This window comes from Pseudomonas sp. 300 (assembly GCF_055803035.1).
The window spans coordinates 1,365,221-1,421,437 of sequence record NZ_JAVLRV010000002.1 but is presented as its reverse complement, the minus strand read 5'-3'; the positions used below and the strand labels follow the sequence as shown (position 1 = coordinate 1,421,437).

55 protein-coding genes and 2 tRNA genes (1 of these 57 running past the window's edge) are annotated in these 56,217 nt (G+C 58.5%); 28 read left to right on the top strand and 29 right to left on the bottom strand.

From position 1 onward, the window contains the following. The 5 genes from Q7W83_RS13175 to Q7W83_RS13155 form a co-directional block, all read right to left on the bottom strand. Positions 1-809 carry the 5' end (the start) of an autotransporter outer membrane beta-barrel domain-containing protein gene (locus tag Q7W83_RS13175; RefSeq protein WP_473656178.1) on the bottom strand. It extends 1,384 nt beyond the left edge of the window, so 809 of the gene's 2,193 nt are visible here — the first part of the coding sequence; its start codon is at positions 807-809; its stop codon lies beyond the left edge, outside the window. Positions 810-1,026: 217 nt separating this feature from the next. Then, entirely contained in the window at positions 1,027-2,994 is a 1,968-nt protein-coding gene (locus Q7W83_RS13170; RefSeq protein WP_458377367.1) for a hypothetical protein, read from the bottom strand. A 330-nt stretch (positions 2,995-3,324) separates the two neighbouring features. Next, positions 3,325-4,950 carry a methyl-accepting chemotaxis protein gene (locus Q7W83_RS13165; RefSeq protein ID WP_150629824.1) on the bottom strand — a complete coding sequence of 542 codons (1,626 nt, stop codon included), beginning with the start codon at positions 4,948-4,950 and terminating at the stop codon, positions 3,325-3,327. A 268-nt stretch (positions 4,951-5,218) separates the two neighbouring features. Then, positions 5,219-6,361, bottom strand: a complete 1,143-nt coding sequence (locus Q7W83_RS13160) for a glycerate kinase (RefSeq protein ID WP_473656177.1) — start codon at positions 6,359-6,361, stop codon at positions 5,219-5,221. Positions 6,362-6,631: 270 nt separating this feature from the next. Then, on the bottom strand, positions 6,632-7,759 hold the full coding sequence (locus Q7W83_RS13155) for a sugar diacid recognition domain-containing protein (protein WP_150653472.1): 1,128 nt from the start codon (positions 7,757-7,759) through the stop codon (positions 6,632-6,634). Positions 7,760-7,920: 161 nt separating this feature from the next. Between Q7W83_RS13155 and Q7W83_RS13150 the strand changes: the two genes are divergently transcribed. The 3 genes from Q7W83_RS13150 to rarD all read left to right on the top strand — a co-directional run bounded on the left by Q7W83_RS13150 (position 7,921) and on the right by rarD (position 11,517). Beyond that, on the top strand, positions 7,921-9,231 hold the full coding sequence (locus Q7W83_RS13150) for an MFS transporter (RefSeq protein WP_473656176.1): 1,311 nt from the start codon (positions 7,921-7,923) through the stop codon (positions 9,229-9,231). A 195-nt stretch (positions 9,232-9,426) separates the two neighbouring features. Next, entirely contained in the window at positions 9,427-10,440 is a 1,014-nt protein-coding gene (locus Q7W83_RS13145; RefSeq protein WP_150629831.1) for an aldo/keto reductase, read from the top strand. A 195-nt stretch (positions 10,441-10,635) separates the two neighbouring features. Further along, positions 10,636-11,517, top strand: coding sequence for an EamA family transporter RarD (gene rarD / locus Q7W83_RS13140; protein WP_150639035.1), 882 nt, complete (start codon positions 10,636-10,638; stop codon positions 11,515-11,517). Positions 11,518-11,643: 126 nt separating this feature from the next. Here the strand turns inward: rarD and hppD are convergent, their stop codons facing one another. Next, the gene (gene hppD / locus Q7W83_RS13135) at positions 11,644-12,720 is read right to left on the bottom strand and encodes a 4-hydroxyphenylpyruvate dioxygenase (RefSeq protein WP_150629835.1); all 1,077 of its coding nucleotides are present in this window, start codon (positions 12,718-12,720) and stop codon (positions 11,644-11,646) included. A gap of 252 nt (positions 12,721-12,972) precedes the next feature. Further along, positions 12,973-13,917, bottom strand: coding sequence for a DMT family transporter (locus Q7W83_RS13130; protein ID WP_150639036.1), 945 nt, complete (start codon positions 13,915-13,917; stop codon positions 12,973-12,975). 78 nt (positions 13,918-13,995) lie between these two features. Here Q7W83_RS13130 and Q7W83_RS13125 point away from each other — a divergent pair, with 78 nt between their 5' ends. The 3 genes from Q7W83_RS13125 (at position 13,996) to Q7W83_RS13115 (ending at position 17,117) form a co-directional block, all read left to right on the top strand. After that, the gene (locus tag Q7W83_RS13125; protein WP_150629838.1) at positions 13,996-14,868 is read left to right on the top strand and encodes a LysR family transcriptional regulator; all 873 of its coding nucleotides are present in this window, start codon (positions 13,996-13,998) and stop codon (positions 14,866-14,868) included. Positions 14,869-14,983: 115 nt separating this feature from the next. Then, positions 14,984-16,519, top strand: a complete 1,536-nt coding sequence (locus Q7W83_RS13120) for an EAL domain-containing protein (RefSeq protein ID WP_150639037.1) — start codon at positions 14,984-14,986, stop codon at positions 16,517-16,519. A 232-nt stretch (positions 16,520-16,751) separates the two neighbouring features. Further along, positions 16,752-17,117, top strand: coding sequence for a histone-like nucleoid-structuring protein, MvaT/MvaU family (locus Q7W83_RS13115; RefSeq protein ID WP_150629842.1), 366 nt, complete (start codon positions 16,752-16,754; stop codon positions 17,115-17,117). 166 nt (positions 17,118-17,283) lie between these two features. Here the strand turns inward: Q7W83_RS13115 and Q7W83_RS13110 are convergent, their stop codons facing one another. Beyond that, on the bottom strand, positions 17,284-17,808 hold the full coding sequence (locus Q7W83_RS13110) for a DUF4946 domain-containing protein (protein WP_150639038.1): 525 nt from the start codon (positions 17,806-17,808) through the stop codon (positions 17,284-17,286). A 145-nt stretch (positions 17,809-17,953) separates the two neighbouring features. On the opposite strand from Q7W83_RS13110, the gene gloA reads away from it, so the two are divergent. Further along, positions 17,954-18,475 (top strand): lactoylglutathione lyase, encoded by a 522-nt coding sequence (gene gloA, locus Q7W83_RS13105; RefSeq protein WP_150639039.1) that lies wholly within the window; start codon positions 17,954-17,956, stop codon positions 18,473-18,475. A gap of 112 nt (positions 18,476-18,587) precedes the next feature. Here the strand turns inward: gloA and ahpF are convergent, their stop codons facing one another. From ahpF to Q7W83_RS13090, 3 genes are all read right to left on the bottom strand, one after another. Further along, on the bottom strand, positions 18,588-20,153 hold the full coding sequence (gene ahpF / locus Q7W83_RS13100) for an alkyl hydroperoxide reductase subunit F (protein WP_150629848.1): 1,566 nt from the start codon (positions 20,151-20,153) through the stop codon (positions 18,588-18,590). A 125-nt stretch (positions 20,154-20,278) separates the two neighbouring features. Further along, a complete protein-coding gene (gene ahpC, locus Q7W83_RS13095; protein ID WP_008155117.1) occupies positions 20,279-20,842 on the bottom strand; it encodes an alkyl hydroperoxide reductase subunit C in 564 nt (187 codons plus the stop codon). A 138-nt stretch (positions 20,843-20,980) separates the two neighbouring features. Next, a complete protein-coding gene (locus Q7W83_RS13090; RefSeq protein ID WP_150629850.1) occupies positions 20,981-21,919 on the bottom strand; it encodes a site-specific integrase in 939 nt (312 codons plus the stop codon). Positions 21,920-22,096: 177 nt separating this feature from the next. Here Q7W83_RS13090 and Q7W83_RS13085 point away from each other — a divergent pair, with 177 nt between their 5' ends. Then, on the top strand, positions 22,097-23,107 hold the full coding sequence (locus Q7W83_RS13085; protein ID WP_473656175.1) for a DNA-binding protein: 1,011 nt from the start codon (positions 22,097-22,099) through the stop codon (positions 23,105-23,107). On the opposite strand, the gene gorA is transcribed toward Q7W83_RS13085, so the two are convergent. Continuing rightward, complete coding sequence (gorA, locus tag Q7W83_RS13080; RefSeq protein WP_150639040.1) at positions 23,104-24,462, bottom strand: glutathione-disulfide reductase; 1,359 nt, start codon at positions 24,460-24,462, stop codon at positions 23,104-23,106. The genes Q7W83_RS13085 and gorA overlap by 4 nt on opposite strands. Positions 24,463-24,592: 130 nt before the next feature. Continuing rightward, positions 24,593-25,432 (bottom strand): UTP--glucose-1-phosphate uridylyltransferase GalU, encoded by an 840-nt coding sequence (gene galU, locus Q7W83_RS13075; protein WP_054050566.1) that lies wholly within the window; start codon positions 25,430-25,432, stop codon positions 24,593-24,595. 269 nt (positions 25,433-25,701) lie between these two features. Here galU and Q7W83_RS13070 point away from each other — a divergent pair, with 269 nt between their 5' ends. Together Q7W83_RS13070 and Q7W83_RS13065 are read left to right on the top strand one after the other, a co-directional pair. Next, positions 25,702-25,890, top strand: a complete 189-nt coding sequence (locus tag Q7W83_RS13070; RefSeq protein ID WP_084323334.1) for a hypothetical protein — start codon at positions 25,702-25,704, stop codon at positions 25,888-25,890. A gap of 143 nt (positions 25,891-26,033) precedes the next feature. Next, positions 26,034-26,315 (top strand): hypothetical protein, encoded by a 282-nt coding sequence (locus tag Q7W83_RS13065; RefSeq protein WP_150629856.1) that lies wholly within the window; start codon positions 26,034-26,036, stop codon positions 26,313-26,315. 11 nt (positions 26,316-26,326) lie between these two features. Here the strand turns inward: Q7W83_RS13065 and Q7W83_RS13060 are convergent, their stop codons facing one another. Next, positions 26,327-26,557, bottom strand: coding sequence for a hypothetical protein (locus Q7W83_RS13060; protein WP_150629858.1), 231 nt, complete (start codon positions 26,555-26,557; stop codon positions 26,327-26,329). Positions 26,558-26,629: 72 nt separating this feature from the next. Beyond that, complete coding sequence (locus Q7W83_RS13055) at positions 26,630-26,989, bottom strand: hypothetical protein (RefSeq protein ID WP_150629860.1); 360 nt, start codon at positions 26,987-26,989, stop codon at positions 26,630-26,632. Between the two features lie 212 nt (positions 26,990-27,201). On the opposite strand from Q7W83_RS13055, the gene Q7W83_RS13050 reads away from it, so the two are divergent. From Q7W83_RS13050 to ada, 5 genes are all read left to right on the top strand, one after another. Next, positions 27,202-27,504 (top strand): DUF1883 domain-containing protein, encoded by a 303-nt coding sequence (locus Q7W83_RS13050; protein ID WP_150581206.1) that lies wholly within the window; start codon positions 27,202-27,204, stop codon positions 27,502-27,504. 25 nt (positions 27,505-27,529) lie between these two features. Further along, entirely contained in the window at positions 27,530-27,706 is a 177-nt protein-coding gene (locus Q7W83_RS13045; protein WP_191623635.1) for a hypothetical protein, read from the top strand. A gap of 125 nt (positions 27,707-27,831) precedes the next feature. After that, positions 27,832-28,539 (top strand): 2OG-Fe(II) oxygenase, encoded by a 708-nt coding sequence (locus tag Q7W83_RS13040; RefSeq protein WP_473656174.1) that lies wholly within the window; start codon positions 27,832-27,834, stop codon positions 28,537-28,539. Beyond that, entirely contained in the window at positions 28,529-29,209 is a 681-nt protein-coding gene (alkB, locus tag Q7W83_RS13035) for a DNA oxidative demethylase AlkB (RefSeq protein ID WP_150639042.1), read from the top strand. Before Q7W83_RS13040 ends, alkB begins: the two co-directional genes overlap by 11 nt. Before the next feature lie 86 nt (positions 29,210-29,295). Continuing rightward, entirely contained in the window at positions 29,296-30,366 is a 1,071-nt protein-coding gene (gene ada, locus Q7W83_RS13030; protein ID WP_150629867.1) for a bifunctional DNA-binding transcriptional regulator/O6-methylguanine-DNA methyltransferase Ada, read from the top strand. 67 nt (positions 30,367-30,433) lie between these two features. On the opposite strand, the gene acuI is transcribed toward ada, so the two are convergent. After that, a complete protein-coding gene (gene acuI / locus Q7W83_RS13025) occupies positions 30,434-31,417 on the bottom strand; it encodes an acrylyl-CoA reductase (NADPH) (protein ID WP_473656173.1) in 984 nt (327 codons plus the stop codon). Positions 31,418-31,666: 249 nt separating this feature from the next. Between acuI and Q7W83_RS13020 the strand changes: the two genes are divergently transcribed. The 8 genes from Q7W83_RS13020 (at position 31,667) to Q7W83_RS12985 (ending at position 37,745) form a co-directional block, all read left to right on the top strand. Then, the gene (locus Q7W83_RS13020) at positions 31,667-32,737 is read left to right on the top strand and encodes an NAD(P)H-dependent flavin oxidoreductase (RefSeq protein ID WP_473656172.1); all 1,071 of its coding nucleotides are present in this window, start codon (positions 31,667-31,669) and stop codon (positions 32,735-32,737) included. Positions 32,738-32,867: 130 nt separating this feature from the next. Beyond that, a complete protein-coding gene (gene modA / locus Q7W83_RS13015) occupies positions 32,868-33,635 on the top strand; it encodes a molybdate ABC transporter substrate-binding protein (RefSeq protein WP_150639046.1) in 768 nt (255 codons plus the stop codon). Continuing rightward, positions 33,636-34,316, top strand: coding sequence for a molybdate ABC transporter permease subunit (gene modB, locus Q7W83_RS13010; protein WP_458377357.1), 681 nt, complete (start codon positions 33,636-33,638; stop codon positions 34,314-34,316). It begins immediately after the preceding gene. Between the two features lie 3 nt (positions 34,317-34,319). After that, positions 34,320-35,399 carry a molybdenum ABC transporter ATP-binding protein gene (modC, locus tag Q7W83_RS13005; RefSeq protein ID WP_473656171.1) on the top strand — a complete coding sequence of 360 codons (1,080 nt, stop codon included), beginning with the start codon at positions 34,320-34,322 and terminating at the stop codon, positions 35,397-35,399. A 75-nt stretch (positions 35,400-35,474) separates the two neighbouring features. Beyond that, on the top strand, positions 35,475-36,515 hold the full coding sequence (locus Q7W83_RS13000; RefSeq protein WP_150629879.1) for a DNA topoisomerase IB: 1,041 nt from the start codon (positions 35,475-35,477) through the stop codon (positions 36,513-36,515). Between the two features lie 72 nt (positions 36,516-36,587). Further along, on the top strand, positions 36,588-36,809 hold the full coding sequence (locus tag Q7W83_RS12995) for a beta/alpha barrel domain-containing protein (protein ID WP_150639047.1): 222 nt from the start codon (positions 36,588-36,590) through the stop codon (positions 36,807-36,809). A gap of 114 nt (positions 36,810-36,923) precedes the next feature. Further along, entirely contained in the window at positions 36,924-37,154 is a 231-nt protein-coding gene (locus Q7W83_RS12990) for a hypothetical protein (protein ID WP_150629883.1), read from the top strand. 306 nt (positions 37,155-37,460) lie between these two features. After that, positions 37,461-37,745, top strand: coding sequence for a hypothetical protein (locus Q7W83_RS12985; RefSeq protein ID WP_150629884.1), 285 nt, complete (start codon positions 37,461-37,463; stop codon positions 37,743-37,745). A 95-nt stretch (positions 37,746-37,840) separates the two neighbouring features. Here the strand turns inward: Q7W83_RS12985 and Q7W83_RS12980 are convergent, their stop codons facing one another. Continuing rightward, positions 37,841-38,224, bottom strand: coding sequence for a hypothetical protein (locus Q7W83_RS12980; protein ID WP_150629885.1), 384 nt, complete (start codon positions 38,222-38,224; stop codon positions 37,841-37,843). A gap of 214 nt (positions 38,225-38,438) precedes the next feature. Between Q7W83_RS12980 and Q7W83_RS12975 the strand changes: the two genes are divergently transcribed. Beyond that, positions 38,439-38,624 (top strand): hypothetical protein, encoded by a 186-nt coding sequence (locus Q7W83_RS12975; protein WP_473656170.1) that lies wholly within the window; start codon positions 38,439-38,441, stop codon positions 38,622-38,624. Positions 38,625-38,713: 89 nt separating this feature from the next. Here the strand turns inward: Q7W83_RS12975 and Q7W83_RS12970 are convergent, their stop codons facing one another. From Q7W83_RS12970 to Q7W83_RS12960, 3 genes are read right to left on the bottom strand one after another with little or no spacing between them, the layout of a single operon-like run. Beyond that, positions 38,714-39,697, bottom strand: a complete 984-nt coding sequence (locus Q7W83_RS12970; RefSeq protein WP_473656169.1) for a saccharopine dehydrogenase family protein — start codon at positions 39,695-39,697, stop codon at positions 38,714-38,716. Beyond that, positions 39,694-40,095 (bottom strand): VOC family protein, encoded by a 402-nt coding sequence (locus Q7W83_RS12965; protein WP_150629888.1) that lies wholly within the window; start codon positions 40,093-40,095, stop codon positions 39,694-39,696. The genes Q7W83_RS12970 and Q7W83_RS12965 overlap by 4 nt, the downstream gene beginning before the upstream one ends. Before the next feature lie 29 nt (positions 40,096-40,124). Then, positions 40,125-40,868, bottom strand: coding sequence for an SDR family NAD(P)-dependent oxidoreductase (locus Q7W83_RS12960; RefSeq protein WP_473656168.1), 744 nt, complete (start codon positions 40,866-40,868; stop codon positions 40,125-40,127). A 139-nt stretch (positions 40,869-41,007) separates the two neighbouring features. Between Q7W83_RS12960 and Q7W83_RS12955 the strand changes: the two genes are divergently transcribed. Next, positions 41,008-41,904 carry an AraC family transcriptional regulator gene (locus tag Q7W83_RS12955; protein ID WP_473656167.1) on the top strand — a complete coding sequence of 299 codons (897 nt, stop codon included), beginning with the start codon at positions 41,008-41,010 and terminating at the stop codon, positions 41,902-41,904. A gap of 369 nt (positions 41,905-42,273) precedes the next feature. Here Q7W83_RS12955 and Q7W83_RS12950 read toward each other — a convergent pair. The 5 genes from Q7W83_RS12950 to nirB form a co-directional block, all read right to left on the bottom strand. Next, a tRNA-Leu gene (locus Q7W83_RS12950) sits at positions 42,274-42,360 on the bottom strand. 194 nt (positions 42,361-42,554) lie between these two features. Further along, positions 42,555-42,628 (bottom strand) — tRNA-Cys (locus Q7W83_RS12945). Positions 42,629-42,880: 252 nt separating this feature from the next. Then, positions 42,881-43,321: a CBS domain-containing protein gene (locus tag Q7W83_RS12940; protein WP_150630003.1), complete on the bottom strand. Its 441-nt coding sequence runs from the start codon at positions 43,319-43,321 to the stop codon at positions 42,881-42,883. A 40-nt stretch (positions 43,322-43,361) separates the two neighbouring features. Further along, the gene (nirD, locus tag Q7W83_RS12935; protein ID WP_150630005.1) at positions 43,362-43,739 is read right to left on the bottom strand and encodes a nitrite reductase small subunit NirD; all 378 of its coding nucleotides are present in this window, start codon (positions 43,737-43,739) and stop codon (positions 43,362-43,364) included. Then, entirely contained in the window at positions 43,739-46,300 is a 2,562-nt protein-coding gene (gene nirB, locus Q7W83_RS12930) for a nitrite reductase large subunit NirB (protein ID WP_150653514.1), read from the bottom strand. Before nirB ends, nirD begins: the two co-directional genes overlap by 1 nt. 576 nt (positions 46,301-46,876) lie before the next feature. Here nirB and Q7W83_RS12925 point away from each other — a divergent pair. Next, the gene (locus Q7W83_RS12925) at positions 46,877-48,616 is read left to right on the top strand and encodes a dipeptidase (protein WP_458377351.1); all 1,740 of its coding nucleotides are present in this window, start codon (positions 46,877-46,879) and stop codon (positions 48,614-48,616) included. A 251-nt stretch (positions 48,617-48,867) separates the two neighbouring features. After that, on the top strand, positions 48,868-50,124 hold the full coding sequence (locus Q7W83_RS12920) for an OprD family porin (RefSeq protein WP_150639051.1): 1,257 nt from the start codon (positions 48,868-48,870) through the stop codon (positions 50,122-50,124). A gap of 68 nt (positions 50,125-50,192) precedes the next feature. Here the strand turns inward: Q7W83_RS12920 and Q7W83_RS12915 are convergent, their stop codons facing one another. The 3 genes from Q7W83_RS12915 to Q7W83_RS12905 all read right to left on the bottom strand — a co-directional run bounded on the left by Q7W83_RS12915 (position 50,193) and on the right by Q7W83_RS12905 (position 52,864). Beyond that, positions 50,193-50,657 carry a RidA family protein gene (locus Q7W83_RS12915; protein WP_150639052.1) on the bottom strand — a complete coding sequence of 155 codons (465 nt, stop codon included), beginning with the start codon at positions 50,655-50,657 and terminating at the stop codon, positions 50,193-50,195. Positions 50,658-50,738: 81 nt separating this feature from the next. Beyond that, a complete protein-coding gene (locus Q7W83_RS12910; protein WP_150639053.1) occupies positions 50,739-51,488 on the bottom strand; it encodes a creatininase family protein in 750 nt (249 codons plus the stop codon). 62 nt (positions 51,489-51,550) lie between these two features. Further along, positions 51,551-52,864 carry an MFS transporter gene (locus tag Q7W83_RS12905; RefSeq protein WP_150630017.1) on the bottom strand — a complete coding sequence of 438 codons (1,314 nt, stop codon included), beginning with the start codon at positions 52,862-52,864 and terminating at the stop codon, positions 51,551-51,553. Between the two features lie 141 nt (positions 52,865-53,005). On the opposite strand from Q7W83_RS12905, the gene Q7W83_RS12900 reads away from it, so the two are divergent. Then, a complete protein-coding gene (locus tag Q7W83_RS12900) occupies positions 53,006-53,941 on the top strand; it encodes a LysR family transcriptional regulator (RefSeq protein WP_150630019.1) in 936 nt (311 codons plus the stop codon). Between the two features lie 4 nt (positions 53,942-53,945). Here Q7W83_RS12900 and treS read toward each other — a convergent pair whose 3' ends face one another. After that, positions 53,946-56,012 carry a maltose alpha-D-glucosyltransferase gene (gene treS, locus Q7W83_RS12895; RefSeq protein WP_150639054.1) on the bottom strand — a complete coding sequence of 689 codons (2,067 nt, stop codon included), beginning with the start codon at positions 56,010-56,012 and terminating at the stop codon, positions 53,946-53,948. Positions 56,013-56,217 lie beyond the last annotated feature (205 nt).

Below are 56,217 nucleotides of genomic sequence, written 5' to 3'. Positions count from 1 at the left end.
CTGCCGTCCGCGACGATATCGCCCACCAGGTGGCTACTGCCGACCCGAAGATTACCTTCGGCACCGTTGGTCAACTGCATCAGGATGCCGTTGCTGCCGACCAGCGTTGAATTGTTCAGTACGGCAATATTAGCCTCGGCATTGTCGACCAGAATCGCCGCGCCATTCAGCCCTTCGACCCGGGTATTACTCAAGTTGAGCGTGTTGGGGCCAGCGACGCCCGGGTCGGCATTTAATTGAATGCCAACGGTTCCACCCTGGATCGAGCTGCCAGTCGCGTTGACCGTGCCATTGAACATACGGATGCCTGCCAGCGTGGTGCCGATGACCGTGCTGTTGGTCAGACTCAACTCGCTCAAGCCGTTGACGGTCGCGCCGTTACGCGTGCCGATGATGGTGCTGTTGCCGCTTACGTGGGCGGTGGACCCGGTGGTGTTTGCCGAATCGTGACTCAGGACCAGACCGATCCTGTCACTGGAAATGTGGCTACCGACGATCGTTGCCAGACTGCTATCCAGATGCACCCCGTTGGTGCCAGTACCCTGTACCTGGGTGCCGGTCAGGTTCAGAGTCGAATTCTGTACAGTAATATCCAGTGTTTGCGCACCCACGGCATTCAAGGTCGCGCCATTGAACACGCTGTATTTGTCCTGTGGCGTTGTCCCGTCAATGGTGGCCTCAGGCTCCAGGCTGCCATCGATAAAGCGGATGGCGTGGGCTTGTTCGCTGATGATTAAAAACGGTAAGAAGGGCAACAGACGTAAAGCCCGTGAAAGAGGGCTTAGCAAAAAAAGCTGACTGGCAGACATGACCGACTCCATGGGATCTGGACTACACGAAGGCAGGCTCATCCTGACAATCAGCGACGAGCCCACCTAAAAAGGAGCCGCAGAATATCCAGACACCTCCTATCGAGATGCAGGACCTTCCTGACATATCTGTAGGATTTATCCTGCAAGCTAGGCAAGAGTCATTCGCAGAACAGCGGCAGGCACCGCGTGGTACCTGCTGCTGTGCGAGTAAATTTCAGGAAGTGGGTGGCGTCAGATCACAGGTACCGATCCCTTGTGTCAGCCCCACCTGCGTATCCGAGAAGCTGGATGGCACCGGGACGCCACCGATGTCCAGCGTGTAGCGGACTTCACCCTTGCCTATCTGGTTGGTTGCACTCGCCCATGTCGGCAAGATATGAGTGTCATAAGGCTCGATAAACCAGAGGAAGCCGGACGCGGCCTCATCCGTGGTAATCGGCCCATATGTCACCGTTTTTCCGGCTGCTGGAACATCGACGGGTGTTGCATAGGTATGTGCTGCCTTCCACTCGAGCTTCACGGTCATACCTGCTTTGAGGTAGTCGCTTGGAGGAATCAGGTACTGGAAGCCGATTTTGGTACCGTCAAAATGTAATGAGCGGCAAGTCAGCCTGGAATTGAAGAGATCTTGTGGAATAGCCAACGGCAACGTCACGGTAAAGAACGTGATTTCAACTTCGGTGGGTTCCAACGGTTCCTGAGGGTTGGCAACAGCGGTATTGGTTAGCTGGTAGGTCACCGGCATTGCAGCGTTGTTGCCTGCCCTCCTGATGATGTCCCAATCCAGTGCAATCTCGATTTCGTCACCAGGATCGTCGGTGGCAGGGTCGACAGAATAGGGAGCACCGATAGCCGTTCCGTCCCAGTACACCTGGATTTTATCTCCGGCCGTTAGGGGGTCATAGAGTTCGATCCTCGCGACGACAGGCTTGTTCTCATCGTTCGCGACCAGTTTGTTGGCCGTATTGCTGTCGCCGTACACCTCCAGCGGGAGAAGGGCCGGGTTGCCGGGCTCAGGCTTGGGGTTTTCGGGGCCTGTCGTCGAGAAATCGACCGTGACGTTACCGGTCGCACCGCCCATGGGCACCGAGCCACGGTACAGCTTGTATTCCACAGGCGTAATGACCGGCGCTGTCGCTGCGCCGTACTCGTCCCGCATATGCTCCCAGATGACAGAGACACTCATCATGTTCGGAGGATTGGAGCCCACCGGTGTCCGGTAAGGAAGCTCCTTGCCCCCCCAACTGATCGCGATCTGATCCGTTGCCTTGGCGTGCAAAATTCTTAGAAACTCGACGAAGACCCCCTGCAGGGCGTCTGCCCGGTCTATTTTGCCGTCATCTTCATTCTCGGGCACGCTGAGTGCGGGATATGGAAGGGGGGGGAACTGGCCGAGTGCCACCGGAATCAAGTCGTAAAGGGAGATGCGGCTTCGATTGCCAGCCTTGTCCACGATCACATAGCCAAAGCAGTAATTACCGTCGAGCAAGTCTTTTATCAGTGTCACCGGGAACTTGATCTTTCGGTCCGCCGGCAACGGGACCACGGCGATGGGTACGATGTCCTCGGGGTCGTCAGGCAGTTTGTCTGCAACCACGGTGAAAGCAACCCGGTCGCCCTCCGCCGCACCGGTCCACTCGGGAACTGTCGCTTCCAGCTCTGTTATCCCCGTGAGCGTGGCATCGACAATCGGGCCTGTAAACGCAAACGTCAGCTTCTCAGGCGCAGCGGTGCCATTGGGAGGAATCTTGTCGACGAAAACAAGTACGGGCGCGGACTCGCTGGGTGTCCCGAGATAATTCTCGTGGCGATACCTCAGGTTGAATGCGCCTTCGTTTTCGTCTTTCAATAACCAGTCGGCAGGTATCGTTACTTCGATAGGGAATGTGGTCGTGCCAGGAACGTAGCTCGCGGTGTCGACAGTTTCATAGTTGGAAGAGCCAACACGCGCGAGCTGGACTTCTACTGTCTCAACATCTATTGGATCCGTTGGAACGGTGGCCCATCTTGGGATTTCCAACGTGATCCCTGTGTCAAGGGATGCACGGGGGAACAGCCCCGCCGGCAAACCGGGTAGTGTGACCGCGTCCACGACCGGGGGTGTAAACGGATCTGCGTCAGCACGCCCCGGCACTCGTTGGCTCCACGCAGGTAAGGGTTGTTTTCTGCCGTCACTCGCCATGTTATCGCTCTCCCACTCATATCGTTCAAGCCACTGCGAATGCAATGGCAGTCAAAATATCTGTCGGGCAGATCGATACAGTCGGGCACGGCGAGCCGCTCCCCTCGTTCTGCGAGGCCACTGAGGCCTTGAGCGAATTAAGCAGCAGTTTTTATAATCGCGATACTGTCAGAGTTGACAGGTGGAGATCTGTACAGGGGTTTGTCAGAAGCGGCAATCGGGTTAACAGCACTGCGTGGCAGGGCTGAAAAACCCGATGATATTCAGGCAGCTTTCGCGGGCAGCGACACCTTCAGCAGATATTCGCAACTATCACTTCCGAGCCATCGATCAAATCACAAACCGCGCCACCATCGCATTCAAATCCACTGCCAGTCGCGACAATTCGTGGGTGGCGGCGCTGGTCTGATTGGCCCCGGCAGCGGACTGAGTAGCCAGGTCGCGAATGTTCACTAGGTTGCGGTCCACTTCACGGGACACCTGTGCCTGCTCTTCGGACGCGCTGGCGATCACCAGGTTGCGTTCGTTGATCAGATGGATCGACTGGGTGATCTGCTCCAGCGCAATGCCAGCGGCACGGGCCATTTCCAGGGTGCTTTGGGTGCGCTGATTGCTTTGCTGCATTGACGACACCGCCTCCCCCGTGCCGTTCTGAATGCCGGCGACCATCTTCTCGATTTCCTGAGTCGATTGCGCGGTGCGATGCGCCAGCGCCCGCACCTCGTCCGCCACCACCGCAAAACCACGCCCGGCTTCACCGGCGCGGGCCGCTTCGATCGCCGCGTTCAGGGCCAGCAGGTTGGTCTGTTCGGCGATGGCGCGGATCACGTCCAGCACCTTGCCGATGTCGCGGCCCTGAGCCGCCAGGCCTTCGATCATCAGCGAGGTGTTTTGCACGTCGTGGGTCATGGTCTGGATGGCGTCGACGGTTTCCACCACACGGTCACGACCTTCACGAGCGGCCTGGGTCGACTGGTTCGAGGCTTCGGAAGTCGACACCGCATTGCGCGCCACTTCTTCCACGGCGGCGGTCATTTCGTTGACCGCGGTGGCGGCTTGTTCGATTTCGTTGTTTTGCTGTTGCAGGCCGCGGGACGCTTCTTCGGTCACGGCGCTGAGCTCTTCGGCGGCGGCGCCCAGTTGCGTGGCGGAACCGGCGATCTGCTCGATGGTTTTACGCAGGTTGTCTTGCATGGTGGACAAGGCGCCGAGCAGGCGGGCCGGTTCGTCCTTGCCATCGATTTCAATGGCCTTGGTCAAGTTACCCCCGGCGATGGTTTCCGCTGCCTGCACCGCACGGTTCAACGGCGTGACGATGCTGCGGGTCAGCAGCCAGGCCAGCAGCACGGTCATGAGCGCCGCCACCACTGACACCCCGATGATCCCGTTCACGGCGGTGTTGTAGTTGTCTTCGGCGACGAGCCCTGCGGCTTTGGCGCCCTCGGTGTTGTAAGTCACCAGTCGATTGAGCTGTTCGCCCATCTTGTCGGTGCCGTCCTTGATCCGTGTGTTGATCAGGTTGCGCATCTCGTCAAGTCTGTTCTGGCGCGACAGGTCCAACATTTCGCGCTGGGCTTGCATGTAATTGTCCAGAGTCGCGCTGAACACCTTATACAGCGCCGCTTCGTCCGGGCCCATCGGCAATGCGGCGTAGCTGGCCTGGGCCTTGAGTGCCTTGTCGGTCAACACGCCGATACGGGTTTCCGCTTCCTGCAAACTGGCCGGCTCGCGATTGACCAGAATGCGGAACGACAGAATGCGCATGCGCAGGATATTTTCGGTGACATTGCCCAGGAAGCCGACGCTGGGCAGTTGGGTGCTGCCCATGTCGATCGAGGACTGGCGGATGATCGACATGCGGTTGACTGCAAACACACCCAGCACAATCACCAGCAAGGCAATGAAGGCAAAACCCAGGAAAGCTCGAGGCGCGATATTCAGATTACGCAGGGACATAGGACGGTACTCGGGTGATAGAGGCTTCGAGCGTCCTTGCCGTAATCACTGGCGGGCGGGCGTTGAGGCGCACCGTTCAGGTTGGCGCCACTGTTGTAATAGGTTTGTGTGCGCCTGATAGTTGTATCGGCTGGGTTTGAGGATTTCTGCGGGGGATTTGCGAAATATTTTTTAAGGGATCAAGAGTGCTTCACCCATGAAACACTCAAGAATCACACAAATCCTGTAGGAGCCAGTTTGCTGCGGGCTCCTACAGGATCGTGGGGTATCAGGTTTTGCGGGCGGCGAGACGCCAGACCCGGGCAATGTCGCTCGCCCGTTCACACAACAATCGGGGTGCCTCGGCACAGGCCTGTTCCAGCGTCATCGGCCCGCTCACGACGGCAAACGCGGCATCGATGCCATGCTCGTATAAGGCCTGATAGCCCTCACCCAAGGTGCCGGCGATGACGATCACCGGCACGCCGTGTTGCCGCGCGATCTGCGCAACACCAAACGGTGTCTTGCCGCGTAAGGTCTGCGCATCGAAACGGCCTTCGCCGGTGATCACCAGGTCGGCGCCCTTGACCGCATCAGCCAGGCCGACCAGCTCGGCGACCACTTCCACCCCGGCCTTGAACTGCGCACCCAGGAAGGCCTTGGCGGCAAACCCCAGACCGCCCGCCGCGCCGCTGCCCGGTTCGTCACTGACGTCTTTGTTAAGGGTTCGTGCGCACAGTTCGGCAAAGTGCCCGAGCGCGCGATCCAGTTGCTCGACCTGCGAGGGCGTTGCGCCTTTTTGCGGACCGAAAATCGCTGAGGCGCCGTGGGGGCCGCACAGTGGATTGTTGACGTCGGCGGCAATGTCGAAGCGCACCTCGGCCAGGCGCGGATCCATGCCGCTCAGATCGATGCGGGCCAGTTGCGTCAGCGCCAATCCGCCGGGCGCCAGGGTTTGGCCTTGTGCATCCAGCAACTTCACGCCCAGCGCCTGCATTGCCCCTGCGCCTGCGTCGTTGGTGGCGCTGCCGCCGATGGCGAGAATGACACGCTGCGCCCCGGCGTCGAGCGCGGCGCGAATCAGTTCGCCGGTGCCGAACGTACTGCTGATGCATGCATCGCGCTGGCCCACCGAAACCAACTGCAAACCGCTGGCTTCTGCCATTTCGATGATCGCGGTGTGACTATCGGGCAACCATCCCCACGCCGCATCGACCGCTACGCCGAGCGGCCCGCGAACGGTGGTCCGGCGCAGTTCGCCATCGCATGCTGCCAGAATCGACTCGACCGTACCTTCGCCGCCATCGGCCATCGGGCATTTGACCAGTTGCGCATTGGGCCAGACTTCAACCAGACCAAGGGCAATGGCATCGGCCACGCCTTGTGCACTCAGGCTGTCCTTGAACGAATCGGGGGCGATGACGATTTTCATGCGAATTCTCCAGTTCCAATGCCCTCATGCTGCCAGCCGGCCTGAACAATAACGCCAGTCCGCTGCACAAGCGGCATGGTGGATTATTGTTCATTTCTACAAAGGCTTTGATCCAGTCAGCATTGATGTTGGATGTGAGGGCCTCATCGCTAGCAGGCTAGCTCCCACAGGGGATCTTCAGTGACCACAAAATTGAAGAGCGAACAGAATCAAATGTGGGAGCGAGCCTGCTCGCGAAAGCGTCCTTGAGATCGCCATCGCCAGCGGCTCCTACAAAGGCGCGGGCGCGTCAGTTTGCGGAAGCAGTTGCACACCGAGATAAAGGGCAAGCATGCCATCGAGCCTCAACGGATCGACGCCGCTGAGCTCGGCAATCCGCTCCATTCGGTAACGCAAACTGTTGCGGTGAATGCCCAGCGCATCGGCGCAGGCCTGGCTCTGGCCATCGTGATCGCACCAACTGCGCAAGGTCGCCAGCAGTTGACCGTTGCCGTCCTTGGCGATGACTTTGCGCAAAGGCGTGAGCAATTCGTCCAGCGCATCGTCGTTGCGATGGCGCCAGAGCATCACCGGCAATCGATAACGGGTCAGCGTCAGCAGACGTGAATGCGGCAACACATCGCGCCCGTAGGCGAGCAAGTCGCCGACCCGGCGATAGCAACGACGCAAGCCCGACAACCCCTCGGCCTGCCCGCCCACGGCGATGCGCAAGATATTCCAGCCGAGGCCGTCGAGTTTTTCCAGCAGACGGTCGTTCTCGATCGCCTGGTTTGCCGGTCGGCACCACAGCAACGACGACTTGGCCGAACTCACGCACCAACTGTCCGGGTAGCGCGAGGTCAACCAGGCGCTGAGTGCGTCGACGGTTTGCCCCGGACCGTGCTCCATCCCCAGCTCAAACAGATACGGCACCCGCGTCAGTTGCGGTTTGAGCCCAAGCTGCTGCGCCTCATCGATCAGGCGCGGTGAATCCCCGGACTCGCTCAACAGCAACGCCAACAAATCATCGCAACGCTGGCGCCGCCATTGCTGCTCGGCCTGCTGATTGCGCTGGCCCACCAGCATCTCGGCGGTCATGCGCACCAGTTCGGCGTAGGTGCGCAATTGCTCGGGTTCGCCGGTGATGCCGAGCACGCCAATCAGCCGTTGATCGAGCAACAGCGGCAGGTTGATGCCGGGCTGCACGCCTTTGAGGTGGATAGCGGTTTGCGCATCGATTTCCACCACGCGCCCGTTGGCCAGCACCAGTTGCGCGCCTTCGTGCCGGGTGTTGACTCGCTCCGGCTCACCGCTGCCGAGTATCAACCCCTGGCTGTCCATGACGTTGACGTTGTACGGCAGGATGGCCATCGCCCGGTCGACGATGTCCTGGGCCAGGTCGTGATCGAGTTCGAACATGGTGGTGGTCCTTGAAAACGCGGTTGTTCACCCGCACAGGGCTTGGTGGCAAACCCTGTGCTCAGGCACAAAGACAGCAGCCCTGAGGGTGGTCGAGACTCTCAGGGCGATCAACGTTACCCTTTGCATCGCAAAAAATCATAATAAAGAGAGAGCCCGCCATGTCACAGAGCGCCGCCGCTACCCAGGCCATCGTTGACGAAAAAAATGCCGTCTACAAACGCATCACCCTGCGTTTGATCCCCTTCATTTTCATCTGCTACCTGTTCAACTACCTCGACCGGGTGAACGTTGGATTTGCCAAGCTGCAGATGCTCGATGCACTGAAATTCAGCGAAACCGTGTACGGCCTCGGTGCCGGGATCTTCTTTATCGGCTACGTGCTGTGCGGCGTGCCCAGCAACCTGGCGTTGACCCGATTCGGCCCGCGCCGCTGGATCGCACTGATGATGATCGTCTGGGGCACGCTGTCGACCTGCCTGCTGTTCGTCACCACCCCGACCGAGTTCTACACTTTGCGCCTGTTCACCGGCGCGGCCGAAGCCGGGTTCTTCCCGGGCGTGGTGTTGTACCTCTCGCAGTGGTTCCCGACCTTCCGCCGTGGCCGCATCATGGCGCTGTTCATGTCGGCAATCCCGGTGTCCGGCCTGCTCGGTAGCCCGTTCTCTGGCTGGATCCTCAACCACTTCGCCGCCGGCCAGGGCGGTCTGGCCGGCTGGCAGTGGATGTTCTTGCTCCAAGGCATCCCGACCGTAATCCTCGGCGCCCTCGCCTACTTCCTGCTCAGCGACAGTTACGCCAACGCCAAATGGCTCACGCCGTTCGAGCGCTCGGTGCTGGAAGCCGACCACGCCGAAGACCTCGCCAACAAACCGAAAACCACCACCGACTCGCTGCTGGCGGTGTTCAAGAACCCGGCGATCTGGGCGTTCGGCCTGATTTACTTCTGCATTCAGAGCGGCGTGTACGCGATCAACTTCTGGCTGCCGTCGATCATCAATAACCTGGGCTTCAGCGATAACCTGGTGATTGGCTGGTTGAGTGCGATCCCGTACCTGCTGGCGGCCGTGTTCATGTTGATGGTCGGCCGCTCGGCGGATTTGCGCAAAGAACGTCGCTGGCATTTGGTGGTGCCGATGTTGATGGGCGCGGTGGGCCTGCTGATCGCGGTGAACTTCGCCACCACGCCCGCCATCGCGATCCTAGGCCTGACCATCGCTACCATGGGCGCCCTCACCGGCCTGCCGATGTTCTGGCCGGTGCCGACCGCACTGCTGAGCGCCGGCGCTGCGGCGGGTGGTCTGGCGTTGATCAACTCCATGGGCCAGATGGCCGGTTTCCTCAGCCCGTACCTGGTGGGTTGGGTCAAGGACAGCACCGGTTCGACCGATGCCGCGCTTTACTTGCTGGCGGGCGTGATTGTCTGCGGCAGCTTGCTGGCATTGCGCATGACCCGCACCTTGCGCGCTTAAGCACCGCAAAACCCCTGTGGGAGCTAGCCTGCTAGCGATGGCTGAATGTCAGTCAGCATTGATGTTGCTGACAAACCGCCATCGCTAGCAGGCCAGCTCCCACATTTGTTCCGGGGATGTTTGAGATTTGCGTTTGCTCCCTGTCACAGTTCTGGTATTTGATTGAGCCTTTCCCACCGGTAAAAGGATTTCGTCATGAGCTATCGCACGTTGGGTCATTCGGGTTTGCAGGTGTCCACCCTGACCCTCGGCACCATGATGTTCGGCGAACAGACCAGCACCGAAGATTCCCTGCGGATCATCGACAAGGCCTGGGACCAAGGCATCAATTTCATCGACACCGCCGACGTCTACACGGGCGGCCGCTCCGAGGAAATCGTCGGTGAGGCGATTGCCGGCAACCGCCACGAATGGGTGCTCGCCACCAAGGTCGGTTTCGGCCCGGTGGACGGCGTGCCGAACCGCAGCGGCCTGAGCCGCAAGCACATCTTCAATGGCATCGATGCCAGCCTGACGCGCCTCGGCACCGACTACCTCGACATCTATTACCTGCACCGCGAAGACCACAACACGCCGTTGGAAGTGACCGTGTCGGCCATCGGCGACCTGATCCGCCAGGGCAAAATTCGCTACTGGGGGTTGTCGAACTATCGCGGCTGGCGCATCGCAGAGGTCATTCGCGTGGCCGACAAACTGGGTGTCGACCGCCCTGTCATCAGCCAGCCGCTGTACAACATCGTCAACCGTCAAGCCGAAAACGAACAGATCACCGCCGCGCAGAACTACGGTTTGGGCGTGGTGCCTTACAGCCCGCTCGCGCGCGGCGTACTCAGCGGCAAATATGCGCCGGATGTAAAACCGGATGCCGACAGCCGCGCCGGGCGCGCCGACAAACGTATTCTGGAAACCGAATGGCGCGTCGAATCCCTGCGCATCGCCCAACAGATCCAGCAATACACCCAGGACCGCGGCGTCGGTATCGTCGAGTTCGCGATTGCCTGGGTGCTGAACAACAGCGCCGTGACCTCGGCCATTGTCGGGCCGCGCACGGAAGCGCAATGGGATGCCTACACTAAAGCCCAAGCGGTGAAGATCACGGCGCAAGATGAGGCGTTTATCGATTCGCTGGTGACACCGGGGCATGCGTCCACGCCGGGGTTCAATGATGTGAGCCATTTCGTGTCGGGCCGTAAGCCCCGCAACACCTGAAGCAACACAGACCTAATGTGGGAGCGAGCCTGCTCGCGATAGCGCCAGATCAGTCAACCGGGATGTTGAATGTCAGGCACTCATCGCGAGCAGGCTCGCTCCCACAATGGATCGGTGTTGATCGATCGGACAATATTCGACCGTAAAACCACGTATCCTCCGCCCCCGTTTCACCTTCAACTTCGCGAGGACAGTTTGTCTAAAGGTATCGCTCTCTCGGTTTCGGCCTCGGTGCTGTTTGCCGTCATGTATTACTACACCTCACTGCTCACTCCGTTGAGCGGCGTGGAAATTTTCGGCTGGCGAATGCTGCTGACAGTGCCGTGCATGACCGTGTTCATGGTGGTGTCCGGCGAATGGAAGCGCGTGGTCGAGCTCGTTCGGCGAGCCATTGCCCAGCCGAAACTGATCGCCGGCCTGATCGCTTCTTCGGCCTTGCTCGGCGTGCAACTCTGGCTGTTCATGTGGGCGCCGCTCAACGGCTACAGCCTCGATGTGTCGCTGGGCTATTTCCTGCTGCCACTGACCATGGTCCTGACCGGACGGCTCGCCTACGGTGAGCGTCTTTCCTATCTGCAAAAGATTGCGGTGTTTTTCGCCTGCCTCGGGGTGATCAACGAGGTGTATCAGGTCGGCGGTTTTTCCTGGGCAACCTTGCTGGTGTGCATCGGCTATCCAACGTATTTCATCCTGCGCAAGCGTCTGGCGGCGGACAACCTCGGCGGCTTGTGGCTGGACATGGCGTTGACGCTGCCGGTGGCCTTCTGGTTCGTGCAGACCGGCGAGCAAGGATTCAATGTGTTTGATCAGCATCCGTGGTTGTCGCTGTTGATCCCGATGCTTGGCGTGATCAGTGCGTCGGCGCTGGTGATCTACATCATCGCCAGCCGACTGTTGCCGTTCAGCCTGTTCGGGCTGTTGAGCTACGTAGAGCCGGTGCTGTTGCTTGGCGTGGCGTTGCTGCTCGGGGAAAGCATCAAGCCCGGAGAATGGCTGACCTACATTCCGATCTGGATGGCGGTGCTGGTGCTGGTGTTCGAAGGGTTCAAGCACCTGATGCGACAGCGCAGGCCTTAAACACATACCAAACAAATGTGGGAGCGAGGCTGCTCGCGATAAGAGCCTGACATTCAACCTCTCGGTTGACTGACCTGGCGCCATCGCGAGCAGGCTCGCTCCCACAGTTTTTACGGCGGTGGTGGTTTAGTCGGTGGACAACACGCCACGACGAACCTGATCGCGTTCGATCGATTCGAACAGCGCCTTGAAGTTGCCTTCACCGAACCCGTCGTCGCCTTTACGCTGGATGAACTCGAAGAACACCGGGCCCATCAGGGTTTCCGAGAAGATCTGCAACAGCAGACGCTTGTCGCCCGACTCGGACGAACCGTCCAGCAGAATGCCTCGCGCTTGCAGTTGGTCAACCGGCTCGCCGTGGTTTGGCAGACGGCCTTCGAGCATTTCGTAGTAAGTGTCCGGTGGAGGGGTCATGAAGCGCATGCCGATGCTTTTCAGGTGATCCCAGGTTTTCACCAGGTCGTCGGCCAGGAAGGCCACGTGCTGGATGCCCTCGCCGTTGAACTGCATCAGGAACTCTTCGATCTGCCCGGCGCCCTTGGAGGACTCTTCGTTCAGCGGGATGCGGATCATGCCGTCCGGCGCGGTCATCGCCTTGGAGGTCAGACCGGTGTATTCGCCCTTGATGTCGAAGTAGCGGATTTCACGGAAGTTGAACAACTTCTCGTAGAAGTTCGCCCAGTACGCCATGCGGCCGCGATACACGTTGTGAGTCAGGTGGTCGATGATCTTCAGGCCGGCGCCAACCGGGTTGCGGTCAACGCCTTCGATGAACACGAAATCGATGTCGTAGATCGAACTGCCTTCACCGAAACGGTCGATCAGGTACAGCGGCGCGCCGCCGATGCCTTTGATCGCCGGCAGGTGCAGCTCCATCGGGCCGGTTTCGATGTGGATCGGTTGCGCCCCGAGTTCCAGCGCACGCTTGTAGGCCTTTTGCGAATCCTTGACGCGGAACGCCATGCCGCACACCGACGGGCCGTGCTCGGCCGCGAAGTACGAAGCGACGCTGTTGGGTTCGTTGTTGAGGATCAGGTTGATCGCGCCCTGGCGATACAGGTGCACGTCTTTGGAACGGTGGGTCGCGACTTTGGTGAAGCCCATGATCTTGAAGATCGGCTCCAGCGTGTTCGGGGTTGGCGATGCGAATTCAATGAACTCAAAGCCCATCAGGCCCATCGGGTTTTCGTATAAATCTGCCATGGTCGGCGCCTCATCATTTTCTGGTCAATTAACGAATCGTTAGTTGCTGGCAATGCTGAGACCGACGGGTGGCGCGCAGGAGATGCCCCGCACGCTGCGGGCGAGGAAATCACCGTAGATCAATTGAAACCCAAAACTCTTCATTGTCGACCCAAGGCTGTTACGGGCGAGGCTTCTGCTGCCAGAAGACATTTATTCTTATATGCGTAACCGGATTCTACACAGCGTAAATCGGTTTGTCCGCCTTCTGTATCAAATCCCCTTTTTCCCTGCTCGCGCAAGGGGTTTGTTGCAGAGGAAAATCCCCGCCAGAATCAACCCGCCGCCCAGGCACATCGTCAGCGTCAACTGCTCGCCGAGCAGCAACGCACCGAGGATCACAGCGGTCAGTGGATTCAAGGCGATGAACACCCCGGAGCGTGTCGCGCCGATTGTGCGCAGGCCGTCGTAATATCCGATGTACGCCAGCGCCGAGCCCAACACGCCCAGATAGATCAGGCTCAACCATTGCGCCGAGCCGAGGCCGACCAGCGCCGCGACACTCACCTCGCCCCTGACGGCACTGACCACCCAGAGCATCACCGTGCCGAGCAAAATCGAATACGTCACCGTTTGCACCGGCCCCAGGGTTTGATTCAGGTCTTTTGAGAACAGTGAATAGATGCCCCAACCGAGCACGCAGCCAAAGATCAATAAGTCGCCGATCCAGGCATCAGCCTGACCGGCCATCAACTGTGGATGACGACTGACAATCACCAGGCTCGCCCCGGCAATACAGATCGCGATGCCGATGACTTTCGCTCGACTCATGCGCTCTTTGAACAGCAACCACGAGGCCAGCCCGATCACGGCAGGGTTCAGCGCGACGATCAATGACGCCCGCGAAGCATTGATGTAATGCAGGCCATAGAAGAAGCACAGGTTGTAGAAAAAAATCCCGAAGAAACCCAACAGCGTCAGTTGTAACCATTGCCGGGAGCTGGGTCGGGCCAATGGAATGCGCGCCAGCAGTAAAAACAGCAGCAGCGCCACGCTGGCCAGCAAAAACCGCAGGCTCGCGGCGAACAACGGACTGAGGCTGTCCGCCAGAAATCGCCCGGCGACGAAGGTGCCGCCCCAAATCATGGTGACCGCCGCGAGTTTGAAATAAACCGCGACATAGGAAGGCCCCGACAGGTTTTGCTCATATGCAGTCATAAGTCTCCAGAACGACCAATCGATTTGATGGGGTATCATTCCGTTAATACTTGATCATCGTAAAATGAGTAAAAACTCATGACCCTTACTCAACTGGAGATCTTCTCGCTCGTCGCCGAGCTGCACGGCTTTACGGCGGCGGCCAATCGTCTGGGTATTTCTCAATCCGCGGTGTCCCACGCCCTCAAGTCGCTGGAACAGGAATTGGGCGTCGAGCTGCTACGCCGGCATCAGTCTCAGGTCGAACTCAGCGACATCGGCCAACAGCTGTTACTGCGCGCCCGGGCAATGCTCGGGTTGGCCAACACTTTGCGCCAGGAAGCGGCAGATGCTCGGGGCATGAAACGCGGCACATTGCGCATCGGCTCGTTCGGCCCGACCTCGTCGATCAAGTTGTTGCCGACGATCCTGCAGCACTACCGCGCCGCTCACCCCGGCATCGAGGTGCACATTGATGAAGGCCCCGACCGGCAGGTGATCCAGTGGCTGGAAGAGCGGCGCATCGACATCGGCTTCGTGGTGTTGCCTGAAGAACGCTTCGATACCGTTGCGCTGTTTGAAGACCAGATGGTCGCTTTGCTGCCCGCCAATCATCCGCTGGCGGCTCGCGCCAGCCTGACCCTGAGCGATTTGTGTCACGACCCTTTCGTGCTGACCGAAGCCGGCTCTTCGGAGCTGGTTTCCCGCCTGTTCAGTGCCGCGCGGTTGACGCCCAACATCCGTTATCGCTGCTCGCAGCTACTCAGCACACTGGATACCGTTGGCCGGGGCGATGCCTTGACCGTGGTCGCCGAAGGCTCGTTGCCCGCGTATCACGACGACCGTTACCTGAAAAAACCTCTGTCGCCGGCGATCGCACGCCAGGTCGGTCTGGCCGTACTCGATCAACGCCAGAGTTCACCAGCGGCACTGGCCTTTATCAAACTGGCCGCAAATTTGGCCTACCGATGAGCGGCATAAGCTACAAAGCCCAACTATCATGGCTTCTGACCGAACTCTTTTGGGGAGGCTTGCCGTTGTCCTGCCTGCATTTGAGAGCCCTATTTCATCGCTACAGGTTTCGCAAATGCCCCTGACTGTAAAAACCCGCCGCCAACGCGGCAAGCGGATTGTTGTCACTGTATTGAGTGGTTTGCTCCCGATGTTACTGGGGTTCGCCATTCTTTATATGCAGGCGGAACGCGCGCTCAAGCACAGTACCGAGCAGACGGCCGAAGAAGCTGTTCGCCAGTTCGAGTTGATGCTCGACAACACCGCCCAGGCCGCACGCGAGTTGCTACCGCTGGCCGGGCAAAGTTGCATCGACGTCAACCTGGCGTTACGCGAGCAAGTGACTCGCCGCCCATTCGTGCGCTCGACCAATCTGGTGTGGGACAACACGATTTATTGCAGTTCGCTGTTTGGGGATTATCACGAAAAAATCGATGCCGGGGATTACACCCAAGGACAGTTGTTGCTGATGAAAGGCAATCTGGTCACCCCCGATACCGCCTTACTGGTGTATCGGCTGGGTGAAGGAAAACAGGGAGCGTTAAGCACCCTGGACGGTTATCACCTGAGTAACGTGTTGCGCATGATCGGTGGCAAGACGGTGCTGTTACTGCAAGTCGGCTCCAGTAGGTTGTCCGCTGACGGTCAGTTCCACAACGCCCCCCTGCCCGCTTTACCCGTCGCGCAGAGCACGCTGACGTCCTCACGTTATGCGTTTAGCGTGGAGGCCGGTTTCCCCGAAGGAGAAACCTGGCGTTACATGAGTAGCGAATATCCTTCACTGTTCAGTCTGCTGATCTTTTTCGGCGTGGTTTCCGGCTTCATCGGCCATGTTTTGCAGAAGCGCTCGTCGTCGCCCAGTCATGAAATGCAACGAGCCCTGGAAGCGGCGGAATTCGTTCCGTATTTTCAACCCGTGGTTCATGGCGACAGCAAAAAGTGGTCGGGCGCCGAAGTCCTGATGCGCTGGAACCATCCCAAGGAAGGCCTGGTACGTCCGGATCTGTTCATCCCGTTTGCCGAACACTCCGGGTTGATCGTGCCGATGACCCGCTCGTTGATGCAGCAAACCGCCGCCCTCCTGGCGCCGCATTCGGCGACATTCGATGCGCCATTTCACGTCGGCATCAACATCACCGCCAGCCACTGCAAGGACCTTGAACTGGTCGCCGATTGCCGAGAGTTCCTCGCCGCCTTCGCGCCCGGCGCCATCAGCCTGGTGCTGGAACTCACTGAGCGAGAGCTCATCGAACCCACCGCCATCACGCTTCAGCTGTTCGAGCAACTTCATGAGCTCGGCGTGATGATCGCCATCGACGACTTCGGCACCGGTCATTCAAGCTTGGGTTATCTGCGCCAGTTCAATGTCGACTTCCTGAAAATCGACCAGAGCTTTGTCGCCATGATCGGCGCGGACGCCCTCTCCCGGCATATTCTGGATACCATCATCGAGCTCTCGGCCAAGCTCGATCTGGGCATTGTCGCCGAAGGCGTGGAAACCGAAGAGCAAAGTGATTACCTCACCGCCCATGGCGTGAACTTTCTGCAAGGCTATCTGTTCGGTCGGCCGATGTCCGGTGCAGACTTCATTAATGCATTAAGTCACCATTAACTTACGGCATTAAGCGACGGGCAACAGGGCTGCGCACCAAATTGAATCAAAAGACTACTCTCGTTACATGAAGAAAAAGTCAGGATTTACTCTTTGCCCATTAACTACTACAATTTTTCGTGCCTGCGCTGAATTAGCAGGTGAGCCATTATCACCGAGTCGCTACAAGGCTCCTGGCTTATAGCTTTGTTTGCGGTTGGTATCAGCCAAACACACTATTGGAGTAAAGATATTGTCCAGACTCGCTGAATTTCGTGCAGCTGAAAAGGCCCTTCAAGAGCAGCTCAAGCAGCTGGAATCCCTGAAGAACGATGCCGGGCTCAAGAAAGAAATCGAATTCGAAGAAAAGCTCCAGGGGCTGATGAAAACCTACGGCAAGAGCCTGCGCGACATCATCGCCATTCTCGATCCGAACCCGGCAAAATCCGGCCTGCAACAGAGCGCCGCGCCTAAAACCCGCCGCGCTCGCGTGGTCAAGGTTTATCAGAATCCGCACACCGGCGAACTGATTGAAACCAAGGGCGGCAATCACCGCGGCCTGAAAGCCTGGAAGGAACAATACGGCGCTTCCACCGTTGACTCCTGGCTGCGCGGCTAATCACTCGCGGTGACAAAAAAAGCCCTGCAATTGCAGGGCTTTTTCATGGATACCCTCTAAATGCAACGATTTGAATCGATCCACTCGCTACTTGCCAAGTAACTTTGTGCTTAATCCGTTTAGGTATCTAAAGATTACGGGCCGAGCTGGAGATTTTTGGCGTCAATTAAAGTTTCAAGCTGTTGCGAGCACGCTCTATTTCCTCCTGACTAGCCTTATAAGCCTCCGCCTGCCCTGCGTACGAAAGAACATAAGCCTTATCGGCATCCACCGCCGCGACCAATGTTTGCGAGAGCACATGCCGCCCGTTCTGCGTAATCGTGCAGGTCGTTTCCAGTGCCGCCAAGCGGCTCAACGTTGCCGGATGGATTTTGTTGCACACGCTTTGATAGCCGCCCTGAAAGAAGTCCTTCTGCACGGCCTTGCGCATCTCCAGCAACACGCCTTGCAAATTGACCTGATGACCGCTTTCCACTGGCGTCATGGTCAACTCCATGACCATCAACGGTGCACCGCCTTGATCGTTTTTCACCGCGCGCTGCCGGGACACCTGAGGCGCGGCCTGATCTGGCGGGGTCGATTCAACGACCCAACCATCCGGCCAGGTCACGACCGGCGCATCAGCATGAGCACCTGCAACACCTGACAGCCAGAAAATCAGAACGAACAGCGTTTTACAGGATCGGATCATTGCAATGAACACTCACGGATTGAGCGATAAAGTCTGAGCCTCGCCCGTCTGTCAGGCAATAGCTGGCAGTTCGGGTTTGGTGATGCCTGCGCCCTTGCGTATCATTGGCGCCATTCGTTAGCCCCACTTATTTTCCGGAGGGCCCATGAGCCTGCACGAATTGAACACCTTCCCAGGCGTCACCGCCCAACCTGACACCGCGACGCAGAACTTCGTCTTCAACCACACGATGCTGCGGGTCAAGGACATCACCAAGTCCCTGGATTTCTACACGCGGGTCCTGGGTTTCTCGCTGGTGGAAAAACGCGACTTCCCGGAAGCCGAGTTCAGCCTGTATTTCCTGGCGCTGGTCGATAAAAACCAGATCCCGGCCGATGCCGCCGCCCGCACCGAATGGATGAAATCGATCCCCGGCATTCTCGAGCTGACCCACAACCACGGCACCGAAAACGATGCGGATTTCGCTTACCACAACGGCAACACCGACCCGCGCGGTTTCGGCCACATCTGCATCTCGGTGCCCGACATCGTCGCTGCGTGCGAACGCTTCGAAGCGCTGGGCTGCGATTTCCAGAAGCGCCTGAACGACGGCCGCATGAAGAGCCTGGCGTTCATCAAGGACCCGGATGCTTACTGGGTCGAGATCATTCAGCCAGCCCCGCTCTGAAACACAACATCGTCCTGTAGGAGCCAGCAAGCCGGCTCCTACAGAGATCTGCTGCGCATACAAAAAAACCCCATGATCACTCATGGGGTTTTGTGTTTCAGCGTTGGTGAAATCAGGCCGGGGCCGAGGTCCGGATCAGGTGATCGAAGGCACTCAGGGAAGCCTTGGCGCCCTCGCCTACCGCAATCACGATCTGCTTGTACGGCACAGTCGTCACGTCACCGGCAGCGAACACGCCCGGCATCGAAGTTTCACCACGCGCATCGACAATAATCTCGCCACGCGGCGACAACTCGATGGTGCCTTTTAGCCAGTCGGTGTTCGGCAGCAGACCGATCTGCACGAAGATACCTTCAAGGTTCACCGTGTTGAACTCTCCCGAATCGCGATCCTTATAGACAAGACCGGTCACCTTCTGGCCGTCGCCCTTCACTTCACTGGTCAGTGCGCTGGTGATGACATCGACGTTGGGCAGGCTGAACAACTTGCGTTGCAGCACTGCATCGGCGCGCAGCTTGCTATCAAATTCCAGCAGCGTGACGTGACTGACAATACCGGCCAGATCGATCGCCGCTTCAACGCCGGAGTTACCCCCGCCGATTACCGCTACGCGCTTGCCTTTGAACAGCGGGCCGTCACAGTGCGGGCAGAAACACACGCCTTTGGCTTTGTATTCCTGCTCGCCCGGCACACCCATTTCACGCCACCGCGCACCCGTTGCGAGGATCAGCGCTTTGGTCTTTAGGGTGGCGCCACTGTCGAAGCGAACCTCGTGCAACTCGCCGGGATTCTTCGCCGGGATCAGCGCGGTGGCCCGTTGCAGGTTCATGATATCCACGTCGTATTGCTTGACGTGTTCTTCGAGTGCGCTGGCCAGCTTCGGCCCTTCGGTCTCCTGCACGGAGATGAAGTTCTCGATGGCCATGGTGTCCAGCACCTGCCCACCAAAACGTTCAGCCGCCACACCGGTGCGAATGCCTTTACGGGCCGCGTAGATCGCCGCCGAAGCACCGGCCGGACCACCACCGACAACCAATACGTCAAAGGCTTCTTTGGCGCTGATTTTCTCGGCCTGGCGTTCAGCGCCGCTGGTGTCGATCTTGGCGAGGATTTCTTCCAGGCCCATGCGGCCCTGGCCGAAAATCTCGCCATTCAGGTAAATGCTTGGCACGGCCATGATCTTGCGATCATCGACTTCGGCCTGGAACAACGCGCCGTCGATGGCGACATGGCGGATGTTCGGGTTGAGCACGGCCATCAGATTCAGCGCCTGAACGACGTCCGGGCAGTTCTGGCAGGACAGCGAGAAATAAGTCTCGAAGCTGAACTGACCTTTGAGCGAACGGATCTGTTCGATCACTTCCGCGCTGGCTTTCGAGGGGTGGCCGCCGACTTGCAGCAAGGCCAGCACCAGCGAGGTGAATTCGTGGCCCATCGGGATGCCGGCGAAACGCAGGCTGATGTCGGCACCCGGGCGGTTGATCGAGAACGATGGCTTGCGTGCGTCGTCACCGTTATCGAGCAGGGTAATCTGACTGGAAAGACTGGCAACGTCTTTCAGCAGTTCGAGCATTTCCTGGGATTTCGCACCGTCGTCGAGGGATGCAACGATCTCGATCGGCTGGGTGACCCGTTCCAGGTACGATTTCAACTGGGCTTTAAGATTGGCGTCCAACATACGGGCGATTTCCTTGATTTTCTTGAGGCGAAAAAAAGCCCGAGCGAATCTCGCCCGGGCTTTTCTATTGGGCGGTTGCAGCTTACTTAGGTGCGGAAACCCGCCCTGATGATGCTTTCACAGACTTAGATCTTGCCGACCAAGTCGAGGGACGGAGCCAGAGTGGCCTCGCCTTCTTTCCACTTGGCTGGGCAAACCTGGCCTGGGTGAGCAGCGACGTACTGAGCAGCCTTGATTTTGCGCAGCAGCTCGGAAGCGTCACGGCCAACGCCGCCATCGTTCAGTTCAACGATTTTGATCTGGCCTTCCGGGTTGATCACGAAGGTGCCACGGTCAGCCAGACCGGCTTCTTCGATCAGCACGTCGAAGTTGCGGGAGATAGCGTGGGTCGGGTCGCCGATCATGGTGTACTGGATTTTGCCGATGGCTGGCGAAGTGTTGTGCCAGGCAGCGTGAGCAAAGTGGGTGTCAGTGGAAACGCTGTAGATTTCGACGCCCAGTTTCTGGAACGCGTCGTAGTTGTCAGCCAGGTCTTCCAGTTCGGTCGGGCAAACGAAGGTGAAGTCGGCTGGGTAGAAGAACACGACAGACCACTTGCCTTTCAGGTCAGCGTCCGACACTTGTACGAAGTCGCCATTTTTGTAAGCGGTAGCTTTGAACGGTTTAACTTGGCTGTTGATGATAGGCATCGTTGACTCTCCGTCAGGGGTTAAGAAGTTGATGGAGTGAACTCTACCCACTCGACGGACGGATGGCTCATTGGCAAACCTCATGCTACTGATTGGTTTTCGCTATTAGCAGGCAGTATTAATAGAAGGAAACGGTATCTAGGGCGCCAGCGGCTTTTCCGAAATCCGCGCCATCCCCAGAAAAGGGCTGGCTTCCACGTAACGCATGGCCGACTTCATATCCTTCCAGCCGACGTAACCCATCAACGACTTCAAATCCCAACCGCTTTGATGGGCCCACGTGGCAAAACCGCGTCGCAACGAATGGCTGGTGTAGTGCTCGGCCGGAATGCCGGCGCGCTCCAGTGCCTGGCGCAATAACGGGATGACGCTATTGGCGTGCAAGCCCTCTTCACCCAGATTGCCCCAGCGGTCAATACCACGGAACACCGGCCCGCGTACCAATGCCGCTTCGGTCAGCCAGGCGATGTATGCCTGTACCGGACACAATCGCTGCAATGCCGGTGTCTGGTAGGTCTTGCCCAGGTTGTCGCGGTCGCTCTTGCTACGTGGCAGGAACAAGGTGATGCCTGAACCGGCGCTGGCCTGAACGTGCTCAATCTGTACGCGGCACAACTCGTCGCTACGGAAACCGCGCCAGAAGCCCAGCAGGATCAACGCCGTGTCACGTCGTGCCCGCAGCAGCGCCGGTCGGTCGTTTTCTGATTTCGCGGTGAGCGCTTCCTGTTCAAGCCAGGCCACCACTTGTTCCAGATGCTGAAGCTGCAATGGCTCGGCTTGCTTTTCCTGCGCCGGGTGCAGTGCGCGAATGCCTTTGAAGACTTTGCGCACGACAGGTGCCTTGGTCGGATCGGCAAACCCTTGGCTGTTATGCCACTGCGCCAGCGCCGACAACCGCAGCTTCAACGTATTGATCGATAACTCACCCGCATACGCCACCAGGTAGCGCGCAACGCTGTCGGCAGTGGCCGGCAGAAACCCGCCCCAACCGACTTCGAAATGCTCGATGGCCGCGCGATAGCTGCGACGAGTGTTGTCGCGCGTTGCGGCTTGTAGGTAACGATCCAGATCGCTCATGGGCTTACTTCTCGAAGTCGTACTTTTTCTGGGCTGAAAAGCCGCGCCAGCGTGCATCACACGGGGTAATACCAGTATATCCCGCATGAATACTTCACGTATTTAAAGTTAATTGCTAGCGTGGTACATTATGTACTTTAGTGGTATGTACCACAGTACGAAATCGTAGGAGAGTTCATGGCACGCGGCGGTGTAAACAAAGCAGTGGTGCAAGCGGCACGCTTGGCAATTCTGGCTCGCGGTGAAAACCCCAGCATCGACGCAGTGCGGATCGAGATGGGCAATACCGGCTCGAAAACCACCATCCACCGCTATCTGAAGGAGCTGGATGACGGCGCTGAAACCGCCGCCCCCTCCTCCGAGCCCATCGATGACGAGTTGGCAGGTCTGGTTTCACGCTTGGCTCAGCGCCTCAAAGAGCAGGCGCAAGAACCCATCGATCAGGCACGCGCGCAGTTCGAACAGCAACGAAAAGACCTGGAAAGCCAGCTGACGAAAGCCCAGGAAGCCAACAGCGAATTGCAGCAGCAGTACGAGATTCAAACCCTGGCGCTGACGCAGGAATCCGACACCCTGCAAAACACCCTCTCAATGCTGCAGACCGAGCAAACCCGCAACGCCGGAATGAACCAGGCGCTAGCCGATTTTGAGTTGCGCTTGCAGGACAAGGACGAGCAGATCCACTCCCTCGAAGAAAAACACCTGCATGCTCGTGACGCATTGGAACACTACCGCAACGCCGTCAAAGAGCAGCGCGAGCAGGACCAAAGCCGCCACGAAGGTCAGGTGCAGCAGATTCAGATGGAGTTGCGCCAGGCTCAGCAAAGCGCCCTGGTGCGCCAGGACGAAATCACTCAGTTGCACCGCGACAACGAGCGCCTGCTCACCGAAAACCGCGGCACGTTACGCGAGTTGAGCTTGCTGCAGGAACAGCTCAAGCACACCCATAGCCGTCAGGATCAACTGCTGGGACAGGTCAATCGAATCGACAGCGAACGCACACTCCTCCAGGAACGCTTGCGCGCAGCGCTGCTGGAGAGCCAGTCGCTGAAGCAGAACGTCGATGAGCAGTCGCAGATAAACAAGGCGCTGGAAATCGAACTACTGAAGACTCAGGCGAGCCTCGATGAAAGCGTGCGCCTGGCAGCAGTCATTGCGACAGCGCCAGACGCCGCCAAGGCCGATTAACCCGCGACCGGCGTACGCATGGTGACGAACTCTTCGGCAGCTGTCGGGTGCACGCCGATGGTTTCGTCGAAGTCGCGTTTGGTAGCGCCCGCCTTCAAGGCAATCGCCAGACCTTGCACGATCTCGCCGGCATCCGGCCCGACCATGTGGCAACCCAGAACCTTGTCGGTTTTGCCATCCACCACGAGCTTCATCAGCGTGCGCTCCTGACACTCGGTCAGGGTCAGCTTCATCGGGCGGAAACGGCTTTCGAAGATCACCACGTCATGACCGGCCTCGCGAGCTTCCTCCTCCGTAAGGCCGACAGTGCCGATGTTCGGCAAGCTGAACACCGCGGTCGGGATCATCTTGTAATCCACCGGGCGATACTGCTCAGGCTTGAACAAGCGACGCGCAATGGCCATGCCCTCCGCCAGCGCGACCGGGGTGAGCTGAACCCGGCCGATCACATCGCCCAGCGCGAGGATCGATGGCTCGGCGGTCTGGTATTGCTCATCGACCTCGACGAAGCCTTTCTTGTCGAGTTTGACCCCGGTGTTTTCCAGACCGAGGTTATCCAGCATCGGACGCCGTCCGGTGGCGTAGAACACGCAATCGGCTTCCAGCTGACGACCGTCCTTGAGCGTTGCTTTCAGGCTGCCGTCGGCGAGTTTTTCAATGCGCTCGATGTCGGCATTGAATTGCAAGTCCATGCCACGCTTGGTCAACTCTTCCTGCAAGTGCTTGCGCACCGCTCCATCGAAACCGCGCAGGAACAAGTCACCGCGATACAGCAACGTGGTTTCGGCGCCCAGGCCATGGAAAATCCCGGCGAACTCGACGGCAATGTAACCACCCCCGACCACCAGAACACGCTTGGGCAGCTCTTTCAGGAAGAACGCTTGATTGGAGCTGATCGCATGCTCGTGCCCCGGAATCTCCGGGATCTGCGGCCAGCCGCCGGTAGCAATCAGGATGTTCTTGGCGGTGAAGCGTTCGCCATTGATCTCGACGGTGTTGGGGTCGACGATTTTGGCGTGGCCTTCATGCAAGGTCACGCCACTGTTGACCAGCAGGTTGCGATAGATGCCATTCAGGCGATTGATCTCGCGATCCTTGTTGGCAATCAGCGTCGCCCAATCGAACTTCGCCTCGCCCGGGGTCCAGCCAAAGCCCGAAGATTGCTCGAAGTCTTCAGCGAAGTGCGCGCCGTAGACCAACAACTTCTTCGGCACGCAGCCGACGTTCACGCACGTACCACCCAGGTAGCGGCTTTCGGCCACAGCCACTTTCGCACCAAACCCGGCCGCAAAACGCGCCGCTCGCACACCGCCGGAACCGGCGCCAATCACATAAAGGTCAAAATCGTAGGCCATTTTCAATCTCCTCGGCAGGCAAACAGCATACCCGCAGACGTCCGTTGAGCAAGCGCTGCAAACGATATGGGGCCGGAAAATAAAAAAGCCACCCGAAGGTGGCTTTTCAGTACAAGCAGCTCAAACGCTATCAGTAAGCCTTGCCCGTCTTGTAGAAGTTTTCGAAGCAGAAGTTGGTCGCTTCGATGTAGCCTTCAGCGCCACCGCAGTCGAAACGCTTGCCTTTGAATTTGTAGGCAATGACGCAACCGTTTTGCGCCTGCTTCATCAAGGCGTCGGTGATCTGGATCTCGCCGCCCTTGCCTGGCTCGGTTTGCTTGATCAGGTCGAAGATGTCCGGCGTCAGGATGTAACGACCGATGATTGCCAGGTTCGACGGTGCGTCTTCCGGGGCTGGTTTCTCGACCATGTTGCGAACACGGTACAGATCATCACCAATCAGGTCACCGGCAATCACGCCATACTTGTTGGTTTCCAGCGGATCGACTTCCTGGATCGCAATGATCGAGCAGCGGTACTGTTTGTACAGCTTGACCATCTGCGTCAGTACGCCGTCACCGTCGAGGTTGACGCACAAGTCATCCGCCAGCACCACGGCGAACGGTTCGTCGCCGATCAGCGGACGACCGGTCAGGATGGCATGACCCAGGCCTTTCATTTCGGTCTGGCGAGTGTAGGAGAAAGAGCACTCGTCGAGCAGTTTGCGGATACCGACCAGGTATTTCTCTTTGTCGGTGCCCTTGATCTGGTTTTCCAGCTCGTAGCTGATGTCGAAGTGGTCTTCCAGGGCGCGCTTGCCACGACCGGTGACGATGGAGATTTCGGTCAAACCGGCATCCAGTGCTTCTTCGACGCCGTACTGGATCAGTGGCTTGTTTACCACCGGCAGCATTTCTTTGGGCATGGCTTTAGTCGCTGGCAGGAAGCGAGTACCGTAACCGGCTGCTGGGAACAAGCATTTCTTGATCATAAAAGTCCTTGAAAGGGCTGTGTGTACGAGTTTCGGCGCAGTCTAATCAGGCGGCGTGCACCTTACAATGCCCCGCACTGGCTAACCGATGCCATCATAGAGAAATATTCTCGCGGATAGTTCCGCAGAACGTCGCGCTGCCTCTTATAGATAGCAGAGTTTCCGACCTGCGCCTGCGAATCAAACGAAACCACCATACGCCTATCAGCACCCGTTGCGTGCGTTTGGCGTTATCATTGCGCAATTGAACCAGCCAACGAGGCAGATAGATGTCGGTAGCAAAAAGTGTCAACGGGTTCCTGATCAATCAGGCGAAAGACGGCCAGTGGTGGGTAGACAGCGTCGGCGGCGAAAACATCGCCGGGCCATTCCCGACCGAAGCGTTGGCCATTGAAGTGGCGTCCGTGCTGGAACTCGAACACCCGGCCCCGAAACGTCGCGGCAAGGACAAGTCCTGATCTGAAGCCGATTGGCATGACCCAGCCCTGCCGCAACGCAGGGCTTTTTTGTGATTGGCTGAAACGAAGTGGCCTTTCGCTATAACCTTTTGATTACGGCGCTGTCACAGGCTAAGCCCCATCATCCTGACGACGACAACGACATGAATAGATTTTTGCCTTTGATTGCGATACTGGCCCTGAGCGGCTGTGCCACTTCGGAGAAGACTTACCTGGACAATGGCGAAACAGGCCTGTCAATCGACTGCTCCGGCGAAGCCAATTCCTGGGCCACCTGCTATGAAAAAGCCGATGCCTCCTGCGCCGGCACCGGCTATCGAATCGTCGGCACCGACGGTACGCCTTCGACCAAGGAAAGCGACAAGACCCTCGGCGTCGACGTAGGCAACTACAAAAACCGCAGCGTCGTGGTGGTCTGCAAGTAAGGCGCCCTGCCCTACATGTGAATTTCGGCGAATTTGATCCCGAGACCGCGCACGGTCTCGATCAGCTCGTCGAGACGATTGAAGGACTCGACTTCATCGTTATCGTCCACCAGAAAGTAGCTGCGCCCGGCGCTTTTCTTGAAAAATACGATCCATTCTCCCGGATCAGCCGGATTCTGAATCACGTGGGTAGCAGAAATTTGACCCTCTGCGTGCCGCTCCCGTACCTGCTCTCGCTTCATGCTCGACTCCAGAAATGACAATGCCGCCAAAGCGTTGCTTTGACGGCATCGATGCTGACTGTCGCCATTCTATCAGCCGGAAATGCACGCGGTAGCGGCATTGCGTACATCCATGGGGCGTAACGGCACATTTGAGATGCGCTCATGCAGCTTGATGCTGCTGCCACTGGAGCGTTCTTCGATATCGAATACGGCGGCCGGGCCTGAGGAGAATTTTTGCGGCACGATGACCCGCACACCTTCTTTCTCTTGCGGCTCGACCTGCAGGGCACCGCGACTGCTGGCCAGTTTCTCGGCCAGGCATTGCGCGTACTCATGGGGCTTCTTGCCTGAAATAACGTTCATGGTGGGCAGCGTCTCGTTGATTTCCGAGACACTCGCACAACCACTCATCGCCAACACCAACGGCAAGCCCAACACACCCCACTTCATACAAAACCTCCGATAAAGACCCTCCGACAGCACAAATGCTGGTTTTCTCCGAGGACCCCTGCTTTTATCGCTCATAGAATTCCGAATAACTGTTTTTAATTGTCAAAGCGGAGCCCGACGACCGGATAATAACCTGTTCGGGCTGATAAACTGCGCCAATCGTCCATGCTATCGTTTTGATTTTGTAGAAAAAGCCCTTCTGGAGGCGCCTCATGAAATTTATCCACCAGCGCGAGCACCTCAACGAAGACGACATCGTCGTCATCCAATGCTCGCAAACGTGCAACATCCGCTTGATGAACGACGCCAATTTTCGCAGCTTCAAGAATGGCGGCCGTCACACTTATCATGGCGGTGCGTTCGACACCTTCCCGGCCCGCATTACTGCACCGAGCACCGGTTTCTGGAACATCACCATCGACACCGTCAACCGTCGGCCAATCAGTGTGACCCGCAAGCCGACCCTGACTCACTCGATCAAGATCATCCGCCGCTCTACCACGAAACTGAGCTAAGCCCCCGACTCGAACACAGGCAGATATGACCGTGGCCCAAACGACCAAGTACGTCATCAAATACAAACTCAACGGCGAACGCCGCTTCGAATTTGCCCAACTTGAAAACGGCACCGAAGCAGAGGCCAAAGCCGCACTGGACGCCCTTCATGGCCAGAGCGAAGACGTCATCAGCGACATCAGCGTCAGCAAAGCGCTGTAACGGGATTCGGAGCGACAACCGGGAAGTCTGCTCCGTCCGTTGAATTCGACCGCAAGCGCCGGAGTGTTCACGACGGCAGCGCTCCCTAGACTGGCCACCTCAACCCTGGGTTAAGGAGTCAGCACATGTTTAACGAGCGTACGCTCGCTGCACTCGACTGGGACGGCCTGTACCAGCAACTCGATCAGGATGGCTGCGCCATCATCCGGTCATTGCTGAGCGTCGAAGAGTGCGACGACATCAGCGCGCTTTATGCGAACCCTGAGCCTTTCCGCTCGCAGGTCATCATGGCCCGTCACGGCTTTGGCCGCGGCGAGTACAAGTATTTCCGCTACCCGCTACCGGATCTCGTCTGCCGAATGCGCAGTACGCTCTACCCGCGACTGGTGCCGATTGCCAATCGCTGGCACGAGCAGATGGACTTGCCGATCCGTTTTCCGCCACGGCACGAGGCGTTCCTTGAGCGCTGTCATGCCGCCGGTCAGGAGCGCCCAACGCCGTTATTGCTGCAATATGGGCCACAGGACTACAACTGCCTGCATCAGGATCTGTACGGTGAACACGTCTTTCCGTTGCAAGTGGCGATTCTTCTGTCAGAGCCCGGCGAAGATTTCACCGGTGGCGAGTTTGTACTGACCGAGCAACGTCCACGGATGCAGTCTCGCCCCCAAGTGATGGGCCTGAAGAAAGGTGACGGACTGATTTTTGCCGTCAACCAACGGCCGGTAAAAGGCGTTCGCGGCTACTACCGGGTCACCTTGCGGCACGGGGTGAGTCGCCTGCACAGCGGAAAACGGCATACCCTTGGAATCATCTTCCACGATGCGTCATGAACCCATGAGCCCGACCACTGTTGACCTGTTTGCCGACGCCGAGCCCGAGCAGCAACCTCGGCGCGAGCAGATCGGCGAACAATCCTGCGTGCTGAGAGGCTTTGCCCTACCCTGGCTGGATCAACTGCTGCCGGAACTGGAAGCCGTTCTGACCGCCGCACCGCTTCGGCAAATGGTCACACCCGGCGGCTTTACCATGTCGGCCGCCATGAGCAGTTGCGGTACCTGGGGCTGGACCACCGACCGCAGCGGTTATCGCTACACGCGCAATGATCCGCAAACCGACGCTCCCTGGCCGGTAATGCCCGCGGTGTTTTTTGCGCTTGCACAAGCGGCAGCGCGCGAAGCCGGTTTTGCTGATTTCGTACCCGATTCCTGCCTGATCAACCGCTATGTCCCCGGCGCCAAAATGTCATTGCATCAAGACAAGGATGAAGCGGACTACACAGCGCCGATCGTTTCGGTATCCCTGGGCTTACCGGCGATGTTCCTGTTCGGCGGGTTTGAACGCAGCGATAAAAGCCAGCGAGTGCCACTGTTGCATGGCGATATCGTGGTCTGGGGCGGCGTTGACCGCTTGCGTTATCACGGTGTCTTGCCGATCAAGGAAGGTCAGCACCGGCGAATGGGCGAGCAACGGATCAACTTCACTTTCCGTACCGCTGAATGAATCCTCGAATTTGACCGCAAGCACCGGAGTGTGACGACTCCGCCGCCTGATTAAGCTGAATCAAACAGGTCAACGGACAAGAAGCCATGACACGCCAAACGACAAAAATCGCCACCGAAAACGATCCGCGCTGGGTCGCCGTCGTCGCGCGCGATCCTCGCGCAGACGGGCAGTTTGTGTATGCAGTGAAGACCACTGGCATCTATTGCAACCCCAGTAGTCTGGCGCGCTTGCCCAATCCGCAGAATGTCGAATTCTTCGATACGGCCGAGCAAGCCCGGGCGGCCGGTTACCGCCCGAGCAAACGCGCGGCGAAGGATCAAAGTGACGTCGCCGCGCAACATGCCGCAACGGTGGCTGCCGCATGCCGTCAGATCGAGTCCGCAGAACATCTGCCGGCACTGAGTGAACTGGCCGGCGTCGCGGGATTGAGCAGCTTCCACTTTCACCGCGTGTTTAAAGCCGTTACCGGGTTGACGCCCAAGGGCTACGCCACGGCCCACCGCTCACGCAAAGTCCGCCAACGCTTGACCGATGGAGGCTCGGTGACCGATGCCCTGTATGACGCCGGTTTCAATTCCAACAGCCGATTTTATGAGGCAGCGGATCAGTTGCTGGGGATGAAACCCGGCGACTACCGTGCCGAAGGCCAGAACAACGACATTTGGTTTGCCGTCGGCGAGTGTTCCCTGGGGGCGATTCTGGTGGCGCAAAGCGCACGCGGGGTGTGCGCGATCCTGCTGGGCGATGATCCGCACCAATTGGTGTGCGACCTGCAGGACAAATTTCGGCGGGCCAATCTGATCGGTGCCGATCACGGGTTCGAGCAGTTGATCGCCCAGGTTGTCGGGTTTATCGAAGCGCCGGCCATCGGCCTGGACTTGCCGCTGGATGTACGCGGCACAGCGTTTCAGGAGCGCGTCTGGCAAGCCCTGAGGGAAATTCCTGTGGGCAGCACCGCCAGTTACGCCGATATCGCACAACGCATCGGCTCACCGAAAGCGGTACGCGCCGTGGCCCAGGCCTGCGGCGCGAACAGTCTGGCGGTGGCGATCCCGTGCCACCGCGTGGTGCGCAGTGACGGCAACTTGTCCGGGTATCGTTGGGGGGTGGAGCGCAAGCGGCAGTTGTTAGAGCGTGAAGGCCTGGAGATCTAAAGATCGCAGCACTGCGCCAGCGCCTGCAGACTGTGCAGGCGCTGGCGCAGTGCTGCGATTTTCGCTGTTAGCGATTTACATCCACCACCACACGGCCACGTAACTGACCGGCGAGCAATCGCGGTGCAGCATCGATCGCCTCACTCAAACCGATTTCGTGGCTGATCAGCGGCAGCAAGGCAAAGTCCAGATCCTTGGCCAGACGGTTCCAGGCCAATACCCGCTTGGCTTTGGGTTGGGTCACGCTGTTGATTCCGGCCAGGGTCACACCACGCAAAATAAACGGAGCGACAGAGGCCGGAAAGTCCATGCCCTGTGCCAGGCCACATGCCGCGACAGTGCCGTTGGCTTTCGTGCCGGCACAGGCGTTGGCCAGCGTGTGACTGCCGACCGAGTCGATCACGGCCGCCCAACGCTCCTTGGCCAGCGGTTTTCCCGGCTCGGACAACGTCGCGCGATCGATGATGTCGCTGGCACCCAATTGTTTAAGGTAGTCGTGTTCGGAGGTGCGGCCAGTGGACGCGACCACCCGGTAGCCGAGCTTGCTCAACAGCGCGATGGCGAAACTGCCTACACCGCCGTTGGCGCCTGTGACCAATACGTCACCCTGCTCAGGCGTCACACCGTTATGTTCCAACGCAAGGATGCTCAGCATCGCCGTATAACCGGCCGTGCCGATCGCCATTGCCTGGGCGGCGGTGAACTCCCGAGGCAGCGGAATCAGCCCATCGCCATTCAGGCGCGCCTTCTGTGCCAACCCGCCCCAATGCCCTTCGCCTACGCCCCAGCCATTGAGTACGACTTGATCACCGACCTTGTAGTCCGGATGCCCACTGACTTCGACAGTCCCCGCCAGATCAATGCCCGGCACCATGGGGAATTTTCGCACCACCGGGCTGCTGCCGGTAATTGCCAGACCGTCCTTGAAGTTCAGCGTGCTGTACGCCACACGCACGGTCACATCGCCCTCGGGCAGTTGATCGTCATTGATCTCTTGCAGTGTGGCCCGGTAACCGCTGTCGTCTTTGTCGATCAAAATGCCTTGGAACATTGCTATCTCCTACTAAATCACTGGGTTGTGGTGCAGTTGAAATAACACACGGCAACATTTTGCCCTACTCGACCTTAAGCCAATACTGCATCGCAGGCACCCACGAGCCCGACCTGGCCGCAGGTGCTGAGCAGCGGCGCTATAAAACTGACGATCTACCCGCGACAACTCGTTGGTCTCGGGCCGCTTTGCTGATACAAATCCTGTTCTACCGTCCTGCCCTGTTTTTGATGCCGGAGAACCTTTGAAATGAGCCCATGGCCAGACACCCGAATGATTGATTTGCTAGGGATCGAACTGCCGATCATCCAGGCCCCGATGGCGGGTGCAACCGGTTCGGCCATGGTGATCGCCGCGAGCAATGCCGGCGGCCTGGGCTCGATGCCCGCGGCCATGCTGAGCACCGAGCAATTGCGCGAAGAATTGAAGACCATTCGCCAACACAGCCAGCGCCCGTTCAACGTCAACTTTTTCTGCCATCAACCGCCTGCGGCCGATGAGCAACGCGCTCGGGACTGGAAGAATCTGTTGGAGCCCTACTACCGCGAACTCGGCGTGGATTTCGACGCGCCGACGCCCGTGTCCAATCGCGCGCCGTTCGATAACGCGACCTGTGAAGTGATCGAAGAATGTCGTCCCGACGTGGTGAGTTTTCACTTCGGCCTGCCTGAAAAATCCCTGCTGGATCGTGTCAAGGCGACAGGGGCGAAAGTGCTGTCTTCGGCAACAACCGTCGACGAAGCTCTCTGGCTTGAGCAGCATGGCTGCGATGCGATCATCGCAATGGGCTACGAAGCCGGCGGCCATCGGGGCATGTTTCTGAGCGACGACTTGAACAGCCAGGTGGGGCTTTTCGCACTGCTGCCGCAGATTGTCGACGCGGTGAAAGTGCCGGTGATTGCGGCTGGCGGCATTGCCGATGCGCGAGGCGTAGCGGCGGCGTTTCTGCTGGGCGCATCCGCTGTGCAAGTGGGCACGGCGTATTTGTTCACGCCGGAAGCCAAGGTCAGCGCCGCCCATCACAAGGCGTTGCGCGCGGCCAAAGAAAGCGAAACCGCCGTCACCAACATTTTCACTGGCCGTCCCGCGCGCGGGATTCTGAATCGCGTGATGCGCGAGCTCGGACCGATCTGCGATAAAGCACCGGCCTTCCCGTTGGCGGGTGGGGCGTTGATGCCGTTGCGGGCCAAGGGCGAAGCGGATTTCAGCAACCTCTGGGCCGGGCAGGCGTTTACGTTGGGGGTGGAGATGACGACGGCGGAGTTGACGCGGCATCTGGCGCAAGAGGGATTGGCAAAACTGTTGCACCGGCAGGCATAAGACCAGCAGCGAGGGAGCCTCGCCGCAATGCAATCGAGTTCAACACATTCCGTTTGCAGGCAATTCGCTATATATTCCGCTATATAGCGTTTTCGTCCCTCGCTGCCCCTGCCTACCACGGAGCCGTTTCATGACCGTTCGTGCCTCACGTTTTGCCCCTGGGTGCCTCGCAAGCCTGCTCGCTGTATTCGCCATCGGCGCGGCCCAGGCGGACGAAGTCCAGGTCGCCGTCGCGGCCAACTTCAGCGCGCCGATCCAGGCGATCGCTGCCGATTTCGAGAAAGACACCGGGCACAAACTGGTCACCTCCTTTGGTGCAACCGGCCAGTTCTACACCCAGATCAAGAATGGCGCGCCGTTCGAGGTGTTCCTCTCGGCAGACGACGCCACCGCGCAAAAACTCGAAGTCGAAGGCGACACCGTCAAGGGCTCGCGTTTCACTTACGCCGTCGGCACCCTGGCGTTGTGGTCGGCTAAAGAAGGTTACGTCGATGCCAAGGGCGATGTGCTGAAAAAGAACGAGTATCAGCATCTGTCAATCGCCAACCCGAAAGCCGCCCCTTATGGCCTGGCTGCCACCCAGGTTCTGGCCAGGCTGGGCCTGACCGACAAGGTCAAGGACAAGATCGTTGAAGGGCAGAACATCACTCAGGCTTATCAGTTTGTCTCAACCGGTAACGCAGAACTTGGCTTTGTCGCCTTGTCGCAGATCTACAAAGACGGCAAAGTCACCAGCGGTTCGGCGTGGATCGTTCCAGCCAGCCTGCACGATCCGATCAAACAAGACGCGGTGATCCTCAACAAAGGCAAGGACAACCCGGCCGCCAAGGCACTGGTTGACTACCTCAAAGGTCCGAAAGCCGCTGCTGTCATCAAGTCCTATGGTTATCAACTCTAAATGACGCTGACGAGTGCCGATTTTTCCGCCATCTGGCTGACCCTGAAACTCGCGTCCCTGACGACGGTTATCCTGCTGGTGATTGGAACCCCTATTGCGTTATGGCTCTCGCGCACCCAATCCTGGCTGCGGGGCCCGGTCGGGGCGATTGTCGCCCTGCCCCTGGTGCTGCCGCCGACAGTGATTGGTTTTTATCTGTTGCTGGCGCTCGGCCCTAACGGCTTTGTCGGCCACTTCACTCAATCGCTCGGGCTCGGCACCCTGACGTTCAGTTTTGCCGGGTTGGTGATCGGCTCGGTGCTCTACTCGATGCCGTTCGTGGTGCAGCCGCTGCAAAACGCTTTTTCTGCCATTGGTACCCGCCCGCTGGAAGTGGCGGCGACCTTGCGCGCCAATCCCTGGGACACTTTTTTCAGCGTGATTCTGCCGCTGGCCCGACCGGGATTCATTACCGCCGCGATTCTCGGCTTCGCCCACACCGTCGGCGAGTTTGGCGTGGTGCTGATGATCGGCGGCAACATCCCCGACAAGACCCGCGTGGTCTCGGTGCAGATCTACGATCACGTCGAAGCCATGGAATACGCCCAAGCCCACTGGCTGGCCGGGGCGATGCTGGCGTTCTCGTTTGCCGTGTTGCTGGCGCTTTACTCCAGCCGCAAAACCAAAGCGGGCTGGAGCTGATCGATGATTCGAACGCGTCTGAAGCTGAAATACTCGGGGTTCGCCCTGGATGTGGACCTGCAACTGCCCGGACGTGGCGTCACCGCGCTTTACGGCCATTCCGGTTCGGGCAAGACCACGTGCTTGCGCTGCATCGCGGGACTGGAACGGGCCGAACAAGGATTTATCCAGGTCAACGATGAAGTCTGGCAGGACAGCGACAAGAAGCTTTTCGTCGCGCCGCACAAACGCGCGATCGGTTATGTCTTCCAGGAAGCCAGTCTGTTTACGCACTTGTCGGTGCTGGCGAATCTGCAGTTCGGCCTCAAACGGATCCCCAGACACCAACGCCGGGTCGACATGGATCACGCGACGGAACTCTTGGGTATCGGTCATCTGCTGGACCGCCAACCACAGCACCTGTCGGGTGGCGAGCGACAGCGTGTCGGCATCGCCCGCGCCCTGCTTACCAGTCCGAAACTGTTGCTGATGGACGAACCGCTGGCGGCGCTGGACTCGCAACGCAAAAGCGAAATCCTGCCCTACCTGCAAAGGTTGCACGATGAACTGGACATCCCGGTGCTGTACGTCAGCCATTCCCAGGATGAAGTGGCGCGGCTGGCCGACCACATCGTCCTGCTCAGCAACGGCAAAGCCCTGGCCAGCGGGCCTATTGGTGAAACGCTGGCTCGGCTCGATTTGCCTTTGGCATTGGGCGATGACGCCGGCGTGGTGATCGAAGGCCACGTCAGTGCTTACGACGCCGACTATCAGTTGCTGACCTTGCAACTGCCCGGCACCGCTCTGAACATCCGTGTGGCGCACACGCCGTTGGATGCCGGCCAGGCGCTGCGTTGCAAGGTTCAGGCACGCGATGTCAGCCTGAGCCTGCACAGCGTCGAACAAAGCAGCATCCTCAACCGCCTGCCGGTGACCGTGATCAGTGAAATGGGCGCGGACAACGCCGCCCATGTGCTGATCCGTCTCGACGCGGCCGGCACGCCGCTGCTGGCGCGGATCACCCGCTATTCCCGGGACCAGCTGCAAGTGCATCCCGGCCAGCAGCTCTGGGCGCAAATCAAAGCGGTGGCGGTGCTGGCGTAAATCCGCTGGCACCACTGCATCGGCGCGCGGTCAATGGCTGTAACGGCCCCTGATTCGTCGCCAAGGACTACCGCCATGCCCGATTCCGCGCTGACTGATGTGCTGCCGCCGGACCTGCATTATGTCGATGACAACCAGCCCGGCATCGCCCGCAAGAAACTGCGCGGCAAGTTCTGCTACTTCGACCCGGACGGACAGCGCATCACCGACCCGGGCGAGATCAAACGCATCAACGCCCTCGCCGTGCCCCCCGCCTACACCGACGTGTGGATCTGCGCCGACCCGCGCGGGCACCTGCAAGCCACTGGCCGTGATGCCCGGGGTCGCAAGCAATACCGTTATCACCCGCGCTGGCGCGAAGTGCGCGATGCCGACAAATACTCGCGCCTGCGGGATTTCGGGCTCGCCCTGCCGAAACTGCGCAAACAGCTTGAAACGCTGTTGGCGGCGCCGGGCTTCAGCCGCGACAAAGTCATGGCCACGGTCATTACCTTGCTCGATGCGACGCTGATTCGGGTCGGAAACACGCAGTACGCCCGGGACAACCGCTCGTATGGGCTGACCACCCTGCGCAGCCGTCACGTCGAGATCAACGGCAGTGCAATCCGGTTCCAGTTCCGTGGCAAGAGCGGCGTCGAACATCAGATCACCGTGAAAGACCGGCGCCTTGCACGAATCATCAAGCGCTGCCAGGAAATTCCCGGGCAAAATCTGTTTCAGTATCTGGATGAAAACGGTGAGCGGCACACCGTCAGTTCCTCCGACGTCAACGCGTACCTGCAAACCCTCACCGGCGCTGACTTCACTGCCAAGGATTACCGCACGTGGGCGGGTAGTGCACTGGCATTGTCGGTGCTGCGCGGTTTGCAGTGGGAGCCCGAATCGGACGCCAAGCGGCATGTGGTGGAGATGGTCAAGAGCGTCGCCAGGCAACTCGGCAACACCCCGGCGGTTTGTCGCAAATGCTACATCCACCCGGCGGTGCTCGAGGGTTTCCTGCTGGGGGCATTGGCCCAGTTACCGCGCCCCAGAACACGCAAAGGCCTGAGGGCCGAGGAAGTCAGTCTGGCGATGTATCTGGAGAAGATGATAGAGGCGACTCAACCGACGAACTGACCTCTGCATTTTTTGCGTGATTACAAATGGCTTCTATAGTTGTTGTGACAAGAATTAGCTTCGAGTGACGCCATGGAAGACATTTTCGTTGTGAAGCGTTGCAACAGGATCATCGTTCATGGCCGCAGAGCCGGGGAAGTCGAACATCAACCACCTGACGCCGCCATCTGGTATCGCATCGCCGATACCCGGACCCACGGCTTCATCGGTGACGGTTACGATCTTGAGGAAGACGCCCGACGCGTGTGTCATCAGCTCAATGCCAGATCGCAAATGACGGCCCGACAAGGCTAAAGTCCGGGTCTATACTGAAAATGGCTGAGGGAACAGCGCACCCATCGGCAGAAAGCTCGCTTCTTGCGGGCTTTTTGCTGCCATTGCCAGGTTTCTTGAACGGAGGTGTTTGCCATGTCCGAAAAAGAGTCCATCACCACCCTGCTGACCCTGCTTGACTCGCGCCAGGCTCGCTTGGCCGCGGCGTGCAAGGAAATCGCCGACTGGGTCGATCATCAAGGCGGGCATCCGACCGCCCTGAGGATTCGTGATCGTCTGAACGACATCGAGAAAGACGCGCCACTGATTCGTAATACGCTGTCGTCGCTCAAACCTGTCGAGCCGCCCCTGCCGCGGTTCAGATGATTCAATCTGGACTTCGGACACGCGCGCGCCACCTGCTTCAGGACGCATGAACGGCGACGATGATCGTCACCGGGTGCGTCCTTGCCTGATCACCTGCTGCTGAATCCCACACCCGGCCCGTACCGGGATTTTTTTTGCCCGACCATTTCACACTGCCTTCACATCTCACCGCCTACAGTGGCCCTACTCCTTTTGAAACACCCCTTGGCCCGCCCGCATGCGGGCCTTATTTTTGCCTTTTTTCGGTTAACGAACGTCATCACTCGCGGGGTGTCTAACAATCACACGTCACGAAGGAGGCGTCTGATGGTTACTCACTTCAAAGTTGCCGGGCATCTGGCCTGCGGTCACAAGGGCAGCAAACTCACCTCAACCACTGAACTGACCCGGGTGAAATGCAGAAGCTGCCGAAACACCGATGCATTCAAGGATGCACGCAAAGACCAACGCAACGCGGCACGCCGTGCCGCACGCAAAGCCAAAGTCACTCACACGGCCAATGACTGGCGCGCAGCATGGGTCGAGCGGCTTACCGCCATGGCCGGGCTGCAACGGTTGCCCCGAGGCTTTACCGGACAACCATTCGTTTAGGCAGGTTCGGCGGCTGAAGCGCGTTCACTCGGCCCAGCCGCTGGCCCCATGATTTAAGCAACGGATTACGTCAGTGTGCATCAGGCAGAACTGATCTAATGCGCACTGAACTTGTTGTTCGTGGTCTTTTTAGACTCATCGATGAGCCAGATTGAAACACCATCACTGCGTACGGTATTGCACTCCTTTCCATATTCCTTATACGTCACGCAGATCACATCTCCGGCAATCGTCCAACTGCCTTTTGCTTCAGGGTAATCCGCGATCTTGATGGCTGCAGCCCCGCCAGGGCTCAGGGTTTCCCAGAAAGAATCTCCCTTTTCGGTGCGGCTTTGAAGTTTGCGGCCTATCAAAACCTGCTGTATCTCATCGCCGCTAAGCTGTTTCGCACTTGTTGGCGCAGGCGAATGGGCATCATTGGGAGTGTGAGTACTTGAAGAACATCCTGCTAAAAACAACGCTACAGAGAGGACCGTCATTAGCCTGATCATAACTTCACCTATTATTTTTTTATAAGGCAAACAGAACCTTAAGATTAGATAGGCAGAAAACGCCGAATAGACTATTTGACGATAAGTTCAATCGCACCGTATGCATTTCGTTTTTGGCGGTAAACGCTTTCCTCAGCTATGTTTTCTATCGCATCGAGGCGGCGCCGACGATGTGGGCAGGCGACTGATCAAGGAGGAACACATGACACCCATTCGTGAGGCGGAAAAAACCTACCGCACCTGGTCCAGCCCGATCTTGCTGGAGCTGAAGGAAAGAGAACATCAGCTAGACCCGCCAGCTCGTGAGGCATTGCAGAATATTTTGGTGGAGAGAAGGCTGGTTGATAGCGGCAACCCTGACGGCGCCGATCGACGCAAGGCGGATTGAACTCAGGAGCATTTCCACCCGCTATCAGCCTCCTGAAGATAAACGCCAGTGCGGTGAATATGCCGCATCAAAGCCACTATGGGACGGATTTAGCGCTCGAAATCGCTGACTGTCGTACCCGCGATAGTCTCGGCGAATCCGCCACCGAACAACCGCGCAGGCGTTTCAAAACCTGGCCTGCGCTCGCCGCCCAATACCCGTCGCGCTGCCTCAACGGCGGCAAGTGGCGTGTAGGAATAACCGTTGACGGTCTCGATCATCGACCGTGCTACCGTACCGTCAGCCCCCGACACCTCAGCTACTGCACGAGCGCGATGAGCATCACGTTGCTGAACACTCGGACCATCCGGCAGTTGCGATAGATCACCCTCGGGGAAGGCGTCTCCAGAGAGGTGTACAAACATCGCGATATTGGGAATCCCCGTCGAATGCCAACCTGTCACCAGGTCACCGAAGGAAAGTGGTAGGCACAGGACCGGGCCATCACCAAAATCGAAGTGTCGCGGCTGCGCATCCGGCGTCGAAACGAGCTGGCCGTCGACTCTCGCCAACAGGCCGGCGCCAATGATTTCAGCGACGCTCATTGCGGAACCCCGCGACATGGAACCTGGGACCTGCAGTGAAATGTTCAGCGAGTGCGGTTGTAGTACACGACGCGCGACATGCACAGCCAGACAGTCCGTTGGCACGACGTCCCAGCCGACTCCAGGCATCAGCATGACGCCTGACTTCGCGGCCTGAGCACCCAAGCTTTCCGCGAGGCTATAAACGTTGATCTCGGCCGTGATGTCCAGATAGTTCACCCCGGCGTTGATGCATGCGCGCATCAGCGCTTCAGCCGTTTGCGCGAAAGGCCCCGCAAAGTTCAGCAGCGTGTCGATACCGCCCATAAAGCGCTCTGCTCGATCATCGGCAGTGAAGACTCGGTAAGGAACATCCAGAAGCGTGGCAAGGGATTGCAACCGTTCGGCATTGCGCCCGGCAATCTCGAAGTTCAGCCCCAACATTTTGGCGCGTTCTGCCGCCATGCGGCCGGTATAGCCTGTAGCACCGTAAATCAGCAGAGTATTCATTGCGCGTGCTGCCAATTCTTGTAAACGAATTCAAGGCTGTAACCGTCGGGGTCAAGGACGTTGCCGGCGTAATAATTCGGGTCGTAATGCAGACGCGCACCAGGGGCACCGTTGTCGCTAGCACCATTCGCCATGGCGGCGGCGTAGGCAGCGTCAACCTCGGCTTTGCTGCTCGCCACGAATCCAACGTGCACAGCTCGCCCCTCCACAACGCCCTCGCGCAACCAGAAAAACATTCGGCCATCAGCACCAAATCCTTTGAGATCGGGGTGACCCGGGGGACCATCCTTGCCGTCGTAATCGAGTCGCGCGGTAATTCCGAGCGGAGTGAGCGCTGCGTCGTAGAAACGGATGGAGCGCTCGATGTCGCTCACAGAAACAAAGATGTGATCCAGCATGGGATAGCCTCGCTTGTTCAGTTGCTGATTCAGATGCTGTAGCCGCCCGCGACTTCAATCGTTTGAGCATTGATCCAGCGCCCCTCTTCGCCAAGCAGCATGGCGATAACGCGGCCAACATCCTGCGGCTCACCCACCCTGCCGAGGGCTGTTTGCGAAGCAAGCAGCGCCTCGAACTCGGCGTTCAGACCACCGCCCAACTCGGTGCGGATCGCACCGGGCGAGACCGAATTCGCACGTATGCACCGATCACCAAACTCTTTAGCCATGTAACGGGTGAGCACGTCCAGCCCACCCTTGAAGGCGGCGTAAGGCGCCACGCCCGCCGTCGCCACGCGGGTGGTTGCACTGGTCAGATTGACGATACTGGAGCCAGTCTCCATCAGAGGAAGCAACGACTGGGTGAGGAAAAACGGCCCTTTGAGATGCACGTTCAGCAGGCCATCAAACTGTGCCTCAGTGACTGACTCAAGAGGGTTGAACAGACCATAGCCTGCGTTGTTGACCAAACCACTGAGGGTGGTCACGTTCCACGTCGCCTGTAAGGTCTGCAGTATCGATTCTCGAAACGTCTCGAAACTGCCGATATCGGCGACATCAAGCTCAAGCGTGGCGGCCTTGCCCCCGGCGGCCTTGATACGACTGACAACTGAATCGGCAGCCTGCGGATTATTTTTGTACGTGAGGACAACCCCCATGCCTCGCTGGGCGCAGTGTTCGGCCGCGCTGGCGCCGATGCCACGACTGCCTCCGGTGATAAGGATAACGCTCATGGGATGCTCTCCACTGTTGATCAGATGAGCCATCACAGTAACCATGATGCTGCGTAAGAGCGCAGCCGTTCCTACTCAAAACCTGCCTGTTTCTGCTTTTTGCTTGCGCATGGCACCCTCCTGCGATCAGCATGCCCCCATGAACAATCAACTGATCGAGCTACGGTCCTTGGCTTCCAAGGCCCAGAACCGCCGCACCGAAACGGGCATCCCACGCGTGGCCATGGTCCAGGGCAAAGTTCCTGAGCACATGCTGGCCGCCGTTTACGATCCGATGATCAACCTGATCCTGCAAGGCAGCAAAACGATAACCGTCGGCGACCGCACGCTGCGTTACGACCCGGCGACATATTTCGTGATGTCCATCGAGTTGCCAGCTGTGGGAACAGTGCACCCCGCTTCTTCCGGCGAGCCCTATCTCGCGGTCAGTCTGACACTTGACCCGATAGTGGTGTCGTCGCTTCTCGCCGACCTCCCCAAGCCCTCCGGGCGTCACGATAACGATGCAGGATTTTCGGTAGCCGCCGTCACGCCCGAATTGATGGACGCCTGGGTACGCATGTTGCGATTGATGGACAAACCTGAGGATATAGCCGCCCTCGCCCCCGCTTACGAACGGGAGATTCTGTACCGGGTTCTGCAAGGTCCACACGGCTGGATGCTGCGGGAGATCGCGGCTCCGGATACCGCCATGGCCCGAGTCAGTACGGCCATTCAGTGCATTCGTCGAGATTTCGCCCAGTCCATTAGAGTGGACACCCTTGCCCAAAAAGCGGCGATGAGCGTGTCCGCCTTCCACCGCCACTTCAAATCCGTCACCACATTAAGCCCGTTGCAGTATCAAAAAAGGGTTCGATTGCTACAGGCTCGCACGCTCATGGTGGTCAATGCCCAGAGCGTCACGAGCGCTGCTTTCGAGGTCGGCTATGAAAGCGCGACTCAGTTCAGCCGCGATTACGCGCGGGTATTTGGCCTGCCTCCTGCACGAGATGCTGCAAGAATCCTGTTGGAGACCAGAGGCGCCGTTGGCAAATAATTCGTGAACTTACAGGTTGGTGTTCCAGCGATGGGAGGGAGTGTACGGTGCACATCCGGCAGAAACCGCACCGCTATCCAGCAGCCAGCAGCCAGCAGCCAGCAGCCAGCATAAGGGACGCTCAACTAAGGGTGACACCGATAGCTTTCCCCCTGACCCGAAGCTTCAGGCTGAAGCGATCCTATCCCGCGAAACACCGACGGAACACGCCTTACATACGACCGTGGTGGTGACAGAGCAATACATCCGAAATCGCTTGGGCAAAAAAGTATTCGCTACCCAGTGAATCGCGGATCCACTCCAAAAATAGCGGACCAGAAACAAACAAGGGCTTGCATCAGCTTTCGCCCGCAAACCCTTGATTTTAGATGGTGCCCGAAGCCGGAATCGAACCGGCACGCCCTTACGAGCGGGGGATTTTAAGTCCCATGCGTCTACCAGTTTCGCCATTCGGGCGGTAGCGCGGTAAGCAGTCTGTAGCCTGACAAACGTGGATCTGTCAGTTCTGACTCTTGTGCAGCAGAGGACGAAATATATACATCCCGTCCCGGTGAAGCAAGTTCGCAAATACCCGTTTCAAGACTAAATCTTGCAGGGCTGTGCAAATAAAAAAGCTCCGTAAATCATCGATCTACGGAGCTTGTTTAAAGTGGAGGCCGAGGTCGGAATCGAACCGGCGTAGGTGGATTTGCAATCCACTGCATAACCATTTTGCTACTCGGCCTCAAGCACCTGATGTCATGTAGCACAACATCAAACGCGTACAAACTTGGAATTAGATTCTAGATCTAACTCCTTGAAAACATTGAGCTTTTTCAGCGGTCAGTGCTTTCGATGGCGTGAATTATGTACTGATTTCCGAAGGCTGGCAACCCCTTGATTTCAAAAAAAAATTGTCGGGTGCTTTGCGTGTCTGGATGCAGGCTCGACTCTTCGCCCACGTCCCCAAATCGGCTTCAACGTCTCCCCGGCCCGCTTAGTGCCCCCGAATGTAGTGCTCCAACTGCCGGATCAAATCGGCCTGCTCGACAATCGCTTCTTTGACCAGGTCGCCAATCGACAACAAACCGATCAGCTCGCCGCTGTCCACCACCGGCAGATGACGCAGGTGGCTGTCGGTCATGACGGCCATACAGCGCTCGATGCTCTGCTGACTGTCGGCTGTCACCACCGGCGCGCTCATGATGTCGCGCACCGGCGTGCCGACCGAGGAACGCCCCTGCAGAACGACTTTGCGCGCATAGTCGCGCTCGCTGATAACGCCGACCACCTGCCCCGCTTCGATGACCGGCAGTGCGCCCACATTCTTCTCGGCCATCATTTTCAGTGCATCAAGAACCATCTGGTCTGGCGCGATGCTATGCACGTGCTGGTTTTGCACGACTTTCAGTTTCAGCAGCTGTGCGGCTGTTTTCATGGATGCCTCCGCTATCGTTGCTCATTGCCGATGCTTGAACTCAGGCCACCCCGACTTCAACCCAACCGCCGTTCAGCCGTACCGGCCAGACCCGCAAACGTTGCTGTGGATACTCCAGGCAACTGCCGTCCTCGAGGCGGAAATGCTGTTTGTAGATCGGTGAAGCAACAACAAGATCCCCCTTGATGCTGCCGACCAACCCGCGTCCGATGACGTTTGCCCCCGATTGCGGGTCATGGTTGTCGATGGCATAGAGGCTTCGACCCTCGGCATCCGGCAGATAGAACAGCGCCACTTGTGCGCCGTCGAGCCACACGACGACGCCGGAGTTAGAGACAAGGTCCTGCTGCTCGCACACGGTGTGCCAGACATCGCTGCTGACCAGGGAATCGAGGCGTTGGGTAGTGGACTGGCTCATCAGGCAATCTCCTCGGTGACTGGGATCAGGTTGAGTTCAGCGGCCATGATCGGGCGCCGTTGACCACGCTCCTGGACAAAGTGGATGTCCGGGTCCGGGCGTTTATCGTTGACGAAGGTGCGGAAGCGCTTGAGTTTTTCCGGGTCTTTGAGGGCGTTGGCCCACTCGCATTCATAGCGGTCGACCACCAATTGCATCTGCGATTCGAGTTCGGCACCGAGCCCGAGGCTGTCGTTGATGATCACCTCTTTGAGGAAATCGAGGCCACCCTCCAGGCTTTCGCGCCATACCGAAGTGCGTTGCAGTTTGTCGGCGGTGCGGATGTAGAACATCAGGAAGCGGTCGATGTAGCGGATCAGTGTTGCATCGTCGAGGTCAGTGGCAAACAGCTCGGCGTGGCGCGGACGCATGCCGCCGTTACCGGCGATGTAGAGGTTCCAGCCCTTCTCGGTGGCGATCACGCCGACGTCTTTGCTCTGGGCTTCGGCGCACTCACGGGTGCAACCGGACACCGCGAACTTGAGCTTGTGCGGCGAGCGCAGACCTTTGTAGCGGTCCTCGATGGTCAGGGCCATTTGTACGCTGTCCTGCACGCCATAACGGCACCAGGTACTGCCGACGCAAGACTTCACCGTCCGGGTCGATTTGCCGTAGGCGTGCCCGGTTTCGAAACCGGCTTCGATCAGCTCGGCCCAGATGTCCGGCAATTCATGCAACTGCGCGCCGAACAGGTCGATTCGCTGACCACCGGTGATTTTGGTGTAGAGGTCGTATTTTTTCGCCACAACTCCGATGGCGATCAGTTTGTCGGCGGTGATTTCACCACCGGGAATGCGCGGCACCACCGAATAGGTGCCGTTCTTCTGCATGTTGGCCATGAAGGTGTCGTTGGTGTCCTGCAACGGTACCAGCGAGGCATCCATGATCGGCTGGTTCCAGCACGACGCGAGGATCGAGCCCACGGCCGGTTTGCACACGTCGCAACCGGTGTGGCCACGGCCATGTTTGGCCAGCAGTTCCTCGAAGGTGATGACCCCTTCTACGCGGACCAGCGCATACAGCTCCTGACGGGTATAGGCGAAGTGTTCGCACAGGCTTTTATCGACACTGACGCCTCGGGCAATCAGCTCGTGCTCGAAGACTTGCTTGAGCAGCCCGGCACAACCGCCACAGCCGGTGCAGGCCTTGGTCTGAGACTTGAGCAGACCCAGGTCGGTGCAGCCGCCATCGATGGCCGAGCAGATGGAACCCTTGGTGACGTTGTGGCACGAGCAGACCGTGGCCGATTCCGGCAACGCGCCCGGCCCCAACGTCGGCGCACCTTCGGATGACGGCAGGATCAGACTGGCAGGCTCTGCCGGCAAGGCAATTGCGTTCTGCATGTATTGCAGCAGCGTGTCGTAATAGCTGTTGTCGCCGACCAGCACCGCGCCGATGACGTGTTTGCCGCAGGCATCCACCACCAGCCGCCGATAGCTGGCCGTGGTTTCATCGATGAACTGAAAGCTGCGCGCACCCGGCGTGTGGCCATGCGCATCGCCGATGGAGCCGACGTCGACGCCCAGCAGCTTGAGTTTGGTCGACATGTCGGCCCCCAGAAACGGCTCGGCCATGTCGTTGCACAGACGTGCCGCCACACCGCGCGCCATCTGGTAGCCCGGCGCGACCAGGCCGAACAGCCCGCCATTCCAGGAGGCGCACTCGCCGATGGCGTAAATGTCCGGGTCGCTGGTCAGGCATTCGTCGTTAATTACCACGCCGCCGCGCGGACCGATCTCCAAGGCACAGTGGCGGGCCAGCGCATCTTGTGCTCGGATGCCGGCCGAGAACACGATCAGGTCGGTTTCAAGAAACTCGCCGTTGGCGAAATTCATGCGGTAGCGGTACTCCTCGCCCGCACTGATTGATTGAGTGGCGCGCGACAGGTGCACACCGACACCCAGTCTTTCGATCTGCGACTTGAGCGCAAGCCCCCCCATTTCGTCCAGTTGCACTGGCATCAGGCGCGGGGCGAACTCCACGACATGCGCTTCCAGACCGAGGCTTTTCAGCGCATTGGCGGCTTCAAGGCCCAGCAGGCCACCGCCGACCACCACGCCGCGTCGGGCGTTGGCAGCGGCGGCACGGATCGCGTCGAGGTCTTCAAGGGTTCGATACACCAGACGCGAATCGCCTTCGGCACCTTCGACGGGCGGCACAAACGGATAGGAGCCGGTGGCCAACACCAATTTGTCGTAAGGGATGCAGCCCTGCGCGGTCATCACCTGGCACCGAGCGCGGTCGATTTCCAGCACCGGCACACCCAAATGCAGGGTGACGCCCGGCGTCTGGTAAAGCGATGCATCGGACAGCGCCAACGATTCGGCATCGCGGCCCGAGAAGTACTCGGACAGATGCACACGGTCGTAGGCACGCATCGGCTCCTCGCTGAAGACGTGCAGCCGATACTGGTCAAGAGCGCCCCGCTCGATCAACTGTTCGACGCAATGATGTCCGACCATGCCATTGCCGATCACGATCAGCGTTTGCACTTTGTTCAACGCGGCAACATTGGAATTCATAAGAAGCACCCGGCTAAAACGGTTCAAAAAGCAAAAAAAAACGCCTGAAACCTTGCGGTTCCAGGCGTCTTTGCCTGTTCTTTTGCGGTGTTAGCACCAGACGTCTATGCCTGATCCACCGATGTTGCCCATGATTCGATCGTCGTTGACCGAGGGGGCTGCCCACTCGATTGCATTCAGGGTGGGCCTGTTCGGTGTATTGCAGTGTTTGTGCCAGATCACGAAAGTGCTGCTCAGGGGCGGTCTTTCTGACGTTTCGGCATGGAATTCACCGTGAAAACAGGTCGCTCTTGCCTTCGCATAGTGCAGCGAGAGGCAGCGCGGCTTTATAAAAGTGCACAAATGTCATCTACCCTACAACATCTCCAGCCAATGCTTAATCTGCACACATCTCGTAAAACTCGCCGCGAAAACGGGCCGAGTCTCTTTTTCATTTCTGCGCCGCATTTGCACGGCTGTGCGACAGATCCCGCTTCAGGGCTCCCCTGTTGCGCCCCCGTGGTGGTAGGTTGGAAACGTTTTGTTTCATTAATCAAACTCTTCTAACTCACTCCCTGCAAAGGAATGCCCCCAGCAATGGACTTCTCACTCAAGCACCTGGCCGCAACCACCCTGATGTTGGCCAGCCTTTCATCGTTCACCACGGCCGCGCACGCCAACATCACCCCGGAACAGAGCGCGACCATCCTCAAAACGTTCAGTGACGCATCGGCCACTGATTTCAGGCAGTTCCTGACCAGCCTGGGCAAGACCGATCTGGCCAAAACCGATGACCTCGGCGCGGCAATCAGTGCCTTTCTGGACAACAAGACCCTTTCCGCCGACCAGCAGAACGAAATCCATCGCCTGCTTGGGCTCTATGCGCGAGTGAAGTACGGCAACGCCGCCACCGAAACGCTACGCGAACTGGTAGCCATCCCGACCTTCAACGTGGACGGCGTTGCCCAGCACGACAACCCTGAATTCACCAAGATCGCCGACAAGATCAGGAGCCTGGCCCAGGCCTTCAACCTTAACTTTCGCAACATCGACAACCGCGTCTATGAGATCTCCCTCGAGGGCAGTGGCGATGAAGTGGTCGGCATTCACGCCCACGCCGACGTGGTGCCCGTGACACCGGAGAACTGGGTCCTGGAAGACGGCACCAAACTCGATCCGTTCAAGGTCACCCTGATTGGCGACCGCATGTATGGCCGGGGCACCGAGGATGACAAGAACGGTATCGTGGTGGCGCTCTACGCCATGAAAGTGATCAAGGAAGAAAAACTGCCGCTGGCGAGGAATTTCAAGCTGTTGGTCGACACCACCGAGGAAACTTCGGGCGACGCCATCCCCTACTACTTCGAACACAACCCGACACCCAACTACAACCTGGCGCTGGATGGCGGCTATCCGGTGGTGATTGCCGAGAAAGGCTACGGCACCGTCATGGCCAACTTCCCCAAGCGCAAGGCCGACGGCAAGGGCGCTGAAATCGTCTCGATGACTGGCGGCCTGGCCACCAACCAGATTCCGTCGGCTTCGGTCGCCACTCTATTGAGCGACAAGCCTGCTGAACTGGCAGCCAGCCTGCAGAAGGCCGGTACCGATTTTGCCAAGCGCAATGGCGGCAATTTCAGCGTGAACGCCAAGGTTGACGGCAAGAACGTCAAGCTGACGGTCACCGGCGTTTCCGCCCACTCCTCCGAGCCGGAGTCAGGCGTTAACCCGGTATCGCGGATGCTGGTCTTCATCAATGGCCTCGACGGCAAGGTCGCGCTCAAGCACAACCACATCACCGACGCCGCCCGCTATGCCTCCGATAACTGGGGGCTGGATTACCTGGGTGGCAAATTGGCGGTCGGCTTCTCCGATGCCTTCATGGGACCGCTGACCACCTCCCTGACGTTTGTCGGGATGGATGAAAAGACCTTCAAGCTCGCGGTCAACTTGCGCGTGCCGAAGGGCAAGTCCCCGGACGCGCTCAAGGCCGAAATCGCCGACAAGATTGGCGCTTGGAGCAAAAAGTCCCACGTTGCAGCGACGTTCGATTACTCGATTGCCGAGCCGATGTACCGCAACCCCGAGGGTGAATGGGTCAAGGCCCTGCTGGCCGTGGCCAGCGAAAACCTTGGCATGAAACACGAGTTCGGCACCTCTGCTGGCGCCACCTCGGTTCATGAATTGCCCAATGGCGTGCAGTTCGGTCTGGCCCGGCCCGAGAACAAATACACCGGCCACACCGACAACGAGTTCAAGACGGTCGACCAGTTCCTGCTGGACCTGCAGATCGTGACCGAGATGATGGGGCGCATCGGGCAATTGCCGACACTTTGATCCCTTCCGGACCCGCCGTTCTGGCGGGTCCCGTCTTTTATGCCTTCGCATCATCGTTGCCTCCAGAGCAACGATGTCTGAATAAAGTTGCTCTTGCTGCCATTGGTCAATCGAGCGAGCATCGCTCTCGACACCGCAGCACCGTCAACACCACACGCTGACGGCTGTCATTACCTCCCCCGTCCCACTCGCAAGGCCCTCGAAAGAGCGCCTACGGCGGAGTCATGTCTAATAAAAACAAGAGTCAACATATGACAAAAGATCGAGGCAAACTCTGTGTGCTGTTCTTCACAGGAGCGGGCGCCAACCTCGCCCAGGCCGCCGACAGCGGATTTGTGGAGCAGTCCACTGCAACGCTGACAACCCGAAACTATTTTTTCAGCAGGGATTTCTCCGACATCCGAGGTTCGGAAAAATCGATGGCCCAGGAGTGGGCGCAAGGCTTCATCCTCAACTTCAAGTCCGGTTACACGCCGGGGCTGGTGGGATTTGGCCTGGATGCCACCGCCAAGTTCGGCATCAAGCTCGACAGCAGTCCGGACCGGGTCAACTCGGGGTTGTTACCGGTGAAGGACGATGGCCGTGCCGCTGACAATTATGGTCGCCTGGGGGTGGCGGCCAAGATGCGTTTTTCCAAAACCGAGCTGAAGGTCGGTGAACTGCAACCCAACATTCCTTCGCTGGTTTTCAGCGACATCCGCTTGCTGCCCCCCGCCTACCAAGGCGCGAGCATTACCAGCAGTGAAATTCCCGGCCTGACGCTGCAAGCCGGGCACCTGACCTCCACGACCCTGCGCAACGAAGCCGGCGAAAGCAAACTCCAGGCCTTGCTGGGCAACAAGCCGCAACGCCAGGTGTCGAGCGATGCCTTCAATTACGTGGGCGGCGACTACGCGCTCAACAGTAATCGCACGACCGTGAGTGCCTGGCATTCCCGACTGGAGGATATCTACGAGCAGAACTTCTTCGGTTTAAAACACAGTGAGCCCGTGGGAAGCTGGGTGCTGGGGGCCAATCTCGGTTATTACGACGCCAAGGAGGAAGGTCGCAAACGGGTGGGCAAGGTCGACAACCAGGCCTTCTTCTCGCTGCTATCGGCCAAGCTCGGTGGTCATACGTTCTATGCCGGTTACCAGGGCATGTTCGGCGACAGTCCCTTTCCTCGCGTGTTTCTCAATGTCAGTGCGCTTGGCAACGAACTGCCGACCTACGAGTTCGTCTCCACTCATGAGCGCTCCTTCCAAGTGCGCTATGACTATGACTTCGCGGCCCTCGGTGTGCCGGGGTTGTTAGCCAGCACCCGCTATGTCACTGGCGACAATGTGAAGACCGGGATGGGTTATGAGGGCAAAGATCGGGAGCGTGACCTGGACCTCAGTTACACCTTCCAGTCCGCCCCGCTGAAAGGCCTCGGCGTGCGAGTGCGCAACGCAATGGCGCGCTCCAATTACCGCACGGACATCAACGAGAACCGGTTGATCATCAGTTACACCTGGACGTTGTTCTGAGTTCTCAAATTAATTGTGGGGGCGAATAACTTCGCCCCCACAGGGCAACTTTTAGCGTTGCCCGGCCTTCAACGGACTTCCACGGTCATCTCGATTTCGACACAAGCACCCAACGGGATCTGGGCCACACCGAATGCCGAGCGTGCGTGTTTCCCCTGATCCCCAAACACCTCGGCAAACAGCTCCGAGGCGCCGTTCGTGACCAGATGCTGCTCGGTGAAACGGGAAGTTGAATTCACCAGGCTCAGCACTTTGACAATCCGCGTGACCCGATTCAGATCGCCAAGATGAGCCTGCAGCGTCGCCAGCAAGTCGATGGCCGTCGAACGCGCGGCCGCATAGCCCTCCTCTGTCGTCAGCGTTTCGCCCAGTTTTCCTGCCCAGACTTTGCCGTCCTTTTTCGCAATATGGCCGGACAGGTAAACGACATTGCCACTCTGCGCACTCATCACATAGGCAGCGGCGGGAGCACCGGTGGTGGGTAATTCGATACCGAGCTCTTTCAGACGGGTATAAACGTCGCGTTCAATCATGGGATTTCCTCGAACAGGATGTGCCAACGCCCGGGATTACCGGGCGCTGGTCAAGTTGAAAAAAGGGGTTAATCGGGTTGTTTAGCCGGGTATCGATTCGCGGCTGAAGGCATCGAGTTCCTGCACCAGGCCCTGTGCTGCCATCATCACCAGGTCGCGGCCTTTATCCGGGCTGGCCAGGGACGGATCCGACCCCATGCGACCATCCGGATGACGTGCGCGGAAATCGAGCGCTTCGCGGATAGGTCCCCACGGCGCGATCTGCGGCGAGTACTGGGCGGACTTGATGGCGTCCGGGTAAGCCCATTGGGTGACCGCGATCTCGGACGGCGTGGCATGAATCCCGTGGCCCGTAGGGAATTGCTCTCGCGCCAATTCACCGACCCCTTCCAGATCCCACCAGTTGCACAACTTCAACGCGAACCCCGCGGGGCGTCGAGCGAAGCTGGCTTCGGCATACAGTTCCGAGAACGCCGCTTCGATGGAGGCGACGTTGCCGCCGTGGCCATTGAGGAAAAGGATTTTCTCAAACCCGTGAGCGGCCAACGAACGTACCCAGTCGCCAATGGCCGCTATGAACGTCGAAGGACGCAGTGAAATGGTCCCGGGGAACCCAAGATGGTGTTGGGCCATGCCGATGTTGAAGGTTGGCGCAATCAGGATGTCTGCCGATTTCTGCGCTTCATGTGCAATGATTTCGGGACACATCCAGTCAGTCCCCAACAGACCGGTCGGACCGTGTTGTTCATTGGAGCCGATCGGGATCACGATGGTGCGGCTGCGTTCAAGGAATTGCCCGATCTCGGCCCAGGTCGATAGGTGTAAAAGCATGTGGGTTCTCTCTTTAAAAGGGTTCCTCTCGGAACACGACTGATCAAGTGGGAGGCGGTTGATCAACCCGCGCTGAATTCAGAAACCGAGCTATCACGGGGGCGCGGTTTGGTGGAAAGGATCACGAACGCTGCGCACAGGAACACGCAGCCCACAATAACGATGCCGAGATTGGCGCTGCCGGTTGCCGTTTTCGCCCAGCCAATCACCGCAGGCCCCCAGAAACCGCCGGAAAGTCCGATGGTGTTGATCAAAGCGATGCCGCCCGCCGCCGCGTCACCCTTGATGTGTTCGGACGGCATCGCCCAGAGCACGGTGTAGGCCATGAACATCATGGCGGTTGCCAGCGTCAGCAGTACCAGCGAAGCCATCAGGTGACCGTCGGCAAACGGGTACATGAGCAGCAGGATCGCACCGATGCCCGCAGGGACTGCGCAGTGATAGCGTCGTTCGCCGACCCGGTCGGATCGACGCCCTATCCAGTACATGCCGCATGCTGCGGCGACATAGGGAATCGCGGCATACCAACCCAATTGCATGGTGTCGTTGACGCCCTGGGCCTTGAGGATGGCCGGCAGCCAGAAACTCATGGCGTAGATCGAAAAGATGATGCAGAAATAGGCCGACGCCAGGACGTAGATTTTCGGGTCGCGCAACACCGCCCGGAACGAATGGACGCGCCCCGTCGATGCACCGAGTTCACTCTCCAGCAGTTTCCTTTCTTCACCACTCAGCCAGCGGGCCTCTGAGGGCCGATTGGAAAGAACGAAAAAGGTCAGAATGCCAAGAAACACGCAAGGCAGGCCTTCAATCAAAAACATCCACTGCCACCCGGCCAAGCCGCCAACGCCTTCGAACGTGGTGATCAGCCAGGCAGACAGCGGACCGCCAATAATGCCGCCGATGGGGCCGGCAATAAACACGATCGCAATGGCCCGGGCCATTCGCTTCGGACCGTACCAGCAAGACAGGTAATAGATCATGCCCGGGGCAAAACCGGCTTCGAATACGCCCAGCAGAAAACGCATCGCATAAAACATCGGCACGTTACGCACGAACAGCATGCAGGCCGAGGTGATGCCCCAGCACACCAGAATGCGGCTGAAGGTTTTTCGCGCCCCCACCTTCGGCAACATCAAATTGCTTGGTATCTCGAACAACACATACCCCAGAAAGAAAATCCCTGCGCCCGCGCCATAGGCCGCATCGGATAGCCCGAGATCATTTTGCATTTGCAGTTTGGCAAAGCCGACGTTGATCCGGTCCAGATACGCAAAGACGTAGCAAATGAACAGGAGTGGCAACAGCCGCCAATTGAGCTTGCGGTAAAGGGCCGAAACGGCATCACTGCTTGCCGGTGTCAGTAAGGTTGACATGCGAGTCTCCAATTATTCTTGTTGGGCTGCGGTCGTGCCAAGGAATGTTGCACCGACACCTCAGCCCCAGCAAGAGCAACTAAGTTCGTGTATCGTTGCTCTACAGGCAACACAGATTTTTTGAAGGGAGGAGGGCCCGAGATGCGCGAGATCAACCAACAACGGTTGCGGTATTTTCACGAGGTGCTGGTCCACGGCTCGATTCGCGGTGCAGCGGACAGCATCAATACGTCGCCTTCCGTGATCACGCGCCAGATCAAGCTGCTGGAAGAGGAACTGGGGGCGAAGCTGTTCGAGCGTCAGGCCCGTGGTGTCCAGCCCACCGAGGCGGCGGCGCATTTGCTGGAGTTCTGGCGCGGCTATCGATCACACCAGGAAAAGCTCGAAGACCAGCTCCAGGCGATCAAGGGCCTGCAACAAGGCCAGGTGCGCGTCGTCATCAGTGAGGGCTATGTCGATGCCTTGGTCGACAACGTGCTCGCTCCCTTCTGCAAACAGTACCCGAAGCTCGATGTCAGGCTGGACATCCTTCCTGTCGACGACGTACTGAACGAAGTTGCCGAGAACCGTGCGCACATCGGCCTTGCTTATAATCCCCCGCCGCATTCGCAAATCGATTTTCGCGCGACGTCATCGCAGCCGGTGATGCTGCTGGTTCGCCCCGATCACCCGTTGGCGGTGCGAGGGATAACGGCAACCATCGAGGACATACTTACCTGCCAACTGGTATTGACGCCCACCACATTCGGTATCGGTCATGCGATAAAGATGCTCGAGTACGCCGAAAAAATCGAAATCCGCCCGGCCCTGGTCAGCAACTCCCTCGCCGCACTCAAGCGCCTGGTGGCCTCCGGAGATTTCGCCTCGTTGCTCGGCGAATTCGCAGCCTATCGAGAAATCGAACAGGGCAGCCTCGCGGCGGTACTGATCGACCATCCACTGTTTTTGGGCGTGAAAGCGAAACTGCTGGTGAAGTCCGGCCGCCCCCTGGCCGCCCCTGCTCAGGAGTTGTTGAACTGGATGCTACAGCGCTTGCCGATGTTTACCTCTGGCGACGAAGTGACGTACGCCCGGTAACCGGTCAAACCATCGGCGAACTGCTGACAACGCGCAGTGCCAAGCCTTCGTAAGGGTCCAGGGTGATGGTGAACTCGCCCTCGGCGGTCAGATCGCCTTCGACCCGTTCGTTGATAATGTCGACCACCGGCCCTGGCGCAATGTTGGGCAAATGCAGCGTTTCAGTGATCGGCTGAGCACTGAAGTTCAGCGCGGTGATTTGCGTGCCTTTACCGGCCGGCAACTCGTGAACCATGATCAGCAGGCCTGGGTGTTCGACGTCAGGAATCAAGATCTGCCGACTGGCGGCGATGTCATAGGAACGGCGCACCGCGAGGATTTTCTTCAATTGTGAAGCAAAGGAATCCGGGTCTTTCAATTGGCTGGGCAAACTGCCGTACAGCGTTCTCGAGCGCGGCATCTGGCCGGCGGACAGCGACGCTTCGGGGTTGAGGTCGACCAGATCGTAGGCGCCGCGATGAATCCAGCGAGTATCGCCATCGAGCATCAAGTGCGCCACCTCCTCCGCCGGCAGCGGCAACGCCCCCACCAGGTCCCAACCGGAAAGCGCAAACACGCCAGGCTGCATGGCGTTGTACATGACCAACAGTAAATGCACCTGGCGGATCTGTTGGATGTCCGCCGCGGTAATCGTATTCAGATCACGGATGCCCAACGCCGCGGTAATGATGCTGGCGGTGGTGCAGGACACGCCATTCGTGACAAATTTCAGGTTGTAAGGCGCGTGCTCTCCGGACAGGCGCTCATACATCTGTTCGCGGATGTGCTCGCGCAGGATGTTGCCGGGAAAAGTCTGCCCCTGATAGAGGAACGTGTCATGAGCATGCAGGGTCCAGAAATGCACCAGCTCCAACGTCAGTTCGTCGTGGTTTTGCAGGGCATGAATCAATGAGGCGGGGTCGATGCCATAGGCATGAACCTGGCGCAGCATCAGGCGCAGGAACTCGGCATCGCCCATGAGCAAGGCATGCTGGTAGGCCGGTCGGGTGATGAAGTCGTAAGATAAATCCGCGCCGCCGTGGGACATCGACGCAATGTCATCAATGGTCAGATTCAACTCCTGGAAGCTGAAGCCACCCGCCTTGCGGATCGCCCCGCCGAGCAATTGATTGCCGGTGATCGACAACGGGTGACTTTCAGACCAGGCCGTTCCGTCCAGCTTGCGCTCGACGCCCAGAAAGCCGTTGGCATCCAGTCGCAAGATTTTCGCGCCCATCACATCGACCGCGTGCAGCGCATCACCGATGATCATCTGTTGCGCAGCGAAACTCGGGTCAAGCCAGTTGAGCGAAGGCTGTCCTTCCTTGAAATAATGCAGATACACCCAGCGCCGCGGCTTGCCATCAACGCCGATCACCACGGGCGTTGCGCTCCAGTCGGTTTCCTTCACACCCGGTTCGAAGAAAATCACCCGCTGCAGCTGACCGACGATGTAGTGCTTGTCCCGCAACGCATCGACCTGCAACGGACCGAGGTTCTGTGCATCGCGCCCCTCGAGCACCTCCGGCAGCAACGGCCAGTCTTCTTCGCGGATTTCCACCATATGGTAGAGCCCCGGATAGTCCTCATAGGCCATTTCCGCAAGACGGAAATCCGCGCCTTTACCGGTGTGAGACGGAATCACATCGTCGATGATGACCGCGTTGTGTGCGGCGGCGATTCGGCTCAAGCCTTGCAACTGCGCCTCGGTGCCCAGTTCAGGATCAATGCCGAAACTGATGCGATCGAAATTACCGTCGATGGTCGACGTGTGCTCGCGCCCCTGCAAACCACCTGAGGTTTTCAATGGCCCGTTGTGAATGCCTTGAATGCCGATTTCCGACAATGCATGCCAAAGCGTTTCATTGCCCAGCGCCTGCAAGACCGTCTCGCCTTCTGCGGTGATGATCGACGCGGGATATGCGGTGAACCACACAGAGGCGAGTGCCGAAGCATCACGGGGCCGGGTATGCGCGAAGGGTTGCTGCCACATTCGCCCTTGCCCGGAGTACAGCTTCGCTCGCTGCCTGGCCGCATTCAGCATCGATTGCTCAACCAGCCAAGCCACATAGTCCTTGTCTGCCATCGTCATAAGCACATTCACTCGCTGTCGGAACCCAACACATTGAGCCGTCGCACGCGGCGCGGCGCGGGTAGTGTTTATATGAGCCCGTGAGCGGCAGATCGTTGCATGCCGAATGCAAACCGCCCGGTGCGTGGGCGCCTTCGCCGAAAAAAAGGCACAAAAAAAGAGGCCTGAGCCTCTTTTTCGAAGACGAAATGACAAATAGCACACA

What these genes read in the sequence shown, in the direction of transcription:
- gorA (WP_150639040.1), bottom strand. Translation starts at nt 24,462, where the DNA reads ATGGCCTACGATTTTGACCTTTATGTGATTGGCGCCGGTTCCGGCGGT.
- ada (WP_150629867.1), top strand. Translation starts at nt 29,296, where the DNA reads ATGACACGCCAAACGACAAAAATCGCCACCGAAAACGATCCGCGCTGG.
- galU (WP_054050566.1), bottom strand. Translation starts at nt 25,432, where the DNA reads ATGATCAAGAAATGCTTGTTCCCAGCAGCCGGTTACGGTACTCGCTTC.
- Q7W83_RS12955 (WP_473656167.1), top strand. Translation starts at nt 41,008, where the DNA reads ATGAACAATCAACTGATCGAGCTACGGTCCTTGGCTTCCAAGGCCCAG.
- Q7W83_RS13130 (WP_150639036.1), bottom strand. Translation starts at nt 13,917, where the DNA reads ATGACTGCATATGAGCAAAACCTGTCGGGGCCTTCCTATGTCGCGGTT.
- Q7W83_RS12920 (WP_150639051.1), top strand. Translation starts at nt 48,868, where the DNA reads ATGACAAAAGATCGAGGCAAACTCTGTGTGCTGTTCTTCACAGGAGCG.
- Q7W83_RS12915 (WP_150639052.1), bottom strand. Translation starts at nt 50,657, where the DNA reads ATGATTGAACGCGACGTTTATACCCGTCTGAAAGAGCTCGGTATCGAA.
- Q7W83_RS12975 (WP_473656170.1), top strand. Translation starts at nt 38,439, where the DNA reads ATGACACCCATTCGTGAGGCGGAAAAAACCTACCGCACCTGGTCCAGC.
- ahpC (WP_008155117.1), bottom strand. Translation starts at nt 20,842, where the DNA reads ATGCCTATCATCAACAGCCAAGTTAAACCGTTCAAAGCTACCGCTTAC.
- Q7W83_RS13170 (WP_458377367.1), bottom strand. Translation starts at nt 2,994, where the DNA reads ATGGCGAGTGACGGCAGAAAACAACCCTTACCTGCGTGGAGCCAACGA.
- Q7W83_RS13155 (WP_150653472.1), bottom strand. Translation starts at nt 7,759, where the DNA reads ATGTTCGAACTCGATCACGACCTGGCCCAGGACATCGTCGACCGGGCG.
- Q7W83_RS13020 (WP_473656172.1), top strand. Translation starts at nt 31,667, where the DNA reads ATGAGCCCATGGCCAGACACCCGAATGATTGATTTGCTAGGGATCGAA.
- modC (WP_473656171.1), top strand. Translation starts at nt 34,320, where the DNA reads ATGATTCGAACGCGTCTGAAGCTGAAATACTCGGGGTTCGCCCTGGAT.
- Q7W83_RS13150 (WP_473656176.1), top strand. Translation starts at nt 7,921, where the DNA reads ATGTCACAGAGCGCCGCCGCTACCCAGGCCATCGTTGACGAAAAAAAT.
- nirD (WP_150630005.1), bottom strand. Translation starts at nt 43,739, where the DNA reads ATGAGCCAGTCCACTACCCAACGCCTCGATTCCCTGGTCAGCAGCGAT.
- Q7W83_RS12940 (WP_150630003.1), bottom strand. Translation starts at nt 43,321, where the DNA reads ATGAAAACAGCCGCACAGCTGCTGAAACTGAAAGTCGTGCAAAACCAG.
- Q7W83_RS13145 (WP_150629831.1), top strand. Translation starts at nt 9,427, where the DNA reads ATGAGCTATCGCACGTTGGGTCATTCGGGTTTGCAGGTGTCCACCCTG.
- acuI (WP_473656173.1), bottom strand. Translation starts at nt 31,417, where the DNA reads ATGTTCCAAGGCATTTTGATCGACAAAGACGACAGCGGTTACCGGGCC.
- Q7W83_RS12925 (WP_458377351.1), top strand. Translation starts at nt 46,877, where the DNA reads ATGGACTTCTCACTCAAGCACCTGGCCGCAACCACCCTGATGTTGGCC.
- Q7W83_RS13070 (WP_084323334.1), top strand. Translation starts at nt 25,702, where the DNA reads ATGTCGGTAGCAAAAAGTGTCAACGGGTTCCTGATCAATCAGGCGAAA.
- Q7W83_RS12990 (WP_150629883.1), top strand. Translation starts at nt 36,924, where the DNA reads ATGTCCGAAAAAGAGTCCATCACCACCCTGCTGACCCTGCTTGACTCG.
- Q7W83_RS13110 (WP_150639038.1), bottom strand. Translation starts at nt 17,808, where the DNA reads ATGATCCGATCCTGTAAAACGCTGTTCGTTCTGATTTTCTGGCTGTCA.
- Q7W83_RS12965 (WP_150629888.1), bottom strand. Translation starts at nt 40,095, where the DNA reads ATGCTGGATCACATCTTTGTTTCTGTGAGCGACATCGAGCGCTCCATC.
- Q7W83_RS13065 (WP_150629856.1), top strand. Translation starts at nt 26,034, where the DNA reads ATGAATAGATTTTTGCCTTTGATTGCGATACTGGCCCTGAGCGGCTGT.
- Q7W83_RS12985 (WP_150629884.1), top strand. Translation starts at nt 37,461, where the DNA reads ATGGTTACTCACTTCAAAGTTGCCGGGCATCTGGCCTGCGGTCACAAG.
- Q7W83_RS13050 (WP_150581206.1), top strand. Translation starts at nt 27,202, where the DNA reads ATGAAATTTATCCACCAGCGCGAGCACCTCAACGAAGACGACATCGTC.
- Q7W83_RS13085 (WP_473656175.1), top strand. Translation starts at nt 22,097, where the DNA reads ATGGCACGCGGCGGTGTAAACAAAGCAGTGGTGCAAGCGGCACGCTTG.
- Q7W83_RS12995 (WP_150639047.1), top strand. Translation starts at nt 36,588, where the DNA reads ATGGAAGACATTTTCGTTGTGAAGCGTTGCAACAGGATCATCGTTCAT.
- Q7W83_RS13125 (WP_150629838.1), top strand. Translation starts at nt 13,996, where the DNA reads ATGACCCTTACTCAACTGGAGATCTTCTCGCTCGTCGCCGAGCTGCAC.
- Q7W83_RS13090 (WP_150629850.1), bottom strand. Translation starts at nt 21,919, where the DNA reads ATGAGCGATCTGGATCGTTACCTACAAGCCGCAACGCGCGACAACACT.
- treS (WP_150639054.1), bottom strand. Translation starts at nt 56,012, where the DNA reads ATGACGATGGCAGACAAGGACTATGTGGCTTGGCTGGTTGAGCAATCG.
- Q7W83_RS13055 (WP_150629860.1), bottom strand. Translation starts at nt 26,989, where the DNA reads ATGAAGTGGGGTGTGTTGGGCTTGCCGTTGGTGTTGGCGATGAGTGGT.
- Q7W83_RS12910 (WP_150639053.1), bottom strand. Translation starts at nt 51,488, where the DNA reads ATGCTTTTACACCTATCGACCTGGGCCGAGATCGGGCAATTCCTTGAA.
- Q7W83_RS13000 (WP_150629879.1), top strand. Translation starts at nt 35,475, where the DNA reads ATGCCCGATTCCGCGCTGACTGATGTGCTGCCGCCGGACCTGCATTAT.
- modB (WP_458377357.1), top strand. Translation starts at nt 33,636, where the DNA reads ATGACGCTGACGAGTGCCGATTTTTCCGCCATCTGGCTGACCCTGAAA.
- Q7W83_RS13040 (WP_473656174.1), top strand. Translation starts at nt 27,832, where the DNA reads ATGTTTAACGAGCGTACGCTCGCTGCACTCGACTGGGACGGCCTGTAC.
- modA (WP_150639046.1), top strand. Translation starts at nt 32,868, where the DNA reads ATGACCGTTCGTGCCTCACGTTTTGCCCCTGGGTGCCTCGCAAGCCTG.
- hppD (WP_150629835.1), bottom strand. Translation starts at nt 12,720, where the DNA reads ATGGCAGATTTATACGAAAACCCGATGGGCCTGATGGGCTTTGAGTTC.
- Q7W83_RS13120 (WP_150639037.1), top strand. Translation starts at nt 14,984, where the DNA reads ATGCCCCTGACTGTAAAAACCCGCCGCCAACGCGGCAAGCGGATTGTT.
- Q7W83_RS13165 (WP_150629824.1), bottom strand. Translation starts at nt 4,950, where the DNA reads ATGTCCCTGCGTAATCTGAATATCGCGCCTCGAGCTTTCCTGGGTTTT.
- gloA (WP_150639039.1), top strand. Translation starts at nt 17,954, where the DNA reads ATGAGCCTGCACGAATTGAACACCTTCCCAGGCGTCACCGCCCAACCT.
- Q7W83_RS12970 (WP_473656169.1), bottom strand. Translation starts at nt 39,697, where the DNA reads ATGAATACTCTGCTGATTTACGGTGCTACAGGCTATACCGGCCGCATG.
- Q7W83_RS12905 (WP_150630017.1), bottom strand. Translation starts at nt 52,864, where the DNA reads ATGTCAACCTTACTGACACCGGCAAGCAGTGATGCCGTTTCGGCCCTT.
- nirB (WP_150653514.1), bottom strand. Translation starts at nt 46,300, where the DNA reads ATGAATTCCAATGTTGCCGCGTTGAACAAAGTGCAAACGCTGATCGTG.
- ahpF (WP_150629848.1), bottom strand. Translation starts at nt 20,153, where the DNA reads ATGTTGGACGCCAATCTTAAAGCCCAGTTGAAATCGTACCTGGAACGG.
- alkB (WP_150639042.1), top strand. Translation starts at nt 28,529, where the DNA reads ATGCGTCATGAACCCATGAGCCCGACCACTGTTGACCTGTTTGCCGAC.
- Q7W83_RS13045 (WP_191623635.1), top strand. Translation starts at nt 27,530, where the DNA reads ATGACCGTGGCCCAAACGACCAAGTACGTCATCAAATACAAACTCAAC.
- Q7W83_RS13160 (WP_473656177.1), bottom strand. Translation starts at nt 6,361, where the DNA reads ATGAAAATCGTCATCGCCCCCGATTCGTTCAAGGACAGCCTGAGTGCA.
- Q7W83_RS12900 (WP_150630019.1), top strand. Translation starts at nt 53,006, where the DNA reads ATGCGCGAGATCAACCAACAACGGTTGCGGTATTTTCACGAGGTGCTG.
- Q7W83_RS12980 (WP_150629885.1), bottom strand. Translation starts at nt 38,224, where the DNA reads ATGACGGTCCTCTCTGTAGCGTTGTTTTTAGCAGGATGTTCTTCAAGT.
- Q7W83_RS13060 (WP_150629858.1), bottom strand. Translation starts at nt 26,557, where the DNA reads ATGAAGCGAGAGCAGGTACGGGAGCGGCACGCAGAGGGTCAAATTTCT.
- Q7W83_RS12960 (WP_473656168.1), bottom strand. Translation starts at nt 40,868, where the DNA reads ATGAGCGTTATCCTTATCACCGGAGGCAGTCGTGGCATCGGCGCCAGC.